The organism is Thalassiella azotivora (assembly GCF_054781695.1).
Window position 1 is genome coordinate 114,979 of sequence record NZ_BAAGTX010000006.1, and the last position, 56,520, is coordinate 171,498.

The 56,520-nt window shown below is 71.6% G+C and carries 40 protein-coding genes (1 of these 40 only partly in view); 21 read left to right on the plus strand and 19 right to left on the minus strand.

Annotated elements, in window-relative coordinates; all coding sequences use genetic code 11:
* The 5 genes from ACYVQV_RS05925 to add form a co-directional block, all read left to right on the plus strand.
* Nucleotides 1–127, plus strand: partial view of an enoyl-CoA hydratase-related protein gene (locus ACYVQV_RS05925; protein ID WP_461022339.1) — the 3' portion only. Its footprint begins 686 nt before the window's first position; 127 of the gene's 813 nt are visible here — the last part of the coding sequence; its start codon lies off the left edge, out of view; its stop codon occupies nucleotides 125–127.
* Between the two features lie 171 nt (nucleotides 128–298).
* Nucleotides 299–1,204 (plus strand): dihydrodipicolinate synthase family protein, encoded by a 906-nt coding sequence (locus tag ACYVQV_RS05930; protein WP_461022340.1) that lies wholly within the window; start codon nucleotides 299–301, stop codon nucleotides 1,202–1,204.
* Nucleotides 1,204–1,992: an SDR family oxidoreductase gene (locus ACYVQV_RS05935; RefSeq protein ID WP_461022341.1), complete on the plus strand. Its 789-nt coding sequence runs from the start codon at nucleotides 1,204–1,206 to the stop codon at nucleotides 1,990–1,992. The genes ACYVQV_RS05930 and ACYVQV_RS05935 overlap by 1 nt, the downstream gene beginning before the upstream one ends.
* Before the next feature lie 70 nt (nucleotides 1,993–2,062).
* The gene (locus ACYVQV_RS05940; protein ID WP_461022342.1) at nucleotides 2,063–3,493 is read left to right on the plus strand and encodes an aldehyde dehydrogenase family protein; all 1,431 of its coding nucleotides are present in this window, start codon (nucleotides 2,063–2,065) and stop codon (nucleotides 3,491–3,493) included.
* Complete coding sequence (gene add, locus ACYVQV_RS05945; protein WP_461022343.1) at nucleotides 3,490–4,500, plus strand: adenosine deaminase; 1,011 nt, start codon at nucleotides 3,490–3,492, stop codon at nucleotides 4,498–4,500. The genes ACYVQV_RS05940 and add overlap by 4 nt, the downstream gene beginning before the upstream one ends.
* 150 nt (nucleotides 4,501–4,650) lie before the next feature.
* On the opposite strand, the gene ACYVQV_RS05950 is transcribed toward add, so the two are convergent.
* A complete protein-coding gene (locus ACYVQV_RS05950; RefSeq protein WP_461022344.1) occupies nucleotides 4,651–5,631 on the minus strand; it encodes an AraC family transcriptional regulator in 981 nt (326 codons plus the stop codon).
* 93 nt (nucleotides 5,632–5,724) lie between these two features.
* Between ACYVQV_RS05950 and ACYVQV_RS05955 the strand changes: the two genes are divergently transcribed.
* Nucleotides 5,725–6,243, plus strand: a complete 519-nt coding sequence (locus ACYVQV_RS05955) for a pyridoxamine 5'-phosphate oxidase family protein (RefSeq protein WP_461022345.1) — start codon at nucleotides 5,725–5,727, stop codon at nucleotides 6,241–6,243.
* A 178-nt stretch (nucleotides 6,244–6,421) separates the two neighbouring features.
* On the opposite strand, the gene ACYVQV_RS05960 is transcribed toward ACYVQV_RS05955, so the two are convergent.
* From ACYVQV_RS05960 to ACYVQV_RS05980, 5 genes are all read right to left on the minus strand, one after another.
* Nucleotides 6,422–7,672, minus strand: a complete 1,251-nt coding sequence (locus tag ACYVQV_RS05960) for an FAD-dependent monooxygenase (RefSeq protein ID WP_461022346.1) — start codon at nucleotides 7,670–7,672, stop codon at nucleotides 6,422–6,424.
* A gap of 61 nt (nucleotides 7,673–7,733) precedes the next feature.
* On the minus strand, nucleotides 7,734–8,510 hold the full coding sequence (locus ACYVQV_RS05965) for a maleylpyruvate isomerase family mycothiol-dependent enzyme (RefSeq protein WP_461022347.1): 777 nt from the start codon (nucleotides 8,508–8,510) through the stop codon (nucleotides 7,734–7,736).
* On the minus strand, nucleotides 8,510–9,382 hold the full coding sequence (locus ACYVQV_RS05970) for a fumarylacetoacetate hydrolase family protein (protein ID WP_461022348.1): 873 nt from the start codon (nucleotides 9,380–9,382) through the stop codon (nucleotides 8,510–8,512). Before ACYVQV_RS05970 ends, ACYVQV_RS05965 begins: the two co-directional genes overlap by 1 nt.
* Nucleotides 9,379–10,545, minus strand: coding sequence for a cupin domain-containing protein (locus tag ACYVQV_RS05975; protein ID WP_461022349.1), 1,167 nt, complete (start codon nucleotides 10,543–10,545; stop codon nucleotides 9,379–9,381). The genes ACYVQV_RS05970 and ACYVQV_RS05975 overlap by 4 nt, the downstream gene beginning before the upstream one ends.
* Nucleotides 10,546–10,590: 45 nt before the next feature.
* Entirely contained in the window at nucleotides 10,591–11,946 is a 1,356-nt protein-coding gene (locus ACYVQV_RS05980) for an MFS transporter (protein ID WP_461022350.1), read from the minus strand.
* A 60-nt stretch (nucleotides 11,947–12,006) separates the two neighbouring features.
* Here ACYVQV_RS05980 and ACYVQV_RS05985 point away from each other — a divergent pair, with 60 nt between their 5' ends.
* On the plus strand, nucleotides 12,007–12,783 hold the full coding sequence (locus ACYVQV_RS05985; protein WP_461022381.1) for an IclR family transcriptional regulator: 777 nt from the start codon (nucleotides 12,007–12,009) through the stop codon (nucleotides 12,781–12,783).
* A gap of 69 nt (nucleotides 12,784–12,852) precedes the next feature.
* Entirely contained in the window at nucleotides 12,853–13,485 is a 633-nt protein-coding gene (locus tag ACYVQV_RS05990; RefSeq protein WP_461022351.1) for a DinB family protein, read from the plus strand.
* 36 nt (nucleotides 13,486–13,521) lie between these two features.
* On the opposite strand, the gene ACYVQV_RS05995 is transcribed toward ACYVQV_RS05990, so the two are convergent.
* From ACYVQV_RS05995 to ACYVQV_RS06005, 3 genes are all read right to left on the minus strand, one after another.
* Nucleotides 13,522–13,902 carry a hypothetical protein gene (locus ACYVQV_RS05995; RefSeq protein ID WP_461022352.1) on the minus strand — a complete coding sequence of 127 codons (381 nt, stop codon included), beginning with the start codon at nucleotides 13,900–13,902 and terminating at the stop codon, nucleotides 13,522–13,524.
* Nucleotides 13,903–14,309: 407 nt separating this feature from the next.
* Nucleotides 14,310–14,867 carry a PKD domain-containing protein gene (locus ACYVQV_RS06000; RefSeq protein WP_461022353.1) on the minus strand — a complete coding sequence of 186 codons (558 nt, stop codon included), beginning with the start codon at nucleotides 14,865–14,867 and terminating at the stop codon, nucleotides 14,310–14,312.
* 302 nt (nucleotides 14,868–15,169) lie between these two features.
* Entirely contained in the window at nucleotides 15,170–15,718 is a 549-nt protein-coding gene (locus tag ACYVQV_RS06005) for a DUF6318 family protein (protein ID WP_461022382.1), read from the minus strand.
* 391 nt (nucleotides 15,719–16,109) lie between these two features.
* Between ACYVQV_RS06005 and nrdR the strand changes: the two genes are divergently transcribed.
* The 3 genes from nrdR to ACYVQV_RS06020 all read left to right on the plus strand — a co-directional run bounded on the left by nrdR (nucleotide 16,110) and on the right by ACYVQV_RS06020 (nucleotide 21,308).
* Complete coding sequence (nrdR, locus tag ACYVQV_RS06010) at nucleotides 16,110–16,634, plus strand: transcriptional regulator NrdR (RefSeq protein WP_461022383.1); 525 nt, start codon at nucleotides 16,110–16,112, stop codon at nucleotides 16,632–16,634.
* Nucleotides 16,635–16,784: 150 nt separating this feature from the next.
* Nucleotides 16,785–19,640 (plus strand): vitamin B12-dependent ribonucleotide reductase, encoded by a 2,856-nt coding sequence (locus tag ACYVQV_RS06015; protein WP_461022354.1) that lies wholly within the window; start codon nucleotides 16,785–16,787, stop codon nucleotides 19,638–19,640.
* A 435-nt stretch (nucleotides 19,641–20,075) separates the two neighbouring features.
* Complete coding sequence (locus ACYVQV_RS06020) at nucleotides 20,076–21,308, plus strand: ISL3 family transposase (RefSeq protein ID WP_461022384.1); 1,233 nt, start codon at nucleotides 20,076–20,078, stop codon at nucleotides 21,306–21,308.
* 112 nt (nucleotides 21,309–21,420) lie between these two features.
* On the opposite strand, the gene ACYVQV_RS06025 is transcribed toward ACYVQV_RS06020, so the two are convergent.
* Nucleotides 21,421–21,951 (minus strand): HNH endonuclease, encoded by a 531-nt coding sequence (locus ACYVQV_RS06025; protein WP_461022355.1) that lies wholly within the window; start codon nucleotides 21,949–21,951, stop codon nucleotides 21,421–21,423.
* Nucleotides 21,952–22,723: 772 nt separating this feature from the next.
* Nucleotides 22,724–23,605, minus strand: coding sequence for a DNA adenine methylase (locus ACYVQV_RS06030; protein ID WP_461022356.1), 882 nt, complete (start codon nucleotides 23,603–23,605; stop codon nucleotides 22,724–22,726).
* Between the two features lie 129 nt (nucleotides 23,606–23,734).
* Between ACYVQV_RS06030 and ACYVQV_RS06035 the strand changes: the two genes are divergently transcribed.
* Together ACYVQV_RS06035 and ACYVQV_RS06040 are read left to right on the plus strand one after the other, a co-directional pair.
* A complete protein-coding gene (locus tag ACYVQV_RS06035; protein WP_461022357.1) occupies nucleotides 23,735–25,063 on the plus strand; it encodes a site-specific DNA-methyltransferase in 1,329 nt (442 codons plus the stop codon).
* Nucleotides 25,064–25,985: 922 nt separating this feature from the next.
* Complete coding sequence (locus tag ACYVQV_RS06040) at nucleotides 25,986–26,267, plus strand: hypothetical protein (RefSeq protein ID WP_461022358.1); 282 nt, start codon at nucleotides 25,986–25,988, stop codon at nucleotides 26,265–26,267.
* Between the two features lie 219 nt (nucleotides 26,268–26,486).
* Here ACYVQV_RS06040 and ACYVQV_RS06045 read toward each other — a convergent pair whose 3' ends face one another.
* Nucleotides 26,487–29,750, minus strand: coding sequence for a UvrD-helicase domain-containing protein (locus ACYVQV_RS06045; RefSeq protein WP_461022385.1), 3,264 nt, complete (start codon nucleotides 29,748–29,750; stop codon nucleotides 26,487–26,489).
* On the minus strand, nucleotides 29,747–32,815 hold the full coding sequence (locus tag ACYVQV_RS06050; RefSeq protein WP_461022359.1) for a PD-(D/E)XK nuclease family protein: 3,069 nt from the start codon (nucleotides 32,813–32,815) through the stop codon (nucleotides 29,747–29,749). Before ACYVQV_RS06050 ends, ACYVQV_RS06045 begins: the two co-directional genes overlap by 4 nt.
* Nucleotides 32,816–33,113: 298 nt before the next feature.
* Here ACYVQV_RS06050 and ACYVQV_RS06055 point away from each other — a divergent pair, with 298 nt between their 5' ends.
* Together ACYVQV_RS06055 and ACYVQV_RS06060 are read left to right on the plus strand one after the other, a co-directional pair.
* Nucleotides 33,114–33,497, plus strand: coding sequence for a DUF6394 family protein (locus ACYVQV_RS06055; RefSeq protein ID WP_461022360.1), 384 nt, complete (start codon nucleotides 33,114–33,116; stop codon nucleotides 33,495–33,497).
* 12 nt (nucleotides 33,498–33,509) lie between these two features.
* Nucleotides 33,510–35,309 carry an NAD-binding protein gene (locus ACYVQV_RS06060; protein WP_461022361.1) on the plus strand — a complete coding sequence of 600 codons (1,800 nt, stop codon included), beginning with the start codon at nucleotides 33,510–33,512 and terminating at the stop codon, nucleotides 35,307–35,309.
* Here ACYVQV_RS06060 and ACYVQV_RS06065 read toward each other — a convergent pair.
* A complete protein-coding gene (locus tag ACYVQV_RS06065; protein WP_461022362.1) occupies nucleotides 35,284–41,262 on the minus strand; it encodes a DUF3320 domain-containing protein in 5,979 nt (1,992 codons plus the stop codon). The genes ACYVQV_RS06060 and ACYVQV_RS06065 overlap by 26 nt on opposite strands.
* Nucleotides 41,263–41,459: 197 nt before the next feature.
* Nucleotides 41,460–42,191 carry a hypothetical protein gene (locus ACYVQV_RS06070; protein WP_461022363.1) on the minus strand — a complete coding sequence of 244 codons (732 nt, stop codon included), beginning with the start codon at nucleotides 42,189–42,191 and terminating at the stop codon, nucleotides 41,460–41,462.
* 264 nt (nucleotides 42,192–42,455) lie between these two features.
* Between ACYVQV_RS06070 and ACYVQV_RS06075 the strand changes: the two genes are divergently transcribed.
* Entirely contained in the window at nucleotides 42,456–43,772 is a 1,317-nt protein-coding gene (locus ACYVQV_RS06075) for an RNase A-like domain-containing protein (protein WP_461022364.1), read from the plus strand.
* Nucleotides 43,769–44,716: a contact-dependent growth inhibition system immunity protein gene (locus ACYVQV_RS06080; protein WP_461022365.1), complete on the plus strand. Its 948-nt coding sequence runs from the start codon at nucleotides 43,769–43,771 to the stop codon at nucleotides 44,714–44,716. The genes ACYVQV_RS06075 and ACYVQV_RS06080 overlap by 4 nt, the downstream gene beginning before the upstream one ends.
* A 15-nt stretch (nucleotides 44,717–44,731) precedes the next feature.
* On the opposite strand, the gene hepT is transcribed toward ACYVQV_RS06080, so the two are convergent.
* From hepT to ACYVQV_RS06095, 3 genes are read right to left on the minus strand one after another with little or no spacing between them, the layout of a single operon-like run.
* Nucleotides 44,732–45,145 carry a type VII toxin-antitoxin system HepT family RNase toxin gene (gene hepT / locus ACYVQV_RS06085; protein ID WP_461022366.1) on the minus strand — a complete coding sequence of 138 codons (414 nt, stop codon included), beginning with the start codon at nucleotides 45,143–45,145 and terminating at the stop codon, nucleotides 44,732–44,734.
* A 10-nt stretch (nucleotides 45,146–45,155) separates the two neighbouring features.
* Entirely contained in the window at nucleotides 45,156–45,536 is a 381-nt protein-coding gene (locus ACYVQV_RS06090; RefSeq protein ID WP_461022367.1) for a nucleotidyltransferase domain-containing protein, read from the minus strand.
* Nucleotides 45,537–45,592: 56 nt separating this feature from the next.
* Nucleotides 45,593–47,077, minus strand: a complete 1,485-nt coding sequence (locus ACYVQV_RS06095) for a plasmid pRiA4b ORF-3 family protein (RefSeq protein WP_461022368.1) — start codon at nucleotides 47,075–47,077, stop codon at nucleotides 45,593–45,595.
* Nucleotides 47,078–47,410: 333 nt separating this feature from the next.
* Here ACYVQV_RS06095 and ACYVQV_RS06100 point away from each other — a divergent pair, with 333 nt between their 5' ends.
* The 3 genes from ACYVQV_RS06100 to ACYVQV_RS06110 all read left to right on the plus strand — a co-directional run bounded on the left by ACYVQV_RS06100 (nucleotide 47,411) and on the right by ACYVQV_RS06110 (nucleotide 49,942).
* Nucleotides 47,411–48,526 carry an RNase A-like domain-containing protein gene (locus tag ACYVQV_RS06100; protein WP_461022369.1) on the plus strand — a complete coding sequence of 372 codons (1,116 nt, stop codon included), beginning with the start codon at nucleotides 47,411–47,413 and terminating at the stop codon, nucleotides 48,524–48,526.
* Nucleotides 48,527–48,528: 2 nt separating this feature from the next.
* Entirely contained in the window at nucleotides 48,529–49,464 is a 936-nt protein-coding gene (locus tag ACYVQV_RS06105; protein ID WP_461022370.1) for an RNase A-like domain-containing protein, read from the plus strand.
* Nucleotides 49,465–49,540: 76 nt separating this feature from the next.
* Nucleotides 49,541–49,942, plus strand: a complete 402-nt coding sequence (locus ACYVQV_RS06110; protein ID WP_461022386.1) for a nucleotidyltransferase family protein — start codon at nucleotides 49,541–49,543, stop codon at nucleotides 49,940–49,942.
* Between the two features lie 20 nt (nucleotides 49,943–49,962).
* On the opposite strand, the gene ACYVQV_RS06115 is transcribed toward ACYVQV_RS06110, so the two are convergent.
* Entirely contained in the window at nucleotides 49,963–51,108 is a 1,146-nt protein-coding gene (locus ACYVQV_RS06115) for a hypothetical protein (RefSeq protein WP_461022371.1), read from the minus strand.
* A gap of 166 nt (nucleotides 51,109–51,274) precedes the next feature.
* Between ACYVQV_RS06115 and ACYVQV_RS06120 the strand changes: the two genes are divergently transcribed.
* Nucleotides 51,275–56,520: VWD domain-containing protein (locus ACYVQV_RS06120; RefSeq protein ID WP_461022372.1), on the plus strand; the 5,246-nt coding region annotated here is incomplete at its 3' end.

Consider the following 56,520-nt stretch of genomic DNA (forward strand, 5'->3'; position numbering starts at 1 on the left):
CCTGACCGCCAAGGAGGCCAACACGGTGCGGCTCCCCGCGCTCGTCGAGGCCCTCGACAGCGAGGACAGCCGCGAGGGCGTGCTGGCCTTCCAGGAGAAGCGCCCGCCCCGCTGGACCGGCCGCTGACCCGCCCCACCCCCTTCCCCGTGATCTTGCAGAAGTGATCGCCCCCCAGTCAGAAGTGCAAGATCACGGGGGAGGGTGGAGGGAGGGACGGTGGGGCGGGGTACCGCACTCCACGATCGTGATCTTGCAGAACTGTTCGCTCAGGAACCGTCCGCTCAGGAGAGGAAACCCATGAGCACCGCCCACCTGGCCCCCGGGGTGTGGGGAGTCGTCGCTACCCCCTTCAACGGGTCCACCTTCGACGTCGACGAGGGCAGCCTCGCCCGGCTCGTCGAGCACTACGAGTCGATTGGCGTCGCCGGTCTGACCGTGCTCGGCGTGTTCGGCGAGGCCGCCGCCCTCGACACCGACGAGCGCCGCTCCGTCCTCGAGGCCGTCTGCGACACCGTCGAGCTGCCGCTCGTCGTCGGCGCCACGTCCCTGGCCACCGCCCCGGTGGTCGAGGAGGTCCGCCTCGCCCAGGAGGTCGTCGGCGACCGGCTCGCCGGCGCCATGGTGCAGGTCAACTCCGGCAACCCGACCGTCCTGGCCAAGCACCTCAAGGCCGTGCACGAGGCCACCGGCGCCGGGATCGTCGTCCAGGACTACCCGGCCGTCAGCAACGTGAGGATCACCCCCGACGCGCTCGTCACCGCGATCAAGGACCTCGACTTCGTCGTCGCCGTCAAGGCCGAGGCCCCGCCGACCACCGTCGCCATCGCCACCCTCACCAAGCACCTCGACGTGCCGGTGTTCGGTGGCCTCGGCGGGATCGGCCTGATCGACGAGCTCGCCGCCGGGTCCGCCGGGGCGATGACCGGGTTCTCGTTCCCGGAGGGCCTGCAGGCGTGCGTCGAGGCGTACCGCACCGGCGGGTACGACGCCGCCCGGGAGGCCTTCACCCCGTACCTGCCGCTGGTGAACTTCGAGCAGCAGGTCGGGATCGCCCTGGCCATCCGCAAGGAGTGCCTGCGCCGCCGCGGCCTCGTCCTCGAGGGCGGTGTCCGGCCCCCGGCCACCCCGCTGCCCGAGGCGCTCGTCGACCAGCTGCGCCGGCACGTGGACGCCGTCCCGCAGCACCAGGTGGTGGCTGCCTGATGGACCTCCAGCTGAACGGACGCACCGTCCTCGTCTGCGCCTCCACCGGAGGGCTCGGCGAGGCCGTCGCCCGCGCCGTCGCCGCCGAGGGCGCCAACGTCGTCGTCTCGGGACGCCGCGGCGAGCGCGCCCGGGAGATCGCCGCCGAGCTCGAGGCCGCCGGCGCCGCGAAGGCCGTCGGCGTCGAGGTCGACCTCACCGCGGACGGCGGCGCCGACGCGCTGCACGCCGCCGCCGTCGAGGCGTTCGGCGGGGTCGACGTCCTGGTGCTCAACGGTCCCGGCCCCAAGCCGGGCACCGCGGACACGGTGGACGCCGAGGCCGCCGAGGCCGCCGTCCGGACCCTCGTCAGCCCGCACGTGCGGCTCGTGCAGCTCGCGCTGCCGCGGATGCGCGAGCAGAAGTGGGGCCGGGTGCTGGCCGTCGGGTCCAGCGGCGTCCAGTCGCCCATCCCGAGCCTGGCCCTGTCGAACCTCGGGCGGGCCGCGCTCGCCGGCTACCTCAAGACGCTCGCGTCCGAGGTGGCCGCCGACGGTGTCACCGTGAACATGCTGCTGCCCGGCCGGATCGCCACCGACCGGGTCGCGTCCCTCGACGAGGCGCAGGGCAAGCGCGAGGGCACCACCGCCGAGGAGGCCGCCGCGAAGTCCAAGGCCACCATCCCCGCGGGCCGCTACGGCGACCCGGCGGAGTTCGGCGCCGCCGCGGCGTTCCTCGTCAGCGGCCCCGCGTCGTACGTCACCGGCGTCGCGCTGCGCTGCGACGGCGGGATGGTCCGCAGCCTCTGACCGGCAGCTCGCCGGCCGAACCAGAACAGACCAGAGAACGAACCGCACCCGAGACCACGGGAGAAGCATCGTGACCACGCAGGTCCAGAACCTCGTCGCCGGCCAGTGGGTCGGCGACCCCACGAACGAGCGCCGCAACCCGGCCCGCCCCGACGAGGTCGCCGCCGTCGCACCGCGCTCCGACGCCTCCGTCGCCTCCGACGCCGTCGCCGCGGCGGTCGAGGCCCAGAAGGGCTGGGCCGCCATGCCGGCCCCCGCCCGCGGCGCGATCCTCCTGGACGCCGCCGACCTGCTGCGCCAGCGGCACACCGAGGTCGCCGAGGACCTCGTCCGCGAGGAGGGCAAGACCCGCACCGAGGCGATGGGGGAGGTCCGCCGCGCCATCGACGTGCTGCGGTTCTTCGGCTCGCACGGCTGGCGGCTCGGCGGCGACGTGCTGCCGTCGTCCCTGCCCCGCACCCAGGTGCTCACCCGGCACGAGCCGATCGGCGTCGCCGCGCTCATCACCCCGTGGAACTTCCCGATCGCCATCCCCGCGTGGAAGATGGCGCCCGCCCTGATCAGCGGCAACGCGGTCGTCATCAAGCCGGCCGAGCTGACGCCGCTGTCGACGACCCACCTGGCGCGCGCGCTCGTCGACGCCGGGCTGCCCGAGGGCGTGCTGAACGTCGTCCACGGCAAGGGCTCCGTCGTCGGCGACGCCCTCGCCCGCGACGAGCGCGTCGGCGCGCTGTCGTTCACGGGGTCCACCAAGGTCGGCCTCGGACTGCAGGAGGTGCTCAACGAGCGCCGCGCCCGGATCCAGACCGAGATGGGCGGCAAGAACGCCTACCTCGTCGTCGACGACGCCGACGTGGCCTCCGCGGCCAAGATCATCGCCGCGGGCGGGTTCTCCCTCACCGGGCAGGCGTGCACCGCGACGTCCCGCGTGTACGTCACTCCCGGCGTCCACGACGCGTTCGTCGAGGCCCTGGCCAAGGAGGCCGCGGCGTTCCAGCCCGGCGACGGCCTGGCCGAGGGGACGACGATGGGCCCGGTCGTGAGCGACGACCAGCTGTCCACCGACCTCGGCGCCGTCGAGCGCGCCCGCGGCGAGGGCGCGACCGTCGTCACCGGCGGCGAGGTCCCCGACGGCGCGTTCTTCGCCCCGACCGTGCTGACCGACGTGGCGCACGACTCGTACGTGGCGACGCACGAGGTGTTCGGCCCGGTCGTCGCCGTGATGGGCGTCGCCGACTACGACGAGGGCGTCGCCCGAGTCAACGACTCCCAGTACGGCCTGACCGCGGGGATCTGCACGACCAACCTGCGGTACGCGCACGACTTCGCCGACCGCGCCCAGGTCGGCGTCGTGAAGATCAACCGTCCCACCACGGGGCTCGACCTCAACGTGCCGTTCGGCGGCGTGAAGGACTCCTCGTCCAACACGTTCCGCGAGCAGGGCGCCACCGCGATCGAGTTCTACACCTGGGGCAAGACGATCTACCTGGGCCAGGAGTGAGCGCCTCGTCCTCGCCGGTGCAGGTCGACCAGCCGCTGGGGGAGCGGCTGGTCGACCTGCCCAAGGCCGAGCTGCACGTGCACCTGGAGGCGTCGATGCGGCCGGCCACGGCCGCCGAGCTCGCCGAGCGCGACGGGCTGACCGGTCCCCGGTCCGGTCCGTTCCGGGACCTGACGGAGTTCGTCGGCGAGTACGAGGTCGCCCGTGACCTCATCGGGTCGCTGGACGACCTGCGGCGCGTCGCCCGCGAGCTCGTCGAGGACGCCGCCGCCCAGGGCGTCGTGTGGACCGAGGTGCACCTCATCCCGCCCACGTACGCCGGGCGGCTCGGCCCCGACGACGCGGTCGTCGAGGCCGTCCTCGACGGGTTGCGCGCCGGGCCGGACGCGCCGTCCGCCGCGGGGGTCGTGCTGGGCGTCAACCGGGGCCTCGGGCCGCAGGCCGCGGAGCGCTCCCTCGACCTGGCCGTCCGGTACGCCGGTCGCGGCGTCGTGGCGTTCGGTCTCGCCGGCGACGAGGCGAACCACCCGCCGCAGGCGTTCGCGTCCGTGTTCGCCCGCGCCCGCGACGCGGGTCTGGTCGCCGTCCCGCACGGAGGGGAGGGGGCGGGGCCGGAGAACGTGCGGTCCTGCGTCGAGGACCTCGGCGCTTCCAGGGTCTGCCACGGGGTGCGCGCCGTCGAGGACCCCGCGGTGCTCGCCCTGCTCGTCGACCGCGGGGTCGCCCTGGACGTCTGCCCGTCGTCCAACGTGTCGCTGCAGGTCGCGCCGTCCATGGCCGAGCACCAGCTGCCGCGCCTGCTGGAGGCGGGCGTGAAGGTGACGCTGAACAGCGACGGCCCGCTGTTCAGCGGTGCCACCGTCAACGACGAGTACCGCCTCGCGGCCGAGGTCCACGGGATGGACGACGCGGCGCTCGCCGCGATCGCCCGGACGTCGATCGAGGTCAGCTCCTGCCCGTCGCCGAGGCGGGACCGGGCGCTGGAGGGCATCGCCGCCTGGGCGTGAGCGACCCCGCTCCCTCGTCCCTCCCGCCCGCCCCCTCCCACGCCCCCCCGCCCCGCCCCTCCCGCGAGTCGGACGAACACGCCGTGCGCCGCTTCCCGGCCACGGCGTGTTCGTCCGCCTCGTGCGGTGTGTCAGGTGGTGGGAGGCGGGTCAGGCGGGTGAGCAGGTCCCGACCCGGGCGGCGGTGTCCTGGGCCGCGCGCTGGGCCGCCCGGTAGGCGGTAGGCGTCATCCCGTGGTGTCGGGTGAACGCGGCGCTCAGCGCGAACGGGGAGCCGTAGCCGACGCGGCGGGCGACGGACTCCAGGCTGGACCCGTTCTCGGACAGCAGGTCCGCGGCCAGCGCCAGGCGGTAGCCGGTGAGGTGCGTCATCGGTGGCTCGCCGACGAGGTCGGTGAACCGGCGGGCGAAGGCGGCCCGTGACATCGAGGCCTCGCGGGCGAGCGCCGCGACGGTCCAGGGCCGCGCCGGCTGGTCGTGCAGCAGCCGCAGCACCGGGCCGAGGTCGGGGTCGCGGTACGCGGCGTACCAGGCGGGGACGTCGGCGTCGTCCCGGCCGAACCAGGTCCGCAGCCAGGTGATGAGCAGGACGTCGAACAGCCGGTCGAGCACCGCCTCCTGGCCGGGGGCGTCGCGGTCGAGCTCGCCGTCGATGAGGCGCAGCAGGCCGGGGTCGAGCTGCTCCGCGGTGAGGACGGCGACGCGGGGGAGCAGGTCGAGCAGCGGCTGCGTGACCTGCCGGTGGGCGCTGTACGCGCCGACGAGGACGGTGGTGGTGCCGGACGGGTCCGGACCCCACGAGCGGACGCCGAGGGTCAGCTCGTCGGCGAGCTCGCGCCCGTCGGCGGTCGTACACCGCTGCCCGGGGTGGATCACGATGCTCGCCTCGCGGCCCGGGGAGTCGGTGAGCGTCCACGGCCGGTCGCTGCGGACGACGGCGACGTCACCGGGGGACAGGTGCACGGCCGGGCCGTCGTCCGGGCACGCCCACGCCTGCCCGGCGAGGACGGTCACGACCTCCAGCGGGCACCCGTCCTCCACGTGGACCGAGAAGGTGCGTCCCAGCAGCGCGCGGAGCATGAACGCGTTGCGGGCGCGGGGGCCGTCGAGGACCGACGTGAGGACGTCCACGGTGCCGAGCCTGGCGTGGTGCTGGACGATCGCGCAAGAGGATGAGCGTCCGGCTCATGGATCGTCTCGCCAGTCGGGCGCTGTGATGGGGTCATGACGCAGACGGGTGACGTGGTGGCTTCGTCGGACGGGCTCGTGCTCCCCGACGCGGACGCGGTGGTCCGGCTGGTCGCGAAGCGGTCGTACTGCACGCTCGCGACGATGTCGGAGCGGGGGTTCCCGCACTCTGCCGGGGTGGTGTACGCCTTCCACGAGGGCGTGCTGTGGACGGGGACGCTCCGCAGCAGCCGCAAGGCGCGCAACATGGCCGTGCAGCCGCGGGTGCACGTGAACGTGCCGGTCCGGCGGGTGCCGGTGGGGCCGCCGTGCACCATCGCCTTCGCCGGAACGGCACGCCTCCTCGACCCGCAGGACGACGAGGTGCAGCGGCTCGTCAGGCAGGGCGCGCTGAAGGCAGTCACCAGCCACGGCGAGCTCGACCTCGACGGCATCTGCATGGTCCGGATCACCCCGCGTGGTGCGTGGCACACCTACGGGATCGGGATGTCGCTGTGGTCGTTCGTCCGCGACCCCCTGAACGCCGCCGGCCGGGTCGACTTCCCGCCGTCCTGACCTGCGTCGCCCGCGCTCCCTCCGACCATCCCCAGCACACGAGGTGGACGAACACGCCGTGTGCGTTGCGGCTCAGGCGGCGTGTTCGTCCGCCTCGGCGAGGGGTGGGGCGGGCGAGGGGTGCGGCGGAGCGAGGGGTACGGAGGGGGCGTGCGGGCGGGGGCGGGGTGGAGCGGGGTCAGACGGGAACGGTCCGGGGCAGGGGCTCGAACATGGCGGGCTCCTGCTCGGGGCGCAGGGCGGTCGGCCCGTACAGCCAGTCGACGAACGAGTAGTCGTGGACGTCGCGGGACCGCATGACGTCGTTGCGCCACTGCCGCTCCTCGCCGGTGAGGTGCCACAGCTCGCCCCACGCGCGGGCGGTGGTGACGACCCGCCGGCAGTGCTCGGGCCGGACGGCGTCGTACGCGGCGAGCGCGGCGTCCCAGTCGACGACAGCGCTCGGGCCGCCGACGTCCAGCTGCGCCTTCACGTGCTCGGCGAGCACCCACGCGTCCTCGATCGCCATCACGGCGCCCTGGGCAAGGTACTGCAGGGGCGGGTGGGCGGCGTCGCCGGTGAGCGCGATCCGGCCGGTGACCCAGGTGGGGATCGGGTCGCGGTCGTACATCCGCCACCACGTGTTCCGCCACATCAGCGGCAGCCCGTCGCGGACGTCGTCGCAGGTGTTGGCGAACGCGTCGTCCAGCTCGTCGGGGGTGCCCCAGTCGTCCTCGCCGGCCAGTGCCTTCGGCGACTCGAACACGGCGACCTGGTTGAACATCTCCCCTCCACGCAGCGGGTACTGCACGAAGTGGCACTTCGGTCCGACGTGCACGACGACGTCGCTGAGGGACACGTCGCGGTCGGCGACCTGCTCGACGGGGACGGCGCCGCGGTACGCGACGTACGCGGAGCTGACGGGCTCGTCGTCGCTGAGCAGCCGGCGGGCGACGGAGTGCAGGCCGTCGGCGGCGATGACGACGGGCGCGGTCTCCCGACCGCCGGCGTGGACGACGGTCGCGGACCCGGGTGCCTGCTCGTACCCGGTGACGCGGACGTCGTTGACGAGGTCCACCCCGGCGGCCTGGCACGCCTCGAGCAGGATGCCGTGCAGGTCGCTGCGGTGGATGACGACGTACGGGGAGCCGTAGCGGCGCCGGGCGTCGACGAGGTCGAGGCGGGTGAGCTCGCTGCCGTCGACGGCGTCGCGCATGACGAGCGCGTCGGGCAGGACGCCGCCCCGGGTGACCTCGTCGAGCAGGCCCCAGGACTCCAGGATGCGGGTGCAGTTGGGGGCGATCTGCAGTCCTGCGCCGACCTCCCCGAACGCGGGCGCGCACTCCAGCACGCGGACGCGCAGCCCGGCGCGGGTGAGGGCGAGGGCGTTGGACAGGCCGCCGATCCCGCCGCCGACGACGAGGACGTCGACCTGGTCGTGGTGCGTCATGGTGATCCTCCGGTGTGCTGGTCGCTGGTGGTCGGTTCTGGTCGCTGGGCCATCGGCGGGCTCAGAGCCAGCGCGGCAGGTCGGGCAGGTCGGTGCCGTCGGCGGTGCGGACGGCGAGGGTGCTGGTGGCCGAGCGGCCCGTGAGCCAGGCGGCGAGAGCGGGCAGCGGACCGGTGACGGTGACCGGCTCGCCGTCCCCCTGGACGGCGGTCGTGGGGGTCGCACCGTCGGGCGCGAGGACGAGCGCGGGGCCGGGTCCGGCGGACCGCTTGGTGGCGACGTCCGCCACGAGGGCGGTGAGGAACCCGACGGGCAGGTCCGCGTAGCCGGGCCCGCCGGTGCGGTCGAGCACCGCGAGGTCGACGGCGTGCACCATCACCTCGCGGGCGCGCAGCCAGGGGACCTGCGTGGCGGGGACGGTGCGGCCCTGCGCCGTCCGCACCGGGGCCTGCCACGGCGAGTCACCGCCGCCCGGACCGGTACCCGGGCCACCGGCGGCGTCGAGCGCGTCGAACGCGGCGTCCAGCTCCTTCGCGGACTCCCGGACCCACGCCCGCAGCCGGGACGGCGGCAGCGTCGCGCCGGTCCGGATGTCGGCGTCCCGCTGACCGGGCGAGTCGTACATCGGCGTCTCGACGCCGGTGCGCGCCCACGTCGCGAGCCGCACGAGCGCCTCGGCGTTGGCGGCGACGTGCGCGACGAGGTGCCGGCCGGTCCACCCGGGCAGCGCGGTGGCGCCGTCCAGGTCGTGGTCGTCGACGCGGTCGAGGACGCCGAGCAGCAGCTCGGTGCCGTCGCGGACCCAGCGGCGCGAGTCGGTCAGCGGGACGCCGGTCATCAGGCGGCCCCCTCGCCCTGCCCGCCGGTCACCTCGGCGACGACCCGGTTCTCGCAGCGGCCGAGCCCGGCGACCTCGGTGACGACGGTCTGCCCGGCGCGCAGGTAACGGGCGGGCTTGCGGGCGTGGCCGACGCCGCCGGGCGTCCCGGTGGCGATGACGTCACCAGGCCGCAGGGTGACCATCGTGGAGACGTACTCGACGAGGGCGACGGGGTCGAACAGCAGGTCGGCGGTGTTGTCCTTCTGGACGGTCTCGCCGTCGACGGTGGTGCTGATGTCGAGGGCGGGCCGGACGCCGCCGGGCAGCTCGTCGGGGGTGACGAGGTAGGGCCCGAGCGGGGTGGTGGCCTCCCAGGTCTTGCCCTGCAGCCACTCCTTGGTGCGGAACTGCCAGTCGCGGCAGGTGATGTCGTTCAGGGTCGCGAACCCGGCGATGGCGACCTCGGCCTCGGCGCCCCGGGCGCGGCGGACGGTGGACCCGATGACGACGGCGAGCTCGCACTCCCAGTCGAACGCCTCGGTCTCCGGTGGCAGGACGATGTCGTCGCCCGCCCCGACGAGCGTGTCGGCGTACTTGGAGAACAGGGTCGGGTGCTCGGGCAGGTCGCGGCCCATCTCGAGGATGTGGTTGCGGTAGTTCAGCCCGACGCAGACGACCTTGCCGGGGGCGGGGACGACGGGCGCGAAACTCACCTCCTCGGCGTCGACGGTGCCCTGGTCGGCGGTGCGTGCGACGTCCTGCCAGCCGGGGCGGGCGAGCAGCTCGCCGAGGTCGGCGGCGCCGAGGTCGACGAGACGGTCCTCCTCGACGCGGACGGCGCGGGTCGCCGCGCCGGTGGGGGTGGTGGTGCGGACGGTGGCGAGTCTCATCGGGGGGTGACCTCCTGGGTCGTGGGGGTGGTCGCGGTGGGGGTGCGGCGGGCGAGGTGCAGCGCCTCGAAGACGGGGGAGTCGCTGAACCGGAACAGGTCGAGCGCGCCGGAGTCGGAGTCGGACGCGGACGCCTCGGAGCGGACCGACAGCGGCTGCCAGGACGGGACGACGAACAGGTCGCCGCGGGTGACGCTCCAGGAGCGGTCGCCGACGGTGACGGTGCCGGACCCGTCGAACACCTGGTAGACGGACGACCCGACCTCGCGGACCGGGGTGGTCTCGGTGCCGCGGGTGACCCGGTGCATCTCGGTCCGGATCGTCGGCAGCACGTCCGCCCCGGTGGTGGGGTTGCTGTACCGGACGGCGGCGTGGCCGGGCTCGACGGCGCCGGGGTGGCCCTCGGCGGCGAGCTCGAGCTGGTCGGTGAGCGCGCGGTCGGTGTCGACCCACCGGTAGGCCAGCAGCGGGGTGGCGGGGTGGGGGTCGGGCAGGGCGACGGGCCGCAGGCCGGGGTGGCCCCACAGCCGCTCGGACCGGGACCGCTGCGGGGTGGTCCGCTCGGCGTCGCTGATCTCGTCGCGGCCGAACTCGAAGAACTGGGCCTCGGTGCCGTACTGGAACGGGATGTCCAGGCCGTCGATCCACGCCATCGGCCGGTCGGTGGCGTTGTGGTGCGCGTGCCAGTTCCACCCGGCCTGCGGGAGGAAGTCGCCGCGGTTCATCGGGACGGGGTCGCGGCCGACGACGGTCCAGACGCCGGACCCTTCGACGACGAACCGGAACGCGTGCTGGGTGTGCCGGTGCTCGGGGGCGTCCTCGCCGGGCATCAGGTACTGGATCGCCGCCCACAGCGTCGGCGTCGCGAACGGGCGTCCGCCGAGCGAGGGGTTCGCCAGGGCGATGGCGCGGCGCTCGCCGCCGCGGCCGACGGGCACGAGCTCCCCGGCCTGCGCGGCGAGCTCGATCAGGGTGCTCCACCGCCACACGTGCGGGCTGGCCTGGGACGTCGGGTGGGCGGGCATGAGGTCGCCGATCTCGGTCCACAGCGGGACGAGCAGCTCCTGCTCGAACCCGCGGTACAGGTCGGCCAGCGCGGGGCTGGGCGTCGGCTGGTCCGGTGCGTCGACGGCGTCCAGGCGGACGGGGGAGGTGATGGTCACGGTCGGTCTCCTTCCGGGAGCGGTGGTCGGTGTGGTCTGGCGCGCTCAGTGCGCGAGGACGGCGACCGGCTCGGGACGGCGCGCGGGCTTCGTCGCGACGGTGGTGGCGAGCAGCAGCGCGGCGGCCAGGCCGGCGGCGAGGGAGAAGGCGAGGAAGTTGCTGCCGACGCCGAGGTCGGCGTCCAGGAGCAGCCCGCCGACCTGCGGGGCGAGGACGGCGCCGACGCGGCCCACGCCGAGGGCGACGCCGAGCGACGTCCCGCGCAGCTGCGGCGGGTAGTGGCTGGCGACGGCGGCGATGATCAGGCACTGCGTGCCGTGGGTGCCGACACCGGCGAGGACGAGCGCCGCGTACACGGGCAGCGTGCTGGACGGGTAGGTCAGCAGGAACGCGAGCGCGACGGCCGCCGCGGCGGCGGCGCCGACGGCGCTGCGCACGGGACCGAAGCGCATCCCGGCCCACGCGGTGACGAAGGAGCCGAGGACGGCGCCGAGGTTCAGCGCGAGCAGGAAGAACAGCGGCTCACCCATGTCGAACCGGGCGTCGGACCCCATCAGCTTGGGCAGCCAGGTGCCGAGGCCGTACCAGGCGAACAGCGTCGCGACGGTCGCCAGGGAGAACAGCACGGTCGCCGTCCGGTACCTCGGGGCGAGCAGCCCCGCGATCCCCGCTCGGTGGTGGGCGGTGTCGGTGGCGTGCTGCCGCTCCTCGTGGGCGTGGGTGAGTCCGTACTGCTCCTCGACGGCGGTCGCCTCGGCGTCGCGGCCGTGGGAGCGCAGCCACGTCGGGGACTCGGGCAGATAGCGCACGCACAGGGGGAGCAGGACGACGACGGCGAGGAACGCGACGGCGTACATGGCGCGCCAGCCCTGGGCGGGCAGCAACCACAGGCCGATCAGCGCGGCGGCGGTCCCGCCGATCGGGACGCCGGACATCATGATCGTCGCGACGGTGGAGCGGGAGCGGATGCGGACGAACTCGGCGGTGAGGGCGTTCGCGGAGGGCACGAGCCCGCCGAGGCCGAGGCCGGCGAGGAAGCGCAGGAGGCCGAAGGTCTCCGGGTCGGGGGCGACCGAGCACAGGGCGGTGAAGAGGGAGAACCACAGGGTCGACCACAGGATGGTGCGGCGGCGGCCGAGCCGGTCGGCGAGCTGCCCGGCGCCGAGGGCCCCGACGAGCATCCCGGCGAAGGCGAGGCTGCCGATGAGGCCGGCGCCGGAGGCGGACAGGTCCCACCCGGGCTCGCGCATCAGGTCGGGGATGGTCGTGCCGTACACGATGAGGTCGTAGCCGTCGAAGACCACGATCAGCCAGCAGAGGAGGGTCACGAGCCATGCGGGGCGGGAGCCGGTGCGCGGGCTGGCGCCGGGTGCCGCTGCGGGAGGGGTGGTGGTCGCCATGCACTCGACTGTGTGGGTGAGTCTGCTGTGGGGAACAGCACGTTCTGCTATACAGAACAAATGAAGGCGAAGCCGGCGTACGCGATCCAGAGCGTCGACCACGCCCTCCTCCTGGCCGCCGCGCTGCAGGTCGAGGGGTCGATGACCGTGTCGGAGGCGGCGGAGCGGCTGGGCGTGGCCCGGTCGACCGCGCACCGGCTGCTGGCGATGCTCGTGTACCGGGACTTTGCGGTGCAGACGGAGGACCGCCGGTACGCCGCGGGCCCGGTCCTGTCGCTGGGGACGCACTCGCACTCGCGGACGGCGCTCCTGAGGGCGGTGGCCATGCCGCACCTGCAGGCGCTGGTCGACCGGGTCCGGGAGACGGTGAACCTCGTCGTGCTGTCGGGGGACCACGTCCGGTTCGTCGGGTCGGTGGAGTGCGACCAGCCACTGCGGGTCGGCAACCGGGAGGGCATGGTCTTCCCCGCGCACCTGGCGTCCGGCGGCAAGCTGCTGCTCGCCGACCTGTCCGACGAGCAGATCGCCTCCCTGTACGCGCCGGAGAAGTGGGAGGGCCGCGAGGACCAGCTGCCCGACGTCCCGGCGTTGCGGCGCGAGCTGCGGTCGGTGCGGGAGCGCGGGTTCTCCGTGAACGCGGGCCGGACGGAGAAGGGCGTGACCGCTGTCGGGCGGGCGATCCGGGCGGACGGCGTGCACGCCGACGCCGCGGTGTCGGTGTCGTTGCCGACGGCACGGTTCTCCCAGGACGGGCTGCCGTCCCTGGTGTCCGCGCTCGCGTTGACGGCCAGGGACATCGAGCAGGAGCTGGCGCGGGCGCTCGCCGTCGAGCAGTGACCGGCGTGTCGCGTCGGGCCGTCGGAAACGCCGTCGCGTCGAGGGCCGGACCGTGCCTAGCATCGCGGGATGGTCGCCGTGCCACCTCGGCTCGCCCCGCTGCTGGCCCAGTACGACTGGTCGACCGAGCGGTTGCTCGCCCGGTTGACCGGCCCGGACGTGGACAGCGGTGACGGTGAGAGGGTCCGGGTGCTGCCGTTGTCGGACGAGGAGTACCGGTGGGAGCCGGTGCCGGGCGCGTGGTCGGTCCGGCGGAAGCCCGACGGCCCGGGGGTCGGCGCGACGGTGCTGGTCGGTGCGGGGGAGTGGGGACGGGACGGCGGGCGCCCGCACCCGTGGCCGCCTCCGGTGACGACGATCGCGTGGCGGATGGCGCACCTGACGGACATGCTGCACTTCCGCGCCGAGTACACGGTCGGGTCGCGCTCGGGCAGCGAGGCGGACCTGGTCTACTCGGGTGACGCGACTGTCGCGGTCGGGATGCTGCGTGACGCCGTGGGCGCGTGGCGGCGCGCGTTGGTGACGGCGGACGACGCGGCGCTCGACCAGGTGGGGCGGTGCACGTACCCGGACGGCGACGACGCCGAGCAGCCGTTCCTGGAGATCGTGTGGTGGGTCAACCAGGAGGTGCTGCACCACGGCGCCGAGATCGCGTTGCTGCGTGATCTGTACGCGGCGCGGGGGCGCCTCGGACACCAGTGAGGTTGCCACCCGCAGTGGGATGCCTTGACGCAAACCTCAGGCGCCGCTCCAGGGCACGAAACCCTCGAGGTCGCGCAGGGGGCGGATGGAGTCGTACGCGTTGCCACCGTGAGGTACGGAGAGCCGCCAATCGCCGTCTTCCCAGCGCAGGACCAGCACGAGGTGGACGAAGCGACCGTTTGAGGCGCGGAGGGCCATGTCCGTGACGGCAACCTCGCCGTCATAGGTCAAGAAGTCGAAGCCAGCCACCTGGACGGTGAGCTCGGGCGGTGACGAGTCCTCCGGTGGTTCTGCCTCGGGCTCCTCGAGTGCGCGATCCCGTCCTGGGCCGGTCGTCAGATCCTGAACCGCCCGGGTGCGCGTCTCCGGCTCTGCCGTCGCGGCGAGGACGTTGACCGCCGCGTACAGCGCACCCATGGGCGAACGAGCGAAGCACGATCGCAGACCGTCGTCGACCCGACCCGGCCCATGAGCGTCCGGGGCGGTGGGCACAGCGATCGTTCCGACAAGCTCCCAGTCGGTTTCGGGTGGGGTCTCCACGGGGGGCGCTGCGTCGGATGAGCTGAGGCCACAACTGCTACCTCCAGTGATCGCCTCGGCGACGCTGCCCGGCCCCGGCTCAGAGGAGCTGTGCTCGCTCCCGCAGCCTGACACTCCCAGTGCGACAGCGAGCAGCGACGCGACGGTCAGCGTGCGATGCCGATGGCTTGGGTAGTGCCGCGATGCATCGTGCAGATCGTTCCGAAAGTGCAGCACGCTTTCCCTTCCAGGAGCGGTTTCTTGGAGTCCGCGCATCACGAGTCCCGGACCCTGCAGAGGTCAGGTCAGGGGAGGGTGTCGGCGACGAGCTGGTTGCGGCCGGCGAGGGCTTCGACCTGGACGGGGGCGCTGGTGACCTGCGCCTGGCCGGGGATGGGCAGGAACGGTCCGCCGGCGACGGAGTACTCGCCGGTGTAGTGGGTGGTCAGGGTGATGTCGTAGGTGCCGGGCTCGGCGTAGGTGTTGGTGATCCGCAGCGCGGGGTAGGGGTCGCCGGCGTCGGCGTGCGGGCCGAACGTCTGCCCGTCGCCGAAGTCCCAGTGGAACGCGACCGGGGTCGCGCGCACCTGGACGGGGATGCCCAGCAGGGTGGTGTCCAGGGTCGTCGGCTCGGCGCGGGCGTACACGTTCGTCTCGATGTTGATGAGCGTGTACCCGTTGGGCGGCTGGACGTTCGGCTGACCGGCTGGGAGCGGGAGGCGCTGGAAGTCCTCGAGCGTCATCACCGGTGCCGCGTCCGTGCCCGTGGGGTCGGTGGGGGCCAAACAGCGGGTCGCGTACCGCGTCCAGCCGTCGTCACCGAACGCCGTTCCGGCGGGTGCGCTGTACAGCCAGTACTCCACCTCGCCGGTTGCAGGCTGTCCTGGTGTCACACATGCGTCCACGGCCCTTTGGCAGCCGCCATCCAACATCGCAGTCGGTGAGTTTCCTGGACACGCAGGGACCCGAGCGTAGGTGAGAGCAGGACCGTCCCCGGCAGGCGCTGCAACCGACGCAGAACCGGGCGTAGCCGGACTTCTGTCCTGACCGGTCAGTGCGGCGTCTGAACCCGACAGCTGCCCTCCGATTGTTCCGCCGGCGAAGGCAGGAGTGGCTACGGCCAGGATGAACCCGACGGTTAGTACGGCCGCTGTATTCATCCGCTTCATCGGTCCTCCAAGGCGTCCGCGTCGGCGATAGCCCGAACCACCCAGCCGTCAGCCGTCCATTCGAGGCGCACGATGAGACGCAGTTCCTCGGCGGGTTCGGTTTCGATGACTGACCCATCGGAGTTCACGACCGTGAGTGCCTGCTGCGACGTTCGAGTCGAGACGTCGACCGGTGACACCCCGTCGAGTGGCGGCGACAGGGCGTCGACCACTGTGACGGCTCCACCTTGGTATCGCTGGCCCGCATCAACCGTCGAGCGAATCTCAGCGATCAGGTTCGAGCACGTGCCGCAGTCGGGATGAGACGCCTCGCGTAAGGCCGCGGTGTCACCCGTCGCGTAGCTGTGAGTGAGGAGGGCGAACCAATGCCGGGTGAAGTCACCAGCCCCAGTGTCCGATTCAGTAGCGGCTTCCGATGGCAGAGTCGGTGGGGCGACCGACGGCTCGGCCGAGGCAGTCTCCGAGGCGGTCGGCGCCGACGTCGGGTCGTCGACAGGCTCCTCGTCCCCGCACCCCGCGAGCACCAGCCCACCGGCCAGCGCCATCGCCCACACGCCCCGCCTCGTCGTCCACACGAGCGGCGACCCTAGCCGAGCCACACGCGCTCAAACCGACTCAAACGACGTCTGTGGATGAGAAGCACGTCACCGCCGTCCCCGCCACCCGGCTACGCCGGCCGGGTGACACGACACGCCGAGTGACGACCCGCTTCCTGCCCGTCACCTGCGGTTTCGCCCCTCGGGACCACGAAGTCGGAGCGACGCGCCGGAGACGGCTGGACAGGCCCTAGTGGTGGGTCTAGCGTTCACCCCAACATCTAGTAGTTACACGGCTGGGATTCCTCCACAGGTTGTGGATGTTCACGACAGAACTATCCACAACCTGGGGACAACCAACCGGCCGGCCGTGCCACACCAGGGGAGGGGTGACGAGGGGATGCACTGCCCGTTCTGCCGTCACAGCGACTCCCGGGTCGTGGACTCCCGCACCGCCGAGGACGGCGCGGCGATCCGTCGCCGCCGCCAGTGCCCGGAGTGCGGACGACGCTTCACCACCCTCGAGACGACCAGCCTGACCGTCGTCAAGCGGTCGGGCGTCACCGAGCCGTTCAGTCGCGACAAGGTCGTGGCCGGCGTCCGGAAGGCTTGCCAAGGTCGTCCGGTCACCAGTGACCAGCTCGCCCTCCTCGCCCAGCGGGTCGAGGAGAACCTCCGGTGCGCCGGTGCGGCGGAGATCGACGCGCACGACGTCGGTGTCGCCGTCCTCGGGCCGCTGCGCGACCTCGACGAGGTCGCGTACCTGCGGTTCGCGTCCGTCTACCAGTCCTTCGAGTCGCTCGAGGACTTTGAGGCGGCCATCTCGCTCCTGCGCGCCGAGCGTGACGTCGCCGGCGCCAGCGACGGGCAGGACGACGAGCAGCCGGCCGCCGTCCCCGGGTCGCCGCCGGGCGCGACCACCTAGACCACCGCCGGCGGCGACGGAGGGGAAGCCGACGCCGCCGGCGGTCACCAGCCACAAGATCGACAGTCAGACCCCACCGCTTGGATGGTTCCAGTGGATGCGGGCTGGCCCCATGACGCAGCAGCACCACGACACAGGAGGGGTTCGACCATGACGGAGACGACGTCCGGTTCCCGCGCACGCAGGGGCGGCAAGGCCAAGGGCCTGACCATCGAGCGGGTGTGGACCACGCCGGGCACGCACCCGTACGACGAGGTGACGTGGGAGCGCCGCGACGTCGTCCAGACGAACTGGAAGACGCAGGAGACGATCTTCGAGCAGCGGGGCGTCGAGTACCCCGACTTCTGGAGCGTCAACGCGTCCACGATCGTCACCACGAAGTACTTCCGCGGTGCGGTCGGCACCCCCGAGCGTGAGCAGTCGCTCAAGCAGCTCATCGACCGGGTCGTCCTCACCTACGTCAAGGCAGGCAAGGACCACGGCTACTTCGCGTCCGACGCCGACGCCGAGGTCTTCGAGCACGAGCTGACCTGGATGCTGCTGCACCAGGTGTTCTCCTTCAACAGCCCCGTGTGGTTCAACGTCGGGACGTCGTCCCCGCAGCAGGTGTCCGCCTGCTTCATCCTCGCGGTCGACGACTCGATGGACTCGATCCTGAACTGGTACCGCGAGGAGGGCCTGATCTTCAAGGGCGGCTCCGGTGCCGGTCTGAACCTCTCCCGCATCCGCTCGTCCAAGGAGCTGCTGCGCTCCTCCGGCGGGACGGCGTCCGGCCCGGTGTCCTTCATGCGTGGCGCCGACGCGTCCGCGGGGACGATCAAGTCCGGTGGCGCCACCCGCCGCGCGGCGAAGATGGTCGTCCTGGACGTCGACCACCCCGACATCGAGGAGTTCGTCGAGACCAAGGCGCGCGAGGAGGACAAGATCCGCGTCCTGCGCGACGCCGGCTTCGACATGGACCTCGGCGGCAAGGACATCACCTCCGTCCAGTACCAGAACGCCAACAACTCGGTCCGCGTCAGCGACGAGTTCATGCGCGCGGTCGAGGAGGACGGCGAGTTCGGCCTCAAGGCCCGCCTCGACGGCTCGGTCATCGAGACCATCCGCGCGAAGGAGCTGTTCGACAAGATCGCCAAGGCGGCCTGGGAGTGCGCCGACCCGGGCATCCAGTACGACGACACGATCAACGACTGGCACACCACGCCGGAGTCGGGCCGCATCACCGCGTCCAACCCGTGCTCGGAGTACATGCACCTGGACAACTCGTCCTGCAACCTCGCGTCCCTGAACCTGCTGAAGTTCCTCACGGACGACAACATGTTCGACGCGGAGAAGTTCGCGAAGTCCGTCGAGGTCATCATCACGGCGATGGACATCTCCATCTGCTTCGCGGACTTCCCGACCGAGGCGATCGGCGACACCACCCGCAAGTTCCGCCAGCTCGGCATCGGCTACGCCAACCTCGGCGCGCTGCTCATGGCGACCGGCAAGGCGTACGACTCGGACGGCGGCCGCGCGCTGGCCGCGTCCATCACCTCGCTGATGACCGGGACGTCGTACAAGCGCTCCGCTGAGCTGGCCGGCGTCGTCGGCCCGTACGAGGGCTACGCCCAGAACGAGTCCGCGCACACCCGGGTGATGCGCAAGCACGCCGCGGCGAACGACGCGATCCGCACGATGCACACCATCGACAAGGACGTGCAGAAGGCCGCGACGAAGGCTTGGGAGCAGGTCCTGCAGATCGGCGCGAAGAACGGCTGGCGCAACGCCCAGGCGTCGGTGCTCGCCCCCACCGGGACCATCGGCTTCATGATGGACTGCGACACCACCGGCATCGAGCCGGACTTCTCCCTGGTGAAGTTCAAGAAGCTCGTCGGCGGCGGGTCCATGCAGATCGTCAACCAGACGATCCCGCGGGCGCTGCGGATGTTCGGCTACGCCGAGGAGACCGTCGAGGCGATCGTGGAGTACATCGCCGAGCACGGCCACGTCATCGACGCCCCCGGCCTGAAGCCCGAGCACTACGAGGTGTTCGACTGCGCGGTGGGGGAGCGGGCCATCAAGCCGATGGGCCACGTGCGGATGATGGCGGCCACCCAGCCGTTCCTGTCCGGTGCGATCTCCAAGACCATCAACATGCCGTCCGAGGCCACGGTGGAGGACGTCGCCGACGTCTACGCCCAGGGCTGGAAGCTCGGCCTGAAGGCGCTGGCGATCTACCGCGACAACTCCAAGGTCGGTCAGCCCCTCAGCGACGAGAAGGCGAAGAAGGGCGACAAGGAGACGGTCGTCGAGAAGGTCGTCGAGTACCGGCCGACCCGCAAGCGGCTGCCGAAGTCGCGGCCGTCGATCACCACGTCGTTCACCGTCGGTGGCGCCGAGGGTTACATGACCGCCGGCTCCTACCCGGACGACGGTCTCGGCGAGGTCTTCCTCAAGCTCGGCAAGCAGGGCTCCACGCTCGCCGGCGTGATGGACGCCTTCTCCATCGCCGTGTCCATCGGCCTGCAGTACGGGGTCCCGCTGGAGACGTACGTCGAGAAGTTCACCAACCTTCGGTTCGAGCCGGCCGGTCTGACCGACGACCCGGACGTGCGGATGGCGCAGTCGATGATGGACTACATCTTCCGCCGCCTGGCCTTGGACTACCTGCCGTTCGAGACCCGCTCGTACATGGGCATCCACACTGCCGAGGAGCGGGCCCGCCAGCTCGAGACCGGCGTGTACGAGCCGGTGAACAGCGGTGACGACGAGGACCTCGAGTCCCTGTCCCAGTCCGCGCCCGTCGAGAAGCGCAAGCCCGCCGCCGAGGTCAAGGACTCCGGCGCCGGCGCAGCCTCCGCCAAGGCCGCCCCGGTCGAGGTCCACTCGTCCGCTGAGCTCATGGAGAAGTTCCAGGGCAAGGCGTCCGACGCGCCCATGTGCTTCACGTGCGGCACGAAGATGCGCCCCGCAGGCAGCTGCTACGTGTGCGAGGGGTGTGGGAGCACCAGCGGCTGCAGCTGACAGGTCGAGCAAGGCGAGTTCAGCACTCGGATTGACGCTGCACTTGCATAACTCTGGGAGCCGGGCTGCAGCCGGTCTGCAGCCCGGCCCAGTCGCCCTCGCAAACGCTGAATCGACGCCGAAGCGCTCTGTGACTGAGGCCATCGAACGTTCCGACATCCGAGTACCCCGGCCGGGCCACTGCATGGCCTCTACCAGGCCTGAGCCAGAGGTGTTCTCTGGACCAGCCGGTCTTCGTCAAGCCACATTCACTGAAGTGGTGCGCATCACCGTCACCGGACGCTGAGGCCAGTCGCCGGCGATGCTATGCCGGCTTTTCGGATCTGAGCGTGGTTGACGTTCCGGTGACGGGTGGCGTGGCGTGGCGGTAAGACGGGTGTCGGGGGCTTCAAGATCAGGAACGATCAAGAACCTGATCGAGATGAAGACCCCGACATGGATCACTGTAGGTGTGGTCTGGGCGTGCACACGCGCGGACGCGATCTTCAACGTGCCTGGGATGCACGTGCTGGGGCCGAGCATGACCAGGGCCGGCTCGTGGTGACGGTGGAGACCTCCGCCGACGTCGATGGCAGCCCGCAGTGCGGCGTGCTGGCCATAGGACACGGTCCGCGCGTGCACGAGGCCGCGGACGCGCCGTGCTTCGGGCTGCCGACACGGGTGCGGTGGCGCAAGCGGATCTGGCGGTGCGCCGAGCCGCGGTGCTCGGTCGGCACGTTCAGCGAGCCGCATGCGCTGATCGCACCGCGGGCGAAGGTGACCAGCCGGGCGATCACCCGAGCGACCGACGCCCTGGAGCATGACGACACCACAGTGTCGGCGTTGGCGCGGCAACTGGGCGTGGACTGGCACACGCTGTGGGACGCCGTCGAGGCCGAGGCCAGGCGCCGGCTGGCCGACCCGACCCGGCTGGAGGGGCCGGCCACGCTCGGGGTCGACGAGCACGTCTGGCGCCCGTCACGGGTCGGTGCCAGGGACCGGGCGGTCACCTCGATGGTCGACCTGACCCGCGACGAGCACGGGCAGGTGCACGCCCGGTTGCTGGACGTGGTCCCGGGCCGGTCCGGCACGGCCTACGCCGGGTGGCTCAGGGCCCAACCGGTCGCGTTCACCGGCGCGGTCGAGCACGCGGCGCTGGACCCGGTCCGCGGCTACGCCAGCGCGATCCGCGACGAACTGCCCGACGCCGTCGCGGTCCTGGACGCCTTCCACGTCCTCAAGCTCGGCACCCAGGCGGTAGATGAGCTCCGCCGCCGGGTCCAGCAGGACACCCCGGGCCGGCGCGGGCACAAGCACGACCCGCTGTACCGGATCCGCGGGCTGCTCCGACGCGGGCCAGAGCACCTGTCCGCCCAGCAGATCGACCGGCTCAACCGGCACCTGACCGCCGGTGACCCGACTTTCGAGGTGACCGTGGCCTGGCACGCCTACCAGCAGCTGCGCTCGATCTACCAGGCCGCCACACCAGGGGAGGGCCGACGACTGGCCGAGCACGTCATCACCACGTTCCCGGCCTGGCCGAGGCGGGCGACCTCGGGGACCGGGCCTCATCATCGAGAAGCCCGCCGCCTCGCCCGCGGCTTCCGCACCTTCGACCACTACAGGCTCAGGATCCTACTCGCAGCCTCAGGTCAACGCTGCTACCGACGAGCGGCCACCCACGCATAGATCCGAAGAGCCGCTATGCCTCAAGAGCGGGGACAAGGCGAGACGCCTCTCCTAACCGGAACAAGCCGATCAATAGGGGCGCAACAACTACAGTCGAGAGCTCACAATGACATTAGGTTTGGTTCATGTCGCAGCTGGCCGCTAAGCGCCGGCGCAGGAATTCGGGGCTTGGTCCCCCATGCCTTGGGATGGAGAGCTTCTTGCCATGGTGCGGTGCGAGAACTGCCGCCAAGCTGCTGTCACCTGCGATCCTCGCCAAATCGATTCGGATTGTGAAGGCGTCATCGATGGTCAAGTATCCTGAGTCGAATGCGCGATCCACCAAAGTAGACAGGCAGATGCCATTTTGTGGGTCCAGCCGAATCGACTCATCGTCGGCCCAAGGAACGATGTGTGAAGCGATCAGGAACTCTCTCGTGGTGATGCCGGTGACTGCGCACCTGAAGTTGTAGTTGGTCTTGACTGCCTTGGCGAACGCACGCTGAGCACTGCCCCGGGTCTTGGCAGTTGTCGTGGCGTCCTGCACAGCATAGTCGGCATCTGCAATCCTTTGGTCGAGCGCCACGACCTCTAATTGATCGAACGCACTTGACTCCGCCACGGCATCCTCGCTAACAGAGTTTGTGCTGGCGGTCGACGGCATGGCAGACGTAGGTGGCGTGACGACGCCGGTCCTAGAGGCGCCCACAGGTGCCGTAGGCCCAGGTGCGGCCGAAGGTCGGCCGCCGGCAAACGGTGCCGTCAGCGACCAGCCATTATGGTTCAGGCCGGGATCGAAAAAAACCGCCGGGGAACCTGGTGCGGTGAAGTCTCCCGACTTCCCTGCCAGATTTGAACGAAAGCCGACGGTTAATCGTCGAACAGGGAGAGGAATATGCGAAGTATCGGCAAATCGAAGACTTGCGGGCGCCCCCACAATGTATGCGCGGAGGTGCAGACGATCGCTCTGGCCCACAAGTTTTATTGCGAGCAAGACACCGTCTATCCCCGAAGCAGCGAATTGCGAGAGGGCCGCGTTGGCAGACGTCGCCGTGGTGGCGGACGGATTGCCCGGGAAAGTCTCAGGTCCGGTGGCGGTCGGCCTCGCGCTAAGGCGCCAGGGAGAGGGGGCGTCGGCTCCCGTCGGCCAGGCCAAGTGATATCGGTCGCTGGAGAAATTGATGAACCCTGACATTGAACCACTCGGCTGCCATTCGTATGTCAGGTGAAGGGGCGCGCTGGGTGACAGCCTTGGGAATTTCGAGACGAAGAGACGTCCAGACTCCTTGGGTAGCTGAAGGTAGTCCTTGGTGAACGTTGTGTCCGATGAGAAGCGACCATACACGGCCTTCTGGTTGGAAAGGGTGTACCTCCACGTCCAAACGGCATCTACCTGGTGAGCGACCATGACGTGCCCTTCTCTGCTCTCGTCCTAACTAGAAACCGATGATGATTGCCTCGGGAGAGCGGCGGGCCTCCACTTCACGCTTGCTCTGCGCGGCTAGCGAACGTTGCGCCGTGAATCTCACGACTTCGAACCCGGGAAACAGTGCCCTGACGCCGTCGGTGTCACGATTGGACATGATCCACTTCACGCCCCGCTTTGACATTTGCGCGCAAAGGTCCGCGAGCTCCTCCAAATCCGAAATCCCAAAGACGCGCGCCGTGTACTTGTTGAACTTACTCGTTGGCTCCTTCTCATGCGGGTTGGTGAAGACCGGAAGGTATGGCGGGTCCAAGTAGACGAAGTCTCCGCTGCTCGTCCGAGAAAGCGCGGTGCGAAAATCCTCATGTCGCAATTCGACGCCATCAAGTGTCGCCCGGAGTCCGTGTAGCGTCTCGCTGTCGAACCCTTTGAACTTTCGGTCGCCCCACGGCACGTTCATTGCACCGGTCTTACTATTCTCGCGCCACAAGTGATTCCATGACGTCCCGTTCAGGTAGAGAAACCGTGCAGCCTGCTCGAGCGCTCCCGCCGGTTGCGAAGCGCGCACTTCGTAATAGAAGTCCTTTGAGTCGCGACCTTTGTACCAGTCGAGTAGTTCAGCGAGTTTTTCCTGCTCGTCCCGCATTGCTGTCCATGCGTTCACGAGGTGACCATTCAGGTCGGCCAGATGAGCGGTGCCGTCTATGCGTCCCTGAAGGGCGAAGAACATTGCCCCACCGCCTAGAAACGGCTCGTGGTAGTTCTGGATGCGCTCCGGCACGTATGGCATCAATTTGGGAAGGAGCCGGGTCTTCCCGCCCGCCCAGCGAATGAAGGGCTTGCTCGCCCTCGGGTGGGGGTGCTCAGTTGGGCGGCGCAGCGATGTAGACATGTCGAGGATGGAGCCTCCGTGTCTGCGGTCTGTGGATGCCCGACCGTGGTTGTCGGTGGATGATGCGATCCTAGTGTGTGCGGTCCACCGACAGAGGAGCCGCGCCGCGCCAGCAGATTGAGGGGACGGATGAGCAGCGAGGTCGAGTTGGTATGGCCGAACAAGCGGCAGGTACTCGTCGCGGCGGGGGTCACCGCCTACGAGTGGCTCGACGTCACCGACCCCCGGCTCTCCATGCCGGCTGCGTACTCGTCGCTTCGGGCCGACGTACGTGTGGACGGCAACAGCAACGTGTTGGTAGTCGGCGATGGCCTGGATGCCATTGAAGCGCTCGCAGCAACGGAGGCCATGGGATCTGACGGGATCCGGCTCGTCTACATCGACCCGCCATTCAACACACGGAAAACATTCAACCAGTACGGTGACAGCCTCGCTACCCCCATGTGGCTCTCGATGCTGAAGGACCGTATCGCCGCTCTCAAGCCGCACCTTCGGCGCGACGCTTCGGTCTGGGTCCATCTCGACGACAGTGAGGTTCACCGCGCCCGTTGCGTTCTGGACGAGGTCTTTGGTGACGCCGCCTTCGTTGCCTCGATCATCTGGCAGAAGCGCACGACTAGAGAGTCCCGCTCGGCGTTCAGTTCCAACCATGACACTATCCTCGTTTACGCGCCGAGTGGCCCGAGAGCCTGGAAGGCGTCGAGAAACTTGCTCGTCAAGGACGAGGCGCTTCTCCGCAACCGTGACGACGACCCGCGAGGGCCGTGGGCAGATGCCCCCTTCACCGCGCCGGGCTTCCGCAAGGCTCAGCAGTACGCGATCACTACGCCGTCTGGTGAAGTCCTGTATCCGCCCCGCGGGCGTTCATGGTACGCGACAGAGAAGACCTATCTGAATCTCTTGGCAGACGATCGCATTTGGTTCCCTAAGGGCGGCAAGGGTTCTCCTCGGCTGAAACTGTTCGCCCACCAGCTTCGCGGACTTGTGCCATTCACTGTCTGGGGCTCAGAGGATGTGGGTACAAATGATGACGCCAAGCGGCATCTGCAGCAGCTCTTCCCTGAGTCGGCGCTCTTCGATACGCCGAAGCCTGAAGAGTTGCTTGAACGTATCATTCACGTCGGTTCGAACCCTGGAGAGCTCGTGGTTGACCTGTTCGCGGGGTCAGGCACGACCGCTACCACTGCTCACAAACTCGGCAGGCGATGGGTAGCTGTGGAGCGCAGCGCTAGCACTGTCCTCGACTACACGCTGCCGCGACTGCTCAGCGTGGTGCGCGGCACAGACCACGGAGGCATCACGAGTCAGGCGGGTTGGGCCGGCGGGGGAACGTTCGCCGTCTTGCACGTGCAGCCCCGAGTCGGCCGTCTGTCGGGCAACAGTTCGGCCAGACCGCTAGCGGGCCGTGTAGCGCAAGCTCTCGCGGCGGGTCAGGTGACCACGGCTGCGGCGGTCTGAACGCTGCGAGCTTTGCGGCTCGACGTTGCCGCCGGAGCTCGAGCGTGACGTGGTTTGGGTCGCCCGTCGCGGCGACCTGGGCCAGGGCGAGGTCGCTGCCGACTTGGGAATCTCGACCGTGTTGGTGCGCCGCTGGTGCCGCCAAGCCGACATCGACGACGGCGTCATCGACGGTCAGACAAGCACCGAGCAGTCCGAGCTGGTGCAGTTGCCCGCGACAAGCGACGGCTGCAGATGGAAAACGAGGTCCTGCGCCGCGCGGCGACCTACTTCGCCGCCGGCTCGCTCCCAAAGTGAACTACCCTCTCGTCTGTGACCTGGCCGCCGACGGCATCCCGGTGCGGCTGACCGCGGGGTGCTCGGCCACTCCACCCAGGCCTACTAATCCTGGCTGGCCAACCCGGTCAGTCGGCGCCACCTCGAGGCCTCTACCTGACCAACGCGCTGATCGACGCCCACCACGACGACCCCGAGTGCGGCTATGGGTTGCTGGGTCCACGAGCTCGAGTTCGCTGGCCACGCCGTGGGTGAGCGGCGGGTCTGGCGGCTGTGCTCGGAGCAGAAACTGTGGTCAGCGACCGTGCGCATAGGCATGCGCGGTGCCGGCAAGGTCGCTGGCCCAGCGGCGCACGACGACCACGACCAGCGGGGCTTCACCCCGTCCGCACCGGACCGGGGGTCACCGACTCCATCGCTGCGCTCCTCCCAAGCCGAGCATCCCACCGGCGAAGGCAAGCTGTACTGCTGCGCGATCAGTGACCTGGTCAGCAACGAATCGTCGGTTACGCGATCGACGAGCGGATGACCGTGCAGTTGGCCATCACAGCCCTGCGCACGGCTGTGGCGCGCCGCCAGCCGACCGGCGTCGTACTGGTCGACAAGCGACCGAGGTTCCCAGTTCCGAGCAAGTTCAGTCCGTGCGGTGCTGACCGCCGCCGGCCTACAGGGGTCGATAGGCCGCGTCGCGTCCGCCGGCGACAACGCCGCGAGGGAGTCCTGGCACGCGCTGCTGCAGAAGAGCGTCCCGGCCCGCCGCCGGTGGGCCACCCGCCGCCGGTGGGCCACCCGCGCCGAGCCGCACGACGCGATCGTGCTCTGGATCGAACGCACCTACAACCGCCGCCGACGACAACGCGCCCTCGGCAAGCTCACCCCGGTCGAGTACGAACTAGCCTTCACCACCCAAGCCGTCGTAGCGGCATGATCACCACTCACCCGGTGTCAACCGAACCTGCCGCAATCCCGTTCGCCGACGACGTGGCCGTCGCACTGCAGCTCGTCGGACAGGAACCGGTACCCGAACTCCGGGTCGTTGCTGTGGACGTCGATCAGGGCGTTGGTCAGCTACGCGGGGATGACGGCCTCGCACCGCAGCTGACGTCCCCGGAGCCTGCCGCGCGGACCCCGGCCGGTTTCGTCTCCGTCAGGGACCTTGCACTGAGACCTCGCGCTCGACGCTGCCTTGGGGGTGCAGGAACAGCAGCGCGGCGCGTGGGTCCTGCCCGGTGGCGGCCCGTAGGCACTCGACGTACGCCGCGATCTGCGGGGTGTAGTAGGCGACGCGGGAAGCGAATCCTTCAGCCGGGACGGCGTCCGTCTTGTAGTCGACGATGACGAGCGCGCCGTTGTCGTCACGGTAGATGAGGTCGATGTAGCCCTCGAGGATCGTGCAGTCTGGGCGGACGGTACCAACGTAGGTCTCCCGCCAGTGCTCACGCGTCGCGGCGCGCCGGACGAGGTCGCTGTCCAGGGCGGCCTGCACGAGCCTGCGGATGAGGTCCTCGTGCCCGGTGACCCCTTCAGCGAGGGCTTGTGCTTGCACCGCCTCGTCCAGGCCGTCACCGTCAGCCAGGTCGACGCTCTGTAGGACCGCGTGAACCGCGCGGCCGACCGCCGACCCGTACCTGCCTTTGGACCAGGGCGGCAGGGCGAGGTCGCGTGGTCCCTTGTGAAGTCCGTCGTCCTGGGGTCCGGCAGGTTGCAGCACGACCTCGGGCTCGGTGCCCTCGAGGCCCGAGGCGACGATGGCTCCGTCCAGCTGTGCACGGGCCCGGGCGCTTGAGACCTGCGCTGCCCAGTCCTCATGGTCGGGCACGGTCACGGCCGTCTCGGCTGGCGGGGCCAACCCTGGCGTCAGCTCGCCGGCGGAGAAGGTAAGGACCGTGTCAGTGACACCGCCCGCGCCGGCGAGAACCTGCGCGGCGGTGTTGGCGCTGGAGGCTGCGGAGCGGTGGAGGGAGACCACCAGGTGGTCCCGGGCCCTGGTCGCGGCGACGTAGAGGAGGCGGAGCCGTTCGAGGTCGTCCATCTGCTCGTCGACCGGGGCCGTGGCGTCGAAGTCGCCGGTCTGGATGCCGGCACCGACCTTGACCTCGTACCCGCCGTCAGTGGGCCAGATCAGGCGTAGCCCGTTGGGGCGGCGGGGTTGGGCGGTCATCCCGGACATGATGACGACGGGGTACTCCAGGCCCTTGGCGGCGTGGATGGTGGTGATGTGGACCGCGTCGGCGTCGGTCTCGGGCAGGACGGACTCGGCCACCCGAGACGTTTCTTGGCCTTGATGTGCCGCCCAGGCCAGGTAGGCGCGCAGCCCGCCGTGGGAGGTCTCGGACCAGGCGCGGGCTTGATCGACGACGAACCGCAGGCGCCGCCAGGCGTCACGCCGCCGTGGGCTGTGCGCGGCGACTTCGAGCATGCGGCGGTCCTCGATGATGGCCGACAGCAGTTCGCTGGGGCTCGCCCAGCGGGTGCGTCGGGCGAGGGCGCGGATCGCGGTGACGGCGGTGCCGACGGCGCCGGGTCCGGCGACGTTCTCGTCGACTGTGGGGTGGGGCGCCCAGAGGTTGAAGCGGCCGCCGGTGTGCTTCCAGTTCCACAGGTCGTCGTCGCCGCAGCCGAATAGGGGTGAGCGCAGGGCGGTGACCAGGGACAGCTCGTCGGTGGGGTCGGCGATCGCACGCGCGCAGGCGAGCAGGTCGCGCACCTCGGCGGCTTCGTAGACCAGGGAGCTGGCTTCGGCGCGGTACTGGATCCCGGCGGTGTCCAGGGCGTCCTCCAGGTGGGGCAGGGAGGTGCGGGCCGGGACCAGAACGGCGATGTCGCTGTGCCGGACGGCCCGCCACGCCTTGGCCTGCTGGTCGAAGACCTGCCACTGCGCGGTGAGCATCTGGTGGATGACGGCGGCAACGTCCGCGGCTTCTCGTTGACGGAGGATGTCGGCCGCCGCCCTGGGGAGATCTGCGTGGGCGTGGGCGCCCAGCACGGTGACCCCGGGCCCGTGGCCGGTGTCGCTGCGGTGCGGGTGCAACGGCTCGTACTGAGGTTGGGCGCCGGGTGTGGCCGTGATGACTGTGCCGAAGACGTGGTTGACCCACTCTAGGACCGGTTCGACGGTGCGGAAGTTGGTGGTCAGGCGGACCTGCTCGCCGAGGTGGTCCTCGGCCTGCAGGTAGGACGCGATGCTGGCGCGGCGGAACTTGTAGATCGACTGCTTTGCGTCCCCGACGAAGAACAGCTTGCCGTCCGGGACCTGGACGTCCTGCCATCGGTCCTGGTCGGCGGCGGCGCCACCGGCGATGCGGACGGCCAGCTCGATCTGGATGGGGTCGGTGTCCTGGAACTCATCCAGCAGCAGCCGCTCATAGGTGCTCGCCAGGGTCTCGCGGACCTCCGGGTCCCGGCGCAGAAGGTCCCGGGTCAGCACGAGCAGGTCGTGGAACTCCAGGCGTCCGCTGCGCTTGCGGTCGTGTGCCGCGTCCAGGACCCGCGTCGCTGTCCAGCAGGTCAGGGATCGAAGGCAGGCGTCGAGGAAGTCGCCAAGGATGCGGTCGGCTTCCTGGGCGAGGGCCGCGCCGGCCTCGCGGACCTCAGCGATGGGGCAGGTCCAGTTGGCGATGCGACCCTGCGAGAACTTCAGGGCCTTCAGTACCTGAAGTCCACCGATGAGCGCGCCGTCGTCCGAGGCCGACTCCAGCACGGCGATGGCCTGGCGCAGCGGGTCGAACTTGGCCAGCAGCCGGTCCTGCGGGTCGGTGCAGTGCTCGCTTAGGTCCAGCAGCTCCGTGGCCTGCCGCAGCAGTGGGCTCAGGTCCGGGACGGCCACGTTGGGGGTCGGCCCGGTGAGGACCTGGTCGGTGATGAGGTCCCAGTCCGCGCCAAGCGCCCTGGCCAGGGCGCGAACGTGATCCAGCTTCAGGCCGGCGGCCAGGCCGAGTAGGAGCGGTCGCTCCATCTGGTCGTCGTCCAGCAGTGCGGTCTGCAGCCCCGCCCAACGCTCTTCGAACGCGACGGAGGAGCCGACGTCGTCCAAGACTTCCAGCAGGGGCGGCAGCCCGGCCGAGATGGCGTGCTCGGTGAGGATGCGCTGGGCGAAGGCGTGCAGCGTGCCGACGGCAGCGCGGTCCAGGTCATCCAGCGCATCACCGGCCCGCTGGCTGAGGGCTGGGTCGTCGCCGCGCCAGGCTTCCTCGAACCGTGCCCGGAGCCGGTCGCGCAGCTCAGCGCCGGCCTTCTCGGTGAACGTCACGGCCGCCACGTGGGCCAGCCGGATCCCGTCAGTCAGGACCAGAGTGGCGATCCTGTCCACCAGGGCGCTGGTCTTGCCGGACCCGGCGCCGGCGTTGACGAACAGCGTGGAGGAGGTGTCCGTGGCGATCCTGTCTCGCGCGGACTGGTCGACCGGTGTCACTGGTTCTCCTGCGTCGTGGCGAGGGCGCCCGGCTCGATCAGGCCGACGAGCTCGCGCAGCGCGGGGTCGTGGCGTTGCCGTTCCCACCGTTCGCGGCCAGTGCTGTGCCCGATACCGTCGGGGTTGCAGTACGGGCACTGGACGTAGGCGAAGTCGGCGTCCTTCGGTGGCCGTGGCGGGAACAACCCGTTGGCGATGGATCGGGCGAGCACGTCGATCGTGCGGGTGAGCTCGTCGTGGACCTCGCCGGTGATCTGGAGGTCGAGCCTGCCGGGGTCCTTGCGGACGAACCAGTACCCGGCGCGGACGGGGGTGTCGGGCTCGCCGAAGCGTTCCCGTGCGGCGGCGCCATAGACGGGCAGCTGGAACTTGCTGGCCCCGGCCAGCGGGTCCTCCTGCTTGATGCCCTCGAACGCCCGGCGACTCCCGGTCTTGACGTCCGTGACGTAGATGGTGCCGTCGGCTGCGATGTCGACCTTGTCTGCGCTGCCCCGCAACCGAACGGTCCCACCGGTGACCGGGATCTCTACCGCAGGGTGCTCGCCGACGCCGAAGGGCATCTCGCTGGCGGCGACCCGGGAGTGGGTCTCTGCCCGCCACTGGTCGTCCGCGTCCAGCATGCCCAGCAGGTCCGCCTCCAGCCGGTCCCGCTCGCGGCGCCACAGCCGCGGATGACCGGTGAGCCCGTCGGCCTCAGCCTCGTCGGCCACGCGGTCGAGGATCTCCGTCAGGCGCGCCCTGGCCTCCTGCGGCCACGGTTCACCAGGGCCGGGCAGGTTCCCGGCGTAGGACTGGACTAGCTCGTCCAGGCAGCGGTGGACCAGGGTGCCCAGGTCCGCCGGAGAGATCGTGACCAGGTCCTCGGGCTGCTCCACCGGCGTCACCCCCAGGAGCCGGCTCACGAAGAAGGTGTGCGGGCAGGCGGCGTACCCCTCCAAGGCTGTGGGCGAGATGAGGCGGTCCCCGACCCGGTAGTCGGGCAGGCCATCCGCACCGCTCAGGTCACCGTCGAAGCGCGTGAAGGACTCCCCTGCCCGTGCGCGGACCATGTCCCGGGCCAGGTTCACCGCAGGATCGGTGAGGACGCCGGCCAGGGCCGCGCGGGTGCGCCACTCCTGTTCGGTCGCGAGGTCAGCCGTGCGCAGGAGCTCACCGGCGAACGAGCCCGAGGCGCGCAGCGCACCAGCCAGATCCCCCACCTCGTTCCACTGGGTGGCTGCCAGGCGCTTGTCCCCGCTCAGTTCCCGCAGCGTGCCCAGCAACCACCTGCTGGGCAGGCGATGACTGGACCGGCGCAGGTCCCCACGCGGGAACGACGCAATCGAGACGGGGGCGGCGCTGAACGCAGCGAGCAAGTGCCGGTACTGGCGGTTCAGGCGGTCCCGGGCAGTCGGCAGTGCGGCGACGGCCCGAATGCGGTCTGGCAGGAGGGCGTCGGCGCGGGGCCGGCCGGGGTAGAGGTCCTCGCTCAGGCCGACCACGTGGATCACGTCCAGGTCCAGCCCGACGGCCTGTGCCACCGGTGCGACGAACACGCCGTCGCCGAATCGGCCGACCCGGGGAAGGGACTCCGCGAGCTCACTCTCCAATATCTGCCGTAGGCCGGATAGCGACGCGGGACCGTCGAGATCCTCCAGGACATCCAGGTCGCGCAGAACCGACAGGAGCGCCCTGGCCGCGTACTGCTCCTCCGGGGGAAGCCGTGTCAGGTCTCCCAACAGCCGCTCGACGAACCCCGAGGCCCACTGGGACAGGTCCGGCCACGACGCCATGGCGCCCGCCGCGTCGAGCTCACCGCGAAGCCGGGCGACGAACTCACGCAACTGTGTCGCGGTCTCGGCGCGACGAAGCGCTGCTTCCTGAACGCCGGGCCGGTCGCCGGTCAGCGCTGCAGCCGCTCGCGCCTGCTCCGTCATCGCGAACCGTCGAAGGCGCCGCTCCCAGTCCTCACCGCGCACCACACCGGCTTCACGGGAGACGCGCTCCCATCGGGAGACCGCTACCCGCGCCCCCCTCAGGTCCAGGACTGGGGCGTCCGCGAGGGCGCGGAACAGCGGCCCACGCGGCATCTCGTCGTCCGCCAGGGCCAGCAACCCGAGCACCGCCCGCGAGACGGCGCGCTCCACCACCGGGCGCGGTCCGGGGCCGTTGACCCGGACGCCCGCTGCGGAGAGGTGCTCGTGCAGGAGCCGCCCGTATGGTTCCCGTGCGCCGTAGAGCACCGCGACGCGATCCGCGGGGGTGGTCTTGAGGGCGTCGACGACGTCGCGCACGACGCAGCGGACCTCGTCATCGCTGTCGGAGGCGTTCAGCAGCACCGTCGCCGTCGGCACGCTTACCGCCGACGCGCTCTCCTCTAGGTCGGTCGATACCGGGTGCCGGCGTTCGTCCGTGCGGACCACTCCCGTCCTTGCGTCCAAGACCGTCAGGGGCACGCTGTCCGCCAGGGCGGTGACGAAGCGCTGTTCGGGAGCGGTGAGGTCTTGCGGCAGGAAGATGATCACCGGCTGTGCCAGGTCCATGCCCTCGAGGTGGGCGTGTGCGGTGTCCAGCAGGTCCCGGGGGTCGTACCAGCGGGCGGCCAGCTGCTGTTGCACGGCTCGGTGTAGGCGCACGGTGTCATGGGCCACTGTCGAGCCCTGGGCGATCGCGTCCAGGGCGCCGTCGTCGAGCGTGCGCAGTTCCCGATGCGCCGTTGCTAGTGCACGGATGGTTGCTGGATGCTCGGCGACCTCGGCGAAGACACTAGGGTCCGCTCGCAGGATGTTGCGCCACGCCGCGGTGAGAATCGGGCCGGTGAGGGGGCGGCGGGGCGCCAGAGCGGCGGCTGCGATCCGCTCGGCAAGGCGCGCGATCGTGGTCACCTCGATGCCTGCGATCCCCGGGCCTGGCCGGTGGGCGGCGCCGTGGCGGGCCAGGTGACGTCGCGCGACCGTCGCGGCGACCTGGGTCGGCGCCACGATCGTCACGGGCGCCATCGGGTCACCGGCCTTGACGCTCCCCACGGCGGTGGCCAGGGCATTAAGCGCAGGGCGCCCGTACTCGGTGACGAGTGTTGTGATCACTCTGCCCCCTCCGCACAACCCTGCCTGCCGTCAACCCGCTGCTCTACCCTTGCCGATCCGACGGCGTGGGTACAGGACCCACGATGCGGTCACCTGATTGGCGTAGGACGCCCGGCCGAGTTCAGTGCAACTCTCGATCCGGGCTCTGCAGCGCCCGACCCCCATGCAGGACACTAACCCCGTCGAGAATGGAGCCGCCGGAGCCTGACCCGGACGAGGACAGCGCTCTCCCACGCATCACTCGAATGCTGACCGCCAGCCATGCTCGCCGTTACGGTGAGCACTGGGAGGAGGCCGCATGAACCTCGAGAAGGTGATCTTCGGCTTCTTCGTGCTGCTCGCGGCCACCCTCAACTTCGGGTTCTTCATCGGCGACATCTCCGACCCGACGCTCCACAACGAGTACGAGCTGTTCGCGGCGGTGGTGGTGAACCTCATCGCGACGGTCCTGAAGTTCGGGGACCGCACGCAGATCGGCGCCGTCCACCTGGCGACGAGCCTGGTCGCGAGCCTGCAGCTCATCGCGGCCGCGGTGGTCTTCGCGTACGCGTCGGCGGGCGCGGGGGAGCTGACGGCGTCGCAGACGGCGAGCGTGGTGTCGCTGTCTGGTGGGGCGCTGTTCGCGAACGTCGTCTCGGTCGTCCTGCTGGTGGTTGAAACCGTCGAGTTTCGGCGCCGGTGAGCGGCGGCCGGCGTGAGCAACCCGCTGCTGGCCTTTTGGCACCTGCTCGTCGAGAGCCCTGAGGACGACGAGGAGCAGCGTCCGCTCCCGCGGCTCCCGCGCGTCCGCACCACCCAGTCCACCGAGACGATCTTCCTGGTCCTGCGGCGGATGCGGGCGCCGCTGATCGTCCTCATCGTCATCTTCGCGGTCAGCGTCCTCGGGCTCAGCCTCGTCCCCGGCGTCGACGACGCCGGCGAATGGCACACGCTCGGGTTCTTCAACGCCTTCTACGTCATGAGCTACACGGCCACGACGATCGGCTTCGGCGAGATCCCGTACGAGTACTCCACCGAGCAGCGGATGTGGTTGACCTTCAGCATCTACCTCACCGTCATCGGCTGGGCGTACGCCATCGGCTCCCTTCTCGCACTCATCCAAGACCGCTCGTTCCGCGACGCGCTGGAGACCCGACGCTTCATCAGCAAGGTCCAGCACCTGCGCGAACCGTTCCTCCTCGTCGTCGGATACGGGCAGACCGGGTCGCTTCTGGCTCGCGCGCTCGACGAACGCGGCCGGCGGTTCGTCGTCCTCGACTCCTCCCGGCAGCGGGTGGACGACGTCGAGCAGGACGGCTACCGCGCCGACGTCCCCGCCCACGCCGGTGCTGCCGACGACCCCGAGCTGCTCACCGCCGCCGGACTCGGCAACCCGCGCTGCGAAGGGGTCGTCGCCGTCACCAACGACGACGACGTCAACCTCGCCGTCACCGTCGCGACGTCCCTGCTGCGCCCCGACCTGTCCGTCATCGCCCGGACGTCGTCCCGTGGCGTCGCCGCGCGGATGGCCGAGTTCGGCGACCCCGTCGTCATCAACCCCTACGACCGGTTCGGCGACCGCCTAAGCCTCGCCCTGCGCGCGCCGTCCGCGTACCGGCTCGTCTCCTGGCTGACCGCCACCACGGACGGCGGCCCGCCACCACCGCTGCGGACCCCGCCGCACGGGCACTGGCTCGTGTACGGGTACGGCCGCTTCGGACGGGAGATCACCGCCGACCTGCGCGACGAGGGGTTCGACGTCACCGTCGTCCAACCGTCCTCCGGGCAGGGAGGTCAGCAGGCCAGCACGGACCCGGACGACGCGGACGTACTCGCCGACGTCGATCTGACGGACGTCGTCGGTCTTGTCGCCGCCACGAGCAACGACACCACGAACATCTCCCTCGTCGCCGCCGCCCGACGGGCCAAGCCGTCGCTGTTCCTCGTCGCGCGGGAGAACCTGCCGGCCAACGCGCCCCTGTACGCGGCGATGGACGTCGACTCGCTGCTCGTCCCGACCGACATGGTCGCCCGCGAGGCCCTCGCCCGGCTCGCCCACCCGCTGCTGTGGGAGCTCCTTGCGGAGGTCGTCACCGCGGACGACGCGTGGGCGTCCCGGTTGCTCGACCGGCTGGTCCCCGCGTCCGGGGGACGCACACCCGAGCTGTGGGACGTCCAGATCGACACCCACCACGCACCGGCAGTGTCCCGGCGCGGCGACCCGGTGCGCATCGGCGACCTGCTCCGCGACCCGGACGACCGTGACCACACCCTGGACGTCGTCCCCCTGCTGCTCCTGCGCGACGGTCAGCGCACCGCGTGGCCCGACGGCGACACCGAGCTCGCCGCCGGGGACGAGCTGCTGCTCGGTGGCCGTCCCCGGGCGCGGCACGTCCTCGAGCGGGTCCTGTTCGACGACGCCTCACTGGAGTACGTCGTCACCGGCCGGCGGGTGCCGTCCGGTTGGGTCTGGCGGAAGGTCTCCGAGCTCAGTCGCCGCCCGGCGTCGCGGTGACGAGGGTGCCCGACACTTGAACGCGCCCCGACGCCACCGCCGTGTCGAGGGCCTGTTGCAGCCGGTCGCGGACCGTCGCGGTGACCCGGCGGAGGCCGAACACTGCGGCGCTCTCCTTCAGGAGCTCCTCGGTCTCGATGCCCATGCTCGCGACGCACAGGGCGGCCATCGCGTTGCCGAGCTCGCGGAGGCTGATCTCCTCGATCGGGCGGCTGCCTCCGTCGACGGGGCGGCGGAAGCCCGTCCAGTCGGTCGGCCGGACGTTGGCCGGCCAGAGGAACGGCTCTGCGGTGTCCGTGCGCAGCTCCGGCGGGACGGTCCGCAGGATGGCGTCGGCTCGGGAGGCGCTCACCCGGGTCAGGTCGAAGGCGCTGGCGACGAGCTTGGCGAGGCGGTCCTGGTGGACCGGTCCCTCCGCTGCGACGACCTGCTCGACCACGGACCGGACCTGAGCCACGGCACGCGGCGACGGCAGGGCGTCGAGGGTCGACCGGCTGCGCACCCGGTCCGGTGTCCACGGGACGAAGTCCGCCTCACCGGGCAGCCGCCACGGCTCCTCGGCGGCCGGAGCAGACGCGGCGGGAGCGGGCTCGACCGGAGCGGCCGGGGGAGCGCCCCGCAGGGTGCCGTCGTCGCCCAGGTCGAAGAGCACGCCGTCCGGCGCCGCCTCGGCCGCAGCCGGCCCGGCGTCGGACTGGGGAACGTCCACCGCGGGCGGGACCATCTCGGCCGGCGCACTCGTGACCGGACCATCCGCCGCCCGGCGCGTCACCTCGACGAGCCGCTCGGCCACGGCGGTCGGGTCCGCCGTCCACGCCGGGGTCCACACCCGCTCGACCGCCGGCCAGCGGAGCATCCGGGACAGCACCTCGACGGGCAGCCCGTCGCGGTCACCGACGGTCCGACGCGAAGCCCAGACGGGACCGTCGAGCAGCACCGCGACGAGCGGCCTGTCCGGGTCCTCGGGCAGCGCGAGCGACAGGTCCACGCGGAAGTCGGACAGGCCGACGTCCGTCGACACGACCAGCCCGTACGTCCGCAGCACGTCGGCGACCTGGTCACGGTGGCGGTCCCGCCTCGTCGGGCGGTGCGCGCTGACCGCCGTCCCCGACCCGGCCTGCGCGAGCTCGAGGTACGCGCGGAGGTGCTTGATGCCGACGGACGTCGTCTCCTCGGCGCGGATCTGCGCCGGGTCGAACGAGCTGAACACCAGAACCTGCCGCCGGGCACGGGTCACGGCCACGTTGAGCCGCCGCTCGCCGCCCTCGCGGTTCAGCGGGCCGAAGTTCAGCGGCAGCACCCCGCGGTCGTTCACCGAGAACGCCGTCGAGAACAGGATGACGTCGCGCTCGTCTCCCTGGACGTTCTCCAGGTTCTTCACGAACAACCCGTCCGGTGCCTCCAGCGCCTCGACCAGCCGGTCGTCGCCGGCGTCCCGCAGCAGCGCCTCGACGTACGCGCGCTGCTGCTGGTTGAACGTCACCACCCCGATGGACGGCGCCGTGCTGATCGACCCAGCACCGTCACCCGCGGCGTCGAAGCGGCGGCGGATCTCGGCGACGACCGCCTCGGCCTCCACCGGGTTGGTCCGCAGCAGCTTGCCCTTGCCGGTGCGGTGGAACGTCCCGTCGACCCGCACCAGGCTGATCCCGTACCCGTCCGTGCCGGCGTCGGCCGTCGCGGACACCGGCGCGGGGAACGACGACAGCTTGTCCTCGTAGTAGTGCCGGTTGCTGAACGCGATGAGCGACTCCTCCTGGCTGCGGTAGTGCCAGGACAGCCACCGCCGCGGCACCCGCGCCTGCACCGCCTCGGACAGGATGCTCTCCTCGTCCTCCACCGCCAGGACGCCGTCGTCGACGACGTCCTCGTCGTCCGCCCCGAGCGTCGGCTCGGCGAACGACGTGGGCGGCATCTGCTTGCTGTCGCCCACGACGACGACGGACCCGGACCTGCCCATCGCCCCGACGGCGTCGGCGACCCGGATCTGGGACGCTTCGTCGAACACCACGAGGTCGAACAGCCCCGCCTGCGCGGGGAAGAACCGGGCCAGGGAGTCGGGGCTGACGAGCACGCATGGCATCACCTGGGTGATGAGGTCCCCGTACTCGGCGAGCAGCGCCCGCACCCCGAGTCCGCGTCGCTGCTTCGCGAGCTCGCGCTGCAGCGCACCGACCCGGCCGCGGGCGGTCTCGGGCCGGAACGGCCGCGCCTGCACGACCTGCCGCGGCAGCTCGTCGTGCAGCAGCTCGCGCACCTGCCCGGCGGCCGTGGTGAACCGGTGGATGCTCCGCTCGTGGGTCACGGCGTCGAACGCGTCGAGACCCGTCTCGGCCCGCCGCTCCTCGACCGACGCGGCGGCCATCCCGCGCGTGAACGCGGTCAGGGCGTCGTCCGCACCGACCGCACCCGTGAGGAGCTGGTCGCGGGCGTCGGTCAGCCCGAGCGGGCGCAGCGGCTCCAGGGCGGCGACCAGCGCACCCCAGCGGCGCAACGCCAGCAGCTGCGGGTCGCCGACATCCCGCGCGTCCCGGGTCGCCGACCAGCGGCCGAGGAACCCGACGTCACCGGACCAGCGGGCCGCGTCGCCGTCCGTCCCCGCCGTCACGGCCTGCACCTGCTGGGCGGCGGCGGCGAGCCGCTGCGTCGCCTCGACGGCCACCACGTCGGCCCCGGACCCCGACGACAGCCACGCCCGGACCCGCTCGACGAACACGTCATCGGGCCGCGGAGCGACCGCCTGGCCGGCCCACCGCAGCCACCTGACCTGCCGGTCCAGCACCTCGCGGCCCTCGGTGGTGAGCGGGTTCCACCCACGCGGCAGGGTCACCCCCGGGAGGGACGACGCCTCCTGCGCGAGCGTCTGAGCCGCCGCGCCGACCTGCGCCAGACCCGCGGTCAGCCCGGCGACCTGCTTGTGGGCGACCTCGCTACCCGGCCGCAGACCCGGACGCAGCCGCTCCAGCACCGCGAGAAGGCGCTTCTTGCGGCCGAACCAGCTCGACGCGGCAGCGGTCTGCGCCTGCGCGTGGATCTCGGCGAGCGGCAGGTCCAGGACCGCCGGCGTCGCGACGTCCATGCCGGGGTGCTGCGCGGCGCCGAACGCGGCGAGCCGCTGCAGCAGCCCGTCGGCGGCCGAACCCCAGCGCTGCGACCGGGTCTCGTCGAGCGCGGCCAGCGGCACCGGTGTCGAGGCGAGCGAGGCGACCACGGCGAGGTGCGCGGGCGTGCGGGCCGCGGCGAGGGCGTCGCCGAGCGGACCGGACGTCGGCGCGTGCCGGGTCGCGTCGTCCAGGGCGGCGACCGCGCGACGCACTGCGTCGGCGTCCAGCCCTTCGCCGACAGCACCTGCGAAGCCCCACGGGTGGTCCGGCGACGGGCGCGCCGGGTCAGCGACGTCCGGGAGGTTCTCCAGCAGGTGCTTGACGTCGCCGACTTCGGCGGCACGGTCACCGACGAGCAGCGACCGTGGAACGTCGAGCGTCGGGCCGTCGTCCCCGAGCGACAGCAGCACGTCCCGGGCGCCGTACAGGGAGAGCCCGGCGCCGTTGGGCTCGTGCAGCCGGGTCGCGTACCGGGCGAGGGCGCGACGGGCGGAGCGCAGGTCCTGCTGGTGGGCCTGCAGGCCGGTCTCGTCGACGGTGACGGCGTGCTCGAGCGCCTGCCGGACCTGCGCCCGCACCACCGCCGGCTTGCTGCCCTTGTCGTGCAGGTCGAGGGAGAACGGACCCATCCCGACCTGGTCGAGGCGCTTCTGGACGACGTCCAGCGCCGCGCGCTTCTCGGCGACGAACAGGACCCGGCGGCCCTCGGCGACGGCGCGCGCCAGCAGGTTCGTGATGGTCTGCGACTTGCCCGTGCCGGGCGGGCCCTCGAGGACGAACGTCCGTCCCGCGACGGCGTCCGCGACCGCCTCCAGCTGGGAGGCGTCCGCGGGGACGGGGCAGCGCTCGGCGAGGTCGTCGAGGTCCACCCCGTCCGGCGCGGGGGCGGGGTCGTCGAACGGGTCGGTGGGGGTGTGCACGAGGTGCCGGACCAGGGCGTTGCCGGTGAGGGTCTCCCAGTGCTCGTCGAGGTCCTTCCACAGCCGGAACTTCGCGAACTGCAGGATCGACACGTGCGCGGTCGCCTCGACCCGCCACGGCCGGCCCGCCTCGGCGACGGCGACGCGGACGGCGCGCAGCGCGGCGTCCAGGTCGATGCCGGCGCCGTCCCCCTCCGGCTCCGCCAGGCCGGGGACCTCGACACCGGCCTGCTTGAGCTTCTCCAGCAGGCAGAAGTTCGGCGTCGACGCACCCGTCTCGTCGAGCTCCAGCCGGTACGTGCTCTGCCGCGCCCGGGTGACCAGCCGTACGGGGACGAGGACCAGCGGGGAGCGCAGCGGCTTGCCGTCCCACTCCCACACCAGCGACCCGAGCGCCAGGTACAGGTTGTTCGCGCCGGTCTCCTCGACGACCGTTCGGGCCCTGTACGCGAGGTTCCGCATCCGCGTGGAGTACGCGGCGGTGGTGACGTCGGTGAACATCTGCTGGCGGCCGTCGAGCAGCTGGGCGAGCAGGTCCGGCGGCAGGTCCTTACCCGAGCGGACGCCGCGCGCGACGTGCACCTGGTCGACCAGGTCCGACGGCAGCAGGTGTAGGGGCTTGCCCTCGTGCACGACGTCCTCGACGGCGCCGAGCCGCTCGGCGGGCACGGTCAGGGCCACCGCGGCGCGCTCGGTGAAGTTGATCAGCCGGTTGCGCAGGCTCAGGTCGAGCAACGCGTTCTTCCACTGCTGCACCCGCGGTGGGACGTCGGCGCGTCGGCTCGGCTGCGCCGCGTCGTCCCGCGTGCGCTCGGGCCGCGGTGGGCTGCTGTGCTCCTGCGGGACGTACGTGACGACCTGCACCTGGCCGTCGTCCGTGCGGGTGCGCGACGGCAGGGGCAGGACGCCGTTGCGGCGCGCCGTGTACACGTCGACGACGCCGAGGACGGTGTCGAGGTCGCCGGTCAGGTGCTTCGCGTACGGGGCGCGGTGGGCGGCGTCCAGGTCCGGGGCGGTGGAGTCGGCGGCGTCGGCGCGCTCAGTCGCGATCGTCGTCTCGACCAGGCGGATCAGGCCCAGGTCGACGAGGTTCACGACCGGTGCCACCTCGGTGTGGACGATGCTGCTCAGCGACTGCTCGTCACGCCAGTACCCGAGGAAGGCGTGGCCCTCGACGACCCACAGCAGCGGGCGGACGCCGCACTGCTCCAGGACCGCGGCCAGCGTGACGACCGTATCGAGGCAGGTGCCGACGCGGCCGTCGAGCACCTCCTGCGGGGTGCGGACCTTCTGCCCGTGGTCCGCCCAGCTCGCCGGCGGCTCGCTGTACCGGACGGAGCGTGCGCGCATCGCGTCGAACGCGGCGCGGACGATCTCGTCGACCCGCTCGGCGCCGGCCTGGTACCCCTGGACGGCGGAGGACCCGGTGCGCTCGCGGAGCAGGTCCGCGGCCTCGTCGACGAGCCGGGCCACCGCAGGGTCGTTCGGCATGACGAACGCCGCGAGCATCTCCAGGCCCAGCTCCGGTGGGAAGGCCAGCCACTGCTTCGCCGCGAGGACCTGCACGTCGGTCGACTGCTGCGCGACGACCTGACCGTCGACCAGCAGGGACGCTGTCACGCGGCCGGGCCGCTGCTCGGTCACCTGCAGCATCGCCGCCGGGTCGAGCGTCAGCCGGACGTCGGGGACTTCCGTGACCCGGCCGTCGCCCAGGTCGACCGTCCGCTCGCACGGCGAGCTCAGCACGCCCTCGGCGTCGCGGACCTCCAGGCGCAATGTCGCGGCGTCGACGTCCGGACCGGCGTACCGGATCGACAGGTCCTCGACCACCGGCACCCGGTTGTGCGCCATCGCGTAGCTGAGCAGGGGAGTGGCCTGCAGGTCGATCGAGGCGCTGCCGGTGGTCGTGCCGGTCGGTGCGGTCGTCACTGGGCGTCCCCTGGCGGTGCTGGCGAGTGCTGTCTGGTCCCGAGGCATCGTGGCAGACGGTGAGGACGACGCAGCGGACGACGACCCGGAGGCAGCCGTCGGGGCGATATCGCTCGTCTCGTGCTCGAGGCGGCCCATCACCCGGCCAGCAGGACACGACGGTCACGGACCCGCGCCACGCTCGGGGCGCGACCGGGTCAGGTCGTCGTCGCGTCCTGCGTCGGCAGGTCTTCGTCGCCGGTCGGCAGGGCGAGGTGTTGTGGCCACGACGTCGGCGGCGTCCCGAACGCTCGCTTGGCGCTGCGGATCGTGACCCGGGCGAAAGCCGCGTTCCCCGCACCCCCGATAGCCGCCCCGATGCCGAGGGGCATCTGCTTGCTCAGCACGAGGACACCCTGCTTCGTGCCGTACTTGGTGACGAAGTTGCGTCCGAGGACTCGGTTGACCTGACGGAGGGCTTCGACGGGAACGCTCTTGACCACCTGCTTCGCCCAGTGCGGGCCGGTCCTCTCCGCGACCTTCCGGACCGCGCCGGCTCCGGCGTCACCCAGCAGGACCCCGAGAAGCAGCGTCCTGCGACGCTCCAGCTCCTCGAGCGGGATGTCGTGGATCTCGGCGAGGGCGAAGACGTACATCGCGGCCATACCCGTGAAGCCTGCAGCGTCGCCCAGCGCCAGGGCGACCGAGGCGGGCAACGTGGCCCCCGGGACGGCAGCGGTCGCGCCGACGACCGTCCCACTCGACGCGGCGGCGGCCGTCAGACGACGACCCAGGACGTCGATGATCTCTGCCGGCGTGGCGTCAGGACGGGTGCGTCTGGACTGGGCGATGTGCCGGAGGATCAGCGGTCGGGACACCGCGACCGCCTTGTCCAGCCCACCGTTCAGCGTGCGTGCGATCGCCTTCTTCGGGCCCGTGTCATCGCTCACTGCGATCCCCCCTCGTCCTGTGGCGTGCCGCGACGACCCGGTCTGTGCCACGGACAGCTGCATCTCGCTGCGGAACCACCTCTCGATGGGATCGGTGCCGCAACGCCGGAACTGTACGAGCCGAGGGCGACAGCAGCCCTAGGCGCAGACACGTTCGGGTGAACGCGACCCGCTGGCAACGCCGTCTGCCTGTGGACGACCGGCGCCACCGGTAGGTCGGTGCGCCCTAGCGTCACCGCCCATGACCTCGGGGGCTCGGCGGTGATGGGCACAGCGGACGTGCCGCTGCTGGTCGCGGGGGTGGACGGCGGGGCGGGTCATGGGGTGGGGGTGCGGTTGCGGTCGGCGGCGGGGTCGGCGCGTGAGGCGCTGGCCCGGTTGGACGGTGCGGTGGCGGGGTCGTGGGTGGGGCGGGCGTCGGAGGCGTACCTGGCGGGTCGGGGTGAGGTCTCGGGCCGGCTGGGTGAGCTGGAGGACCTGTGCGGGGTGTTGGCGGCGGGGGTGGAGGAGTACCTGCCGGTGGTGGAGGCGTGCTCGCGGCGGGCGCGGGTGGCGGCGCAGCGGGTCGAGGTCGCCGAGCGACGGCTGGCCGCGGCGACGGCTGACGCGGCCGCGGAGCCGAGTCCTGCGGCGTCGCAGGAGGTGCTGGCGTGGGGGTGGGAGCTGGAGGACGCCCGGGGTGAGCTGGGCCGGGTGGTGGCCGAGTACCGGGGTGCGGTGGACCGCCTGTCGGCGGTGGCGCGGTCGGTGTCCGAGGCGGTGCGGTTCACGCCGCGGTCGGTGGCGGGTCACGTGCGGGTGGCGGGGGAGACGTGGTGGCGCCTGGGGGTGGTCGACACGGTCGAGGCGGGGTGGGCGCTGACCGGTGGTGTCGTGCGGGACCCGGCGGGGTGGTGGTCGCTGGTGTCGTCGGTGCCGGGGGCGGTGTGGGGGGCGGTGAGCGACCCGGTCGCGACCGCGGACGAGGCGGTCGGGGGTCCGTCCTTCCGGGAGGAGGAGTGGGGTGAGGGCGCGGGGACGCTGGCGGCCGCGGTCGGGCTGGGCAAGGGGCTGCGGGACCTGGCTACCCCGGACGCGAACCAGCGGTTCGCGCGGAACATGGCGGACCGGTCGGCGCCGTTGCCGCGGGTGCAGTCGGTGGACGAGATGCTGGCCGGGGTGGACCTGTCCCGACACGAGCACCACGACCTGGGGCACGCGATCCGCCGGCACGTCGAGGTCGACGACGACTACCTCAACGACCGCCTCGACCACGGCACCCTGTTCGACGACGGCACCCGCAGCAAGAAGCCACCAAAGCAAGCCTCTGCGTTCACCGACATGGAGACCGCCGAAGCCGTCATCACCGACGTCCTCCGCGCCAACGAGCAGCGACTCAGAGACTGGGTGGCGGATCCCTCACCGTCCAAGCACCCACTGGTGCTGGACGCGGCGGCGCCGCCGGACGTGGGCAGAGTGGTCTTCGCCCAGGATCAGGACCGCGTTCCTCGGCCAGCCGAAGGTGCCCGGGTGGTCGTCAAGTCAGCACCCGACGGAACACCTTTCATCGTGACCGCCTTTCCGACGAGAGGACAGATATGACGCGTGCCGCCGAGACCTACCCGCATCTGCTGCAGCTCTGGGGTCAGTACCTCGAGGACATCGTGGAAGACGACCCCCGCCTCGATCCGCAGCTGGTCATCGACGACGTCGTCGCCAGGACCCTTCGAGCCGGCCGGACGGTCGCCGCCGAGCTGGCCGAGGCCGAAGCGTTCCTCCTCGACGTGGACGGCGACGAAGCGAGGGCCGAGCAGCGGTGGTACGAGCTGACGCACGCGCACCTGCCTGACGGACGCTCGTACGTCGACTGGCTGCGAGTCCAGCGGCAGGTCCTCCAAAACGCGGTCGAAGGCCGGGCCCCGATGCCCCTCAAGCTCTCCCATCGGGAGATGGACGGGTTGCGGTTGCCGCGGGTGTCGCGGTTCACCGACGAGGCCACCGCGAACGCCGCGGTGACGAAGGTGCTGCGCGCGCACGAGGACGCGTTCCGGTCCTGGGCCGCTGATCCCGGCGGGTGGGCGCGTCAGCACTACTACGCCGACCTGGGCCGGGAGGTCGGGCGGATCCAGTACGCCAAGGACGAACCGACCCAGGCCGCGACGGCGGTTGCGGTGGTGATGGCCCGCCACCCCGAGACCGGCGCGCCGTTCGTGCGCACCGCCTACCCCGAGACCACCCTCGACCAGGGCGCCCGGCGGCGGTTCCCGGACCTGTGCCACTGGTTCGGCGCGTGGTTCCACCAGGACAACGCCCGCTGGGACGACGTCTGGGACGCCATCGCCGACGTCAACCGCACGACCACCGACCCCGCCCGGTCCCGCGTCCGCGACCAGCTCACCGACCTGCTGACGATCACCGACGACGCCGAGCTGGCCGCCGCCGTCCACGCCCTCGGCTCGTACACGCTGCCCACCCGCATGCGCTGGTGGGTCGAACGCACCGTGTGGCGGCTCGACGCCTACGACTGGCTCGCCACCCGGACCTGACGAACGCCGTCAAGGTCAGACGGCGTCGTGCTCCTCGCCTCCGACGAACGCCGCTACGTCCGTCATGAACCGTTCGAGGTCGCTCAAGTCAGCCAGCCGTGCCGTGACGACGTCGTCGTCGACCCGGACGTACTCGTGCACCAGGACGTTCCTGAACCCGACGGCCTGACGCATCGCGCGGGCGTGCTCGCGGTCCAGGACGCCGTGCTGGGAGATCACGGTCATCGCGTCCCCGTTGTCGGAGGGCGGTCCCCATCCTTCTGACGAGCAGAGGTGCTGGGCCACGTCGATGCACGCCTCGATGCTGGAGACGAACGCGTACTTGACGCCACGGAGCCACATCGGGTCAGCACGCCGCGCGTCGTCGGCCTGGGCTTCGTCGCGCAGGAAGGACACCTCGTCCGAGACGGACCGGAGGAGCCGGAGCACGCGCACGCGGTCAGCCACGGCGTACCGACTCCGCGAACTCCCGGTGACTGCGCATCAAGCGGGGCAGCTCGTCGAAGTAGATCTTGCGGGTCGTCGCCTCCCAGAGCACCCGGGCGGCGGGGTCGTCCTCGAACAGCACCACTCCTTCGAGCGCCACCCGACCGGCCAGCTCCAGCGGGGCGCCGTTCAGGACGAGCAGGTCGGTGCCGGCCGGGAGGTCGACCTCGTACCGGGCGGGGGCGTCGCCCGGCCACCACGCGGCGACGTCCAGATCGGACGCTTGCGTGTGGTCACCACGCGCGCGGCTGCCGAACACCACGGCGAAACGAGCACCGGCAGCGCGCAGAGCATCCACCACGGCGCTTCGCTGAGGTTCCGCGAGGGCGTCCACCGCGGCAGTCTCCCACGACCCTTGGCCGGCGCGACGTGCTCGGCGGCCGCGGACCCCTACAACGAACGCAACGCCCGCCGGGCCAGCATCCGCCCGCCTGGTGTCACCGAGGGCTCGGAGGCGGTGAGCCGTCGATCACCGACGGCGCCGGTTCGCACCAGGACCGTCCAGGTGGGTTCGAGCAGGTCGAGCACCTGACCTGGCGAGATCCTGCGGCCGCCCGACGTCCACCCCAGGGACGACAGGACCGTCGCGATGAGCTCCTCCCGCGGCCACCCGACGGGCTCGTCGGCGGCGAGGTCCAGCAGCATCACGGTGGCGGCCTGCCGGGACGCCTCGTCACGGCCGATCGGCAGTCGGGTGGCCACGTGCTCCCACAGGCCGACCGGGTCGTCTGCCAGCCGACGGGCAGCCGCGGTCGCCGTGAGGACGCCGCGCCGTTTCGTCACCAGGCCCAGCGACTGCGCACTCTCGCGGAACGCCAACACCGGGAAGGTGTGGCTCTCCCGGTTCCCTGCCCCGATCCACTCCCGGCCGAGCGCCAGGTGCTCGACGACGTCCTCGACGACGCGCGGTGGCAGGTATCCGGCCTGGGTCAGTCGCACACCGTCGGCGCCCAGGCGCCGGACGAACCACGCGTACGGGGCCACCATGCTCTCCGCCGTGCCGGCGGCGACCTCCGCCGGCTCGTCCAGACGCGCGCGAACCACGAGCTCCTCCAGCAGCGGACGCCCGCCCTGACCGGCTCCGGAGAGCATGGCCGCCAGGGGCGCAGGAAGGTCGGCAGTCACGGCGAACCCCACCAGCGCCACGGGGAGCCTGCGGTTCACGTCGTCCACGGAGAAGGCCTCGGGATCGAACTCGCCCAGCCACTCCAGCCGCTCGCGCACGTGCTCATCCGGGTCGTCAGCTGCCCGGGCGGCGAGCAGGTCCTCGTAGGACCCGATCCCGCCGACGTCCTCCGGCGGGCACGCGCGCCGGCCCGTCACGCACCTGGCCGCAGGGGTGCCGTCCCCAGGGGCGCGAACCTCCTCGAGCACGATCCGGTGCGTCCACCCGTCCCCGAAGTCGTACTCGTAGTGCAGGACGTCACCAGGCTCGCGCAGGACCTGGTCCAGCCGGACGCCGGCCTCAGCGGTCCCCGTGTCCCCCTCCGACAGGTCGAACTCGGTCAGGTACCGCTCGGCCGACCGGTCGTACCGGTCGCCACCGGCGCTGAAACCGTGCAGGTGGCTGTCGGTCCAGCCCATCGCGACCTGCAGCACCCGGTGCAGCACGTCGAGCGTCATCTCGCCGGCCAGGTCGAGACGCCGCCAGATCGGCGGGCGCGCGCCGACGAGGTCCACGCGCACGCGCAGCACCACCGGGTGCTCCAGCGGCCGCTGCACACGGCTCACTGCAGGGGCAGCCGCCAGCTCGACGGCGCGGCCGGACGCCGTGGCCATCGCCTGGTCGAGCAGCTCGCGCAACGCCTCGGGTGGCAGGGACGCGACCAACCGCGCCAGGTGCGGGGGCAGGGCGTCACCGGATCCACGGGGCACGAGGTGAGCATGGTGGACGGCGACCCGTCGCGTCACGTCGCACGTCGGGCTGGTGCGGCCGCACGCCTGTGGACGGAGCGCGTCACCCGATGCCTCCCCACCTCTAGCGTCGCCGCTCGTGATCTGGTGGCGGCGGTGAGCGGCGTGGCGGACGTGCCGTTGCTGGTGGCGGGGGTGGATGCCGGGGCGGGTCATGGGGTGGGGGTGCGGTTGCGGTCGGCTGCGGGGTCGGCGGGGGAGGCGCTGGCTCGGTTGGACGGTGCGGTGGCGGGGTCGTGGGTGGGGCGGGCGTCTCAGGCGTATCTGGCGGGGCGGGGTGAGGTCTCGGGGCGGTTGGGTGAGCTGGAGGACCTGTGCTCGGTGTTGGCGGCGGGGGTCGAGGACTACCTGCCGGTGGTGGAGACGTGCTCGCGGCGGGCGAGGGCCGCGGCGCAGCGGGTGGAGGTGGCCGAGCGCCGGTTGGCCGCGGCGACCGTGGACGCCGCTGGCGGCGGGTCGGGCCTGGCGGCGTCGCAGGAGGTGACGGCGTGGCGGTGGGAGCTGGAGGACGCCAGGGGTGAGCTGGACCGGGTGGTGGCCGAGTACCGGGGTGCGGTGGACCGGTTGAGCGCGGTGGCCCGGTCGGTGTCGGACTCTGTGCGCCGCGTTCCCGAGACCGCGGCCGACCACGCGGGGGTGGCCGGGGAGACCCTGCTGCGGTTGGCGGTGGTGGAGCCGGCGCAGGCGGGGTGGGAGCTGACCGCGGGGCTGTTCCAGGACCCGGCGCGCTGGTGGGGCACCGTGTCGTCGATCCCGGGGTCGGTGTGGGAGCAGGTGAGCGACCCGGTGGGCACGGCCGACGAGATGGTCGGTGGTCCGCAGTACCGGGCGGGGGAGATCGGCGCCGGGGTCGGGACGACGCTGTCGATGGTCGCGGGGACGAAGTACGTCAAGCAGGCACTCGATGACGTCCCCTCGCGTGCCGGTGACGGCGACGGTGGTGGGTCGCCCGGTTCGGGTGGTCGGCGCCCGCAGAGCGTCGACGAGCTGCTGGCCGGGGTGGACCTGCTGCGCCACGAAGGCGAGGGCCTGGGCCACACGATCGAGCGGCACGTCGACGTCGACGACGACTACCTCAACGACCGCCTCGACAACGGCACCGCCCTGCCGAACGGGGAGCGAAGGGATCCGCCTGAATGGGCGTCGGCCTGGACCGACCGGCAGACGGCTGAACGAGTGATCACCGACGTGCTGCGCGACAACGAGGAGCGTCTGCGCGAGTTCGCCGCCAACGACAAGAAGGTGTTGCCGCTCACTGTTCCGTACGAGGGGGCCGGCATCGGCCGGTGCTTCGCGCGCGACGACGACTCACCCCGCCCGTCGTGGGAGCCGAACGCCGTCACCATCATCATCAGACGCACACCCGATGGCGACCCCTTTGTCCTGACCGCCTTTCCGACGAGGAAGTGACCGTGTACGAGTTCACCCAGAAGTACCCGCGGCTGGTCGAGTTGTGGGTGGACTTCCTGACGCAGCAGGAGGACCCTGCCCTCGACCCGCAGCTGGTGGTCGACGACGCGATCGACGAGGTCTTGCGCCATGACGAAGACGTCGCTGTCCTCCTCGCGGAGCTCGACCGGCTGATCGAGGAGGCCGGCGACGACGAGGCGAGCGCTCGACGGGCGTGCTCACCGATCCTCGGCCGCAGCGGTCGTCCCGACGGGCCGACCATGCAGGAGTGGTTGCGGGTGCAGCGGCAGGTACTCGCCGAGGCACTGGCCGGTCGAGCGCCGAGGCCGCCGGTGCTGCCGGACTTCGCGAGGGACGGGTTGCGGTTGCCGCGGGCGTCGCGGTTCACGGACAAGCAGACGGCGGACACCGCGGTGACCGAGGTCCTGCGGGCCAACGAGGACGCGTTCCGGGCGTGGGCGGCCGCTCGGGGCGGGTGGGCCCGTCAGCACTACTACGCCGACCTGGGCCGGGAGGTCGGTCGGGTCGCGCTGCGCAAGGGCGAGCCGACGGTCGCGGCGCCGGCGTGCGTGGTGGTGATGGAGTGGAACGCCGAGACCGGTGCACCGGTCGTACGCACCGCCTACCCCGAGGTGCCCCTGGACCCCGAGGTCCGCCGGCGCTACCCGGACCTGTGCCACTGGTTCGGCGGGTGGTTCAACCAGGACGCCCAGCACCCCTGGGACGCGATCATCGACGTCAACCAGACCACCACCGACCCCGCCCGCTCGCGTGTGCGCGACCAGCTCCGCCAGGTCCTGACCATCGACGACGACGATCACCTCATCGACACCATCGAGTCGTGCGGGTCCTACGCCCTGCCCACCCGGATGCGCTGGTGGGTCCAGCGCACCCTGTGGCGCCTCGACGCCTACGACTGGCTCGGCACCCGAGCCTGACCTGAGCGCGACGTCCGATGACCCGTCGTGGACGGAGGGCTGAGATCACCGTCGCCAGTACCGTGGGGCCGTGTCCATGAGTCGAGCGGTCGAGGCGCTTCGTGCGGCCGACGAGTCCGGAGCGCTGGACGCGTTGTGCTCACGGCACGGCATCGAGGTCCTGACGCTGTTCGGGAGTGCGGCCGTCGACCCGGAGCACGCCGCGGACGTCGACCTCGCGGTGCAGTTCTCGGACGAGTCGCCGAAGGACCTGGTGGCGGTCGTCAACGACCTCACCGACCTCGTCGGGACGGACTCGGTCGACGTACTCGACCTCCGGCGCGCCGGTCCCGTGGCCCGCTTCGCCGCCCTGGTCGAAGGCCTACCGCTTGCTGAGTCGCGAACTGGGATCTGGGCGAACTCCCAGATGTCAGCGGCGCTCGAGTTCTACAAGACCGAGTGGTTGCGGCGGCTCGACCTCGAGGTACTGGCCGACTGACGTCACAGGCGACATCCGCCTCACCGCCGCTTCCACGCCGGCGGGTTGGCCTTCACCACCTCCTTCGTGAGGACCATGTCGCCGAAGTCGTCCCGGGCGGCTGCGAGCACCTCGGGGTCGACGTCGTCACCGGCGAACCACGGCGCGAGGTCGGCCGCCTCGACGAGGTGCCGGCCACCCGCCAGGGAGGTGACCTGCCACGAGGACAGGTCCCGCGCCCGCGCCAGGTGAGCGTCGGTGAGGACCTGGATCCCGTGCGCGTCCGGCACGTACTCGTGGTGCAGGTGCCTCGCCGACTCCGCCTGCCCAGGGCGGATCCCAGGAGGCCGAGGCCCGCCCGAGGCGAACGAACCCCAGCTCGGTGACACCGGCCCCGTGTGGCGGACGAACGCCAGGTCAGTTGCGCCCGGAAGCGTCACGACCTGCTCCCGCAGCACCGCCACACGCTCCGCCCAGCCCAGCTCGTCGTCCCACAGCACCGACACCCGCAGCCCGTGTGGCGCCAGCCCGGTCGTCGACAGGCGCCTCGGCGACGCACGAAGGTGAGCCACCTCCGCCAGACCGAACCGCTCGACACCGGCACGCAAGCCGTCCGACACGTCCTGCTCCACGAGCTCGACGGTGAACGCGTTGACCGTGAGGAAGGTCCGGGAACCCTCGAACGCGCCCCACCGTGCACCCGAACGGGTGATTTCCTGGGTCACGTCGGGGGCCACCAGCCAGGCGCCGCGAGCGGCCTCGTCGTCCGCCGCCACCCGGTCGACGGAGTAGGCGACGAACGCGCCGAGCTGTGGGCCGAGACCCGGGTCGGCCGCCAGCCAGTCCGGCAGGCGCGCCTCCGGCGCCGGAAGCAGCGCACCCTCGCGCCCACGGTCCTCGAGCGTCCGCGCCACGTCGCCCAACCAGCCGCGCAGGCCGTCCGGGGACCCGAGCCGGCTGACCAGGACGACGGCGCCGTCGTCGCAGGTGGAGACGCCTTCACCGAAGACGTCATCCTCCTCGTCGGTGCCCGGGCGGGCGTCGTTGGCGGCCCCGACGGCGGCCTCCAGGTCCGCCGCGCCGTCACCGCCCGGCGTCCTGAACCGCACCCACAGCTGCTCGCCGTGACCCCGGTTCGCGGCACGTTCCAACGCCGCCCAGGACACCTCGACACCCGACCCGGCCATCCCGCACACCCCTCATGACGCCGCCGTCCGTCAGCCCACGCGACGGCGGGCGAGGGCAACGTAGCGCAGCCGCCCAACCTGTCTCGGGGGGCTTGACAGCCGTGATTGCATCCGGGTGCCGCAGGCCGCCAGGGGGGTGCGCCCGGCTCACACGGAGGCGTTCGCGATGCCCTGGTCCCGCCGCTCGTTCTCGGTCCTTCTCGGCATCGTGCTGGTCGCTGCGCTGGGGGTGACCGGCACCCGGCTCACTCCCGCCGCCGCGACGCCGAGCCCCCTCCGGCAGGCCGCCCTCGCCGCGGCGGCGGCCACGGTCGCCTGCCCGCCGAACTCGGAGACCACGACCGCGGCGTCCGCCCGCGCCTGCGTCGCCGAGCTGGAGCGCTCCACGCGGTCCGGTCTGCAGGCCGACTGCATCACCGGTCCGAAGGCGCTGTCCCCCAACGGCCTCTACCACCGCACCGAGTGCCGCGGCGGCCGCGGCGTCCAGGCCGAGGCGATCGCCCAGGCACGGGCGATCGCGCAGCTCAACGCCAGGGCGCCGTACGGCGACCCGCCCGCCGCCGGCGGGGTCAACCCGAACCTGCAGTGGGAGGTCCGGTACTCCTCCGGCCGCATCGACATCCTCAGCTACGACCGGCACGACACCGACGAGCCGATCGAGCTCATCGAGGTCAAGGGCGTCTGGAACGGCGGCGTCAGCGCGGCCGCCGCCCAGCTCACCCGGTACGTCAACGGCTTCCCCCGCGGGGCGGCCTCGCGGGACGTGGAGCGGTACGCGTTCACCACACCGTTCACCGACGCCTTCCGGGTCCTCGAGCAGGACTGCACCGGCTCCGCCACCCACCGCGTCGTCCGTCAGTACACGGTGTCCTCCGTCCCGGCGTCCGCCGGCGTGCTGCTCATCAACGGCCCGTACCGGCAGGTCACCCCGTGCGACGGGGACCAGCCGACCGAGGTGCCGGCGGAGGAGCCGGTGCCAGAGGACCTGCCCGAGGAGGTCGACGACCCGGACCACATCCCTCCGTTCGTCTGGCCGGCACCCGGCTCGGACGCCGACGACGACGGCAAGGACGACTTCTGGGAGCGCTTCCTGCAGGAGCACCCCGAGCTCGGTGACCTGCCCGACTGGCCGGCGCTGCCGGAGGTCCCCGTACCCGACACCGAGACCGTCGTCGTCACCGCCGCGGTCGTCGCCGCCCTCGCCGCGATCGTCGCGATCTGCGTCGGCACCGCCGGCGGGTGCGCGATCCCGCTGGCCGCCGGCGCGGCGGCCGAAGCGGGAGCCATCAGCATCGGGACGGCCCTCGCGGCGCTGGCCGCGCTCACCGCGGCGCTGATCGCCTGGAACGTCTGGGGCGACCCGCACCTGGCCACCTTCGACCGTCGCAGCTACGACCTGCACGCCGTCGGCGAGTTCCACCTCCTCGAGCTGCCCGAGCAGGACGTCGACGTGCAGAGCCGGTTCACCCCGCTCGGCTCCAGCATCTCGATGCTCGACCGCGTCGCGACCGAGATCGACGGGACGCGGGTCGAGGTCGGCGGCGGGAAGGTCCTCGTCGACGGCGAGCCCGTCGCCCTGAACAGCGGCCAGGCCGTCACCGTCGGCGACGGTGGTCTCGTGGCCCGGCAGGGCAGCCAGCACCTCGTCGTGTGGCCCGGCGAGGGCGAGCCCCTCGTCATGGTCACCCAGGGCCGCAACGTCGGGTTCGTCGTCCCCACCGACACCGACGTGCGCGGGCTGCTCGGCGACGCCGACGGCAACCCGGACGACGACCTCGCGCTGCGCGACGGCACGCCGCTGCCGGCGGACGCCGACCGCAGCACCCTGCACGGCCGCTTCGCCGACTCCTGGCGGGTCACGGACGAGGACTCCCACTTCACCTACGCCGCCGGGCAGGGCACCGCCGACCACACCGACCGGTCCTTCCCCGAGACCGTCATCACCCTCGGGGACTTCACCGACGAGGAGATCGCCGCCGCCACGCAGGTGTGCGCCGACGCCGGTGTCGTGCCGGGTCCGCAGTTCGAGGACTGCGTGTTCGACGTCGTCGTCACCGGCGACGCCGGTTACGCCGCAGAGTCCGCGCTCGTCACCGACGTCCTCGTCGACACCACCGCGCACGGCTTCGACGCCGGGACCCTCACCGAGGACTTCGAGGGCGTCGTCGCCCCCAACCTCGCCTCCACCCGGTACGTGGAGGACCCGGCCACCACGCGCGTCGCCGGACCGCTGTTCGACACCCCCGGCTACCGAGGGTTCGTGCGTGACGTCCCCCGCCACGACCGGGTCGACGTGGCCGTCGACCTGTTGGCGTACGGTCCGGTCGGCACCGACGCCGCCGTCCAGAGCGTGGCCGTCTCGGTGGACGGCACCGTGGTCGGCACCGCGCGGCTGAACGGCACCGACACGGCGTGGGACGGTGCCGACGGAGCCAGCCTGACGCTCGAGGACACCGCGACGACGGCCACGGGGGAGCAGGTGCACCGGTACGCCCTGACCGTGCCGGTGACCCACGCCCGGTCGAGCCTCGACCTCGTGCTGACCCCCGCCGGGTTCCGCGGGGTGCTCGGCACCTCCCTCGGCGTCGACGACATCGGAATGACGCTGCAGACGCCGCCGGCCGACGTGTTCGCCGTCAGCCTGCCGGTCCAGATCCCGTCCGGGGTCAGCGGCACGGGCACGCCCGGGTCGCTGCCGACCCCTGGCTCCGAGGACGCGTACGCCTTCACCCTCGCCGAGGCCGCCGACCGCGGGCTCCTGGTCGCCCCTGGAAGCTGCCAGCGCAACGTCGTCCTGACCATCGAGGACGCAGCCACGGGCGAGGTCGTCGCGCGACCGTCGGCCTGCTCCTACGGCGTGACCGACGCCGTCCCCGCCGGTGACTACGTGCTGCGCGCCACCGGCGCCGCGGCCGACTACGCGCTGCTGCTCGCCGCCCAGCCCGACGACGTCGACGCCGGGACGTTCGCCGTGGACGGCGACGCCATCACGATCACCACGACCGAGGCCGGTCAGAACGCCACGGCGACCCTGCAGGGCCAGGAGGGGCAGCGGATCCAGCTCCAGACCGCCGGCAGCACCTACGGCAGCGGCTACTCCACCGAACTCCGGTGGTCCCTGGTCGGCCCGGACGGCAGTGTCGTCCTCAGTTCCCGCGGCGACGCGCTGGTGGACACGACGACCCTGCCCGCGACAGGCGCCTACCGGTTCTCGCTCGACCCACAGGGGACCACCACCGGGCAGATCACCGCTCGTGCCTGGTCCGTCCCCGAGGACGTCGACGCCGGGACGTTCGCCATGGACGGCACCCCTGTCGTCGTCGCCGTGGCAGCGCCCGGCCAGAACGCCGTCGGACGGTTCGAGGGCGCCGGGGGACAGCGGATCCAGTTCCGCACCAGCGGCAACACCTTCGGCACCAGCTACTCCACCGAACCCCGCTGGTGGGTGCGCGGCCCGGACGGCGCCACCGTGTTCAGCGGCCGGGACGACGCGCTCGTCGACACCCGCACCCTGCCCGCCGGCGGCACGTACGAGTTCGTCCTGGACCCGCAGGGCACCACGACCGGCGAGATCACCGTGGCCGGCTGGGTCGTCCCCGACGACCTGGACGCCGGCGCGCTGACCGTCGACGGCCCCGCGAGCACGATCACCGTCGGCCAGCCCGGACAGAACGCCACGGCCACCTTCGACGCCACGGCCGGGCAGCGGATCCAGCTGCAGACCTCCGGCAACACGTTCGGGACCAGCTACTCGACCGAGCCGGTCTGGTCGGTCACCGCACCCGACGGGACGCGCGTGGCCAGCGGGCGCGACGACGCGCTGGTGGACACGACGACCCTGCCGCAGACCGGCACCTACCGGTTCACGCTCGACCCGCAAGGCACCACCACCGGCGCGCTGACGGTGCAGGCCTGGTCGGTGCCGGAGGACCTGCAGGCCGGCCAGGTCGTGCTCGGTGAAGACGGCACCGTGGTGCCCGTCCCGAACCGCGGGCAGAACGCGTCGGCGACGTTCGAGGCCACCGAGGGCCAGCGCATCCAGCTCCGGACCTCGGGCAACACGTTCGGCACCGGGTACTCCGTCGAACCGCGGTGGACGGTCACCGGCCCCGACGGCTCGACGCTGTCCAGCGGCCGCGGCGACGCCCTGGTCGACACCACGACCGTGCCCGCCACCGGGACGTACACCTTCGTCCTGGACCCGCAGGGCACCACCACCGGCCAGATCACCGTGACGGCCTGGACGGTCGCCGAGGACCTCGACGCCGGGGCTATGGCGCTGGACGGTGACCCGCTCACCGTCACCACCACGGTGCCGGGTCAGAACGCCTCGCTGACCTTCGAGTCGACTGCGGACCAGCGGATCCAGCTGGAGACCACGCAGAACACCTACGGGAGCGGCTACTCCGTCGAACCCCGCTGGTCGCTCGTCGCCCCGGACGGCAGCACCGTGACCAGCGGCCGCGGTAACGCCCTGGTCGACTCCCGGGTCCTGCCGCAGGCCGGCACGTACACGGTCGTCCTGGACCCGCAGGGCACCACCGTCGGATCGTTGTCGTTCCAGGCGTGGACGGTGCCCGCGGACGCCGACGCCGGAGCGGTGACGATCGACGGACCGGCCACGGTGGTCCCCGTGACCGCACGCGGCCAGAACGCGTTCGCCGTCCTCGAAGCCACCCAGGGGCAGCGCGTCCAGCTGCGGACCGCGGGCAGCACCTTCGGGTCGGGGTACTCCGTCGAGCCCCGGTGGTCCCTGCTGGCACCCGACGGCACGACGGTCGTCAGCGGCCGCGGTGACGCCCTCGTCGACGCCCGGACGCTGCCGCAGACCGGGTCGTACCGGTTCGTGCTGGACCCGCAGGGCACCACGACCGGCCAGATCGGCGTGTCCGTCTGGACCGTCATCGAGGATGTCGACGCCGGTGTGCTGGACGTGGACGGCGACCCGGTCACCATCACCACCACGGTGGGGGGTCAGAACGGCTGGCTGTCCCTCGACGCCGTGGCGGGGCAGCGGATCCAGCTGCAGACGAGCGGCAACACCTACGGCACCAGCTACTCGACCGAGCCGGTGTGGTCGCTGCGGGCGCCCGATGGCTCGACGGTCTTCTCGGGCCGGGACGCCGCCCTGGTCGACACCCGGGTGCTACCCCAGTCGGGGACCTACCGGTTCGCGCTCGACCCGCAGGGCGCGACGACGGGGTCACTCGCCGTGCAGGTCTGGTCGGTCCCTGCGGACCTCGACGCCGGGCAGGTGCTCGTCGACGGCGCCGCGACGATCGTGCCCGTGCTTCACCGCGGTCAGAACGCGTGGACGACGTTCGAGGCGGCCGCGGGGCAGCGGATCCAGCTGCAGACGTCGGGGAACACCTTCGGGACGAGCTACTCGACCGAGCCGGTGTGGTCGGTGCG

Coding starts and splice junctions, on each gene's coding strand:
- ACYVQV_RS06015 (WP_461022354.1), top strand. CDS start 16,785: ATGACGGAGACGACGTCCGGTTCCCGCGCACGCAGGGGCGGCAAGGCC.
- ACYVQV_RS06025 (WP_461022355.1), bottom strand. CDS start 21,951: ATGCCGTCGACCGCCAGCACAAACTCTGTTAGCGAGGATGCCGTGGCG.
- ACYVQV_RS05995 (WP_461022352.1), bottom strand. CDS start 13,902: ATGGGTGCGCTGTACGCGGCGGTCAACGTCCTCGCCGCGACGGCAGAG.
- ACYVQV_RS06020 (WP_461022384.1), top strand. CDS start 20,076: ATGGATCACTGTAGGTGTGGTCTGGGCGTGCACACGCGCGGACGCGAT.
- ACYVQV_RS05985 (WP_461022381.1), top strand. CDS start 12,007: ATGAAGGCGAAGCCGGCGTACGCGATCCAGAGCGTCGACCACGCCCTC.
- ACYVQV_RS06055 (WP_461022360.1), top strand. CDS start 33,114: ATGAACCTCGAGAAGGTGATCTTCGGCTTCTTCGTGCTGCTCGCGGCC.
- ACYVQV_RS05990 (WP_461022351.1), top strand. CDS start 12,853: ATGGTCGCCGTGCCACCTCGGCTCGCCCCGCTGCTGGCCCAGTACGAC.
- ACYVQV_RS06110 (WP_461022386.1), top strand. CDS start 49,541: ATGAGTCGAGCGGTCGAGGCGCTTCGTGCGGCCGACGAGTCCGGAGCG.
- ACYVQV_RS06075 (WP_461022364.1), top strand. CDS start 42,456: ATGGGCACAGCGGACGTGCCGCTGCTGGTCGCGGGGGTGGACGGCGGG.
- ACYVQV_RS05960 (WP_461022346.1), bottom strand. CDS start 7,672: ATGACGCACCACGACCAGGTCGACGTCCTCGTCGTCGGCGGCGGGATC.
- ACYVQV_RS05935 (WP_461022341.1), top strand. CDS start 1,204: ATGGACCTCCAGCTGAACGGACGCACCGTCCTCGTCTGCGCCTCCACC.
- ACYVQV_RS06035 (WP_461022357.1), top strand. CDS start 23,735: ATGAGCAGCGAGGTCGAGTTGGTATGGCCGAACAAGCGGCAGGTACTC.
- ACYVQV_RS05930 (WP_461022340.1), top strand. CDS start 299: ATGAGCACCGCCCACCTGGCCCCCGGGGTGTGGGGAGTCGTCGCTACC.
- ACYVQV_RS06115 (WP_461022371.1), bottom strand. CDS start 51,108: ATGGCCGGGTCGGGTGTCGAGGTGTCCTGGGCGGCGTTGGAACGTGCC.
- ACYVQV_RS05955 (WP_461022345.1), top strand. CDS start 5,725: ATGACGCAGACGGGTGACGTGGTGGCTTCGTCGGACGGGCTCGTGCTC.
- ACYVQV_RS06005 (WP_461022382.1), bottom strand. CDS start 15,718: ATGGCGCTGGCCGGTGGGCTGGTGCTCGCGGGGTGCGGGGACGAGGAG.
- ACYVQV_RS05970 (WP_461022348.1), bottom strand. CDS start 9,382: ATGAGACTCGCCACCGTCCGCACCACCACCCCCACCGGCGCGGCGACC.
- ACYVQV_RS06030 (WP_461022356.1), bottom strand. CDS start 23,605: ATGTCTACATCGCTGCGCCGCCCAACTGAGCACCCCCACCCGAGGGCG.
- ACYVQV_RS05980 (WP_461022350.1), bottom strand. CDS start 11,946: ATGGCGACCACCACCCCTCCCGCAGCGGCACCCGGCGCCAGCCCGCGC.
- nrdR (WP_461022383.1), top strand. CDS start 16,110: ATGCACTGCCCGTTCTGCCGTCACAGCGACTCCCGGGTCGTGGACTCC.
- ACYVQV_RS05965 (WP_461022347.1), bottom strand. CDS start 8,510: ATGACCGGCGTCCCGCTGACCGACTCGCGCCGCTGGGTCCGCGACGGC.
- ACYVQV_RS06080 (WP_461022365.1), top strand. CDS start 43,769: ATGACGCGTGCCGCCGAGACCTACCCGCATCTGCTGCAGCTCTGGGGT.